At 64.5% G+C, this 57671-nt stretch carries 50 protein-coding genes (2 of these 50 only partly in view); 7 read left to right on the plus strand and 43 right to left on the minus strand.

The window, feature by feature from the left end; genetic code table 11:
- From ACLIJ1_RS12225 to ACLIJ1_RS12370, 30 genes are all read right to left on the minus strand, one after another.
- Window positions 1–464, minus strand: partial view of a D-hexose-6-phosphate mutarotase gene (locus ACLIJ1_RS12225; protein ID WP_411365808.1) — the 5' portion only. It extends 418 nt beyond the left edge of the window; the window shows 464 of its 882 coding nt (coding positions 1–464); its start codon is at window positions 462–464; its stop codon lies beyond the left edge, outside the window.
- Window positions 461–1201: a 1-(5-phosphoribosyl)-5-[(5-phosphoribosylamino)methylideneamino]imidazole-4-carboxamide isomerase gene (gene hisA / locus ACLIJ1_RS12230; protein ID WP_411365809.1), complete on the minus strand. Its 741-nt coding sequence runs from the start codon at window positions 1199–1201 to the stop codon at window positions 461–463. The genes ACLIJ1_RS12225 and hisA overlap by 4 nt, the downstream gene beginning before the upstream one ends.
- Window positions 1202–1223: 22 nt before the next feature.
- Window positions 1224–1886 (minus strand): imidazole glycerol phosphate synthase subunit HisH, encoded by a 663-nt coding sequence (gene hisH, locus ACLIJ1_RS12235; protein WP_411365810.1) that lies wholly within the window; start codon window positions 1884–1886, stop codon window positions 1224–1226.
- Between the two features lie 22 nt (window positions 1887–1908).
- On the minus strand, window positions 1909–2523 hold the full coding sequence (gene hisB, locus ACLIJ1_RS12240; protein ID WP_411365811.1) for an imidazoleglycerol-phosphate dehydratase HisB: 615 nt from the start codon (window positions 2521–2523) through the stop codon (window positions 1909–1911).
- Window positions 2520–3611, minus strand: coding sequence for a histidinol-phosphate transaminase (gene hisC, locus ACLIJ1_RS12245; RefSeq protein ID WP_411365812.1), 1092 nt, complete (start codon window positions 3609–3611; stop codon window positions 2520–2522). The genes hisB and hisC overlap by 4 nt, the downstream gene beginning before the upstream one ends.
- Window positions 3612–3616: 5 nt before the next feature.
- The gene (gene hisD, locus ACLIJ1_RS12250; protein ID WP_411365813.1) at window positions 3617–4960 is read right to left on the minus strand and encodes a histidinol dehydrogenase; all 1344 of its coding nucleotides are present in this window, start codon (window positions 4958–4960) and stop codon (window positions 3617–3619) included.
- An 11-nt stretch (window positions 4961–4971) separates the two neighbouring features.
- On the minus strand, window positions 4972–5625 hold the full coding sequence (hisG, locus tag ACLIJ1_RS12255) for an ATP phosphoribosyltransferase (RefSeq protein WP_411365814.1): 654 nt from the start codon (window positions 5623–5625) through the stop codon (window positions 4972–4974).
- Window positions 5622–6890 (minus strand): UDP-N-acetylglucosamine 1-carboxyvinyltransferase, encoded by a 1269-nt coding sequence (gene murA / locus ACLIJ1_RS12260; protein WP_411365815.1) that lies wholly within the window; start codon window positions 6888–6890, stop codon window positions 5622–5624. Before murA ends, hisG begins: the two co-directional genes overlap by 4 nt.
- A 15-nt stretch (window positions 6891–6905) precedes the next feature.
- Entirely contained in the window at window positions 6906–7145 is a 240-nt protein-coding gene (locus tag ACLIJ1_RS12265) for a BolA family protein (RefSeq protein WP_411365816.1), read from the minus strand.
- Window positions 7146–7158: 13 nt separating this feature from the next.
- Window positions 7159–7914 (minus strand): ABC transporter permease, encoded by a 756-nt coding sequence (locus tag ACLIJ1_RS12270; RefSeq protein ID WP_411365817.1) that lies wholly within the window; start codon window positions 7912–7914, stop codon window positions 7159–7161.
- Window positions 7911–8840: an ABC transporter ATP-binding protein gene (locus ACLIJ1_RS12275; RefSeq protein ID WP_411365818.1), complete on the minus strand. Its 930-nt coding sequence runs from the start codon at window positions 8838–8840 to the stop codon at window positions 7911–7913. Before ACLIJ1_RS12275 ends, ACLIJ1_RS12270 begins: the two co-directional genes overlap by 4 nt.
- 101 nt (window positions 8841–8941) lie before the next feature.
- Window positions 8942–9229, minus strand: coding sequence for a lipid asymmetry maintenance protein MlaB (locus tag ACLIJ1_RS12280; protein ID WP_411365819.1), 288 nt, complete (start codon window positions 9227–9229; stop codon window positions 8942–8944).
- A 9-nt stretch (window positions 9230–9238) separates the two neighbouring features.
- The gene (locus tag ACLIJ1_RS12285) at window positions 9239–9865 is read right to left on the minus strand and encodes a phospholipid-binding protein MlaC (RefSeq protein WP_411365820.1); all 627 of its coding nucleotides are present in this window, start codon (window positions 9863–9865) and stop codon (window positions 9239–9241) included.
- A gap of 127 nt (window positions 9866–9992) precedes the next feature.
- Window positions 9993–10721 carry a VacJ family lipoprotein gene (locus tag ACLIJ1_RS12290; protein WP_411365821.1) on the minus strand — a complete coding sequence of 243 codons (729 nt, stop codon included), beginning with the start codon at window positions 10719–10721 and terminating at the stop codon, window positions 9993–9995.
- Window positions 10722–10764: 43 nt separating this feature from the next.
- Window positions 10765–11244, minus strand: a complete 480-nt coding sequence (gene mlaD, locus ACLIJ1_RS12295; RefSeq protein WP_411365822.1) for an outer membrane lipid asymmetry maintenance protein MlaD — start codon at window positions 11242–11244, stop codon at window positions 10765–10767.
- Between the two features lie 13 nt (window positions 11245–11257).
- Window positions 11258–12043, minus strand: coding sequence for a lipid asymmetry maintenance ABC transporter permease subunit MlaE (gene mlaE / locus ACLIJ1_RS12300; protein WP_411365823.1), 786 nt, complete (start codon window positions 12041–12043; stop codon window positions 11258–11260).
- Window positions 12040–12855, minus strand: a complete 816-nt coding sequence (locus tag ACLIJ1_RS12305) for an ABC transporter ATP-binding protein (protein ID WP_411365824.1) — start codon at window positions 12853–12855, stop codon at window positions 12040–12042. The genes mlaE and ACLIJ1_RS12305 overlap by 4 nt, the downstream gene beginning before the upstream one ends.
- 77 nt (window positions 12856–12932) lie before the next feature.
- Window positions 12933–14414: a glutamate synthase subunit beta gene (locus ACLIJ1_RS12310; protein WP_411365825.1), complete on the minus strand. Its 1482-nt coding sequence runs from the start codon at window positions 14412–14414 to the stop codon at window positions 12933–12935.
- Between the two features lie 27 nt (window positions 14415–14441).
- Entirely contained in the window at window positions 14442–19217 is a 4776-nt protein-coding gene (locus ACLIJ1_RS12315) for a glutamate synthase-related protein (RefSeq protein ID WP_411365826.1), read from the minus strand.
- A gap of 192 nt (window positions 19218–19409) precedes the next feature.
- On the minus strand, window positions 19410–20108 hold the full coding sequence (locus ACLIJ1_RS12320) for a transposase (RefSeq protein ID WP_411365827.1): 699 nt from the start codon (window positions 20106–20108) through the stop codon (window positions 19410–19412).
- Between the two features lie 58 nt (window positions 20109–20166).
- Window positions 20167–20814, minus strand: a complete 648-nt coding sequence (locus ACLIJ1_RS12325; protein ID WP_411365828.1) for a hypothetical protein — start codon at window positions 20812–20814, stop codon at window positions 20167–20169.
- On the minus strand, window positions 20811–22088 hold the full coding sequence (locus ACLIJ1_RS12330) for a CynX/NimT family MFS transporter (RefSeq protein ID WP_411365829.1): 1278 nt from the start codon (window positions 22086–22088) through the stop codon (window positions 20811–20813). Before ACLIJ1_RS12330 ends, ACLIJ1_RS12325 begins: the two co-directional genes overlap by 4 nt.
- Before the next feature lie 10 nt (window positions 22089–22098).
- Window positions 22099–23277 (minus strand): deoxyguanosinetriphosphate triphosphohydrolase, encoded by a 1179-nt coding sequence (locus ACLIJ1_RS12335; RefSeq protein WP_411365830.1) that lies wholly within the window; start codon window positions 23275–23277, stop codon window positions 22099–22101.
- Window positions 23278–23321: 44 nt separating this feature from the next.
- The gene (aroB, locus tag ACLIJ1_RS12340) at window positions 23322–24443 is read right to left on the minus strand and encodes a 3-dehydroquinate synthase (RefSeq protein WP_411365831.1); all 1122 of its coding nucleotides are present in this window, start codon (window positions 24441–24443) and stop codon (window positions 23322–23324) included.
- 69 nt (window positions 24444–24512) lie between these two features.
- Window positions 24513–25052 (minus strand): shikimate kinase, encoded by a 540-nt coding sequence (locus tag ACLIJ1_RS12345; RefSeq protein WP_411365832.1) that lies wholly within the window; start codon window positions 25050–25052, stop codon window positions 24513–24515.
- A gap of 537 nt (window positions 25053–25589) precedes the next feature.
- Window positions 25590–27779: a type IV pilus secretin PilQ gene (gene pilQ / locus ACLIJ1_RS12350; protein ID WP_411365833.1), complete on the minus strand. Its 2190-nt coding sequence runs from the start codon at window positions 27777–27779 to the stop codon at window positions 25590–25592.
- Window positions 27776–28318, minus strand: a complete 543-nt coding sequence (locus ACLIJ1_RS12355) for a pilus assembly protein PilP (protein ID WP_411365834.1) — start codon at window positions 28316–28318, stop codon at window positions 27776–27778. The genes pilQ and ACLIJ1_RS12355 overlap by 4 nt, the downstream gene beginning before the upstream one ends.
- Complete coding sequence (locus tag ACLIJ1_RS12360) at window positions 28315–29019, minus strand: type 4a pilus biogenesis protein PilO (RefSeq protein ID WP_411365835.1); 705 nt, start codon at window positions 29017–29019, stop codon at window positions 28315–28317. Before ACLIJ1_RS12360 ends, ACLIJ1_RS12355 begins: the two co-directional genes overlap by 4 nt.
- Before the next feature lie 13 nt (window positions 29020–29032).
- Window positions 29033–29677: a PilN domain-containing protein gene (locus tag ACLIJ1_RS12365; RefSeq protein WP_411365836.1), complete on the minus strand. Its 645-nt coding sequence runs from the start codon at window positions 29675–29677 to the stop codon at window positions 29033–29035.
- Window positions 29674–30753, minus strand: coding sequence for a pilus assembly protein PilM (locus ACLIJ1_RS12370; RefSeq protein ID WP_411365837.1), 1080 nt, complete (start codon window positions 30751–30753; stop codon window positions 29674–29676). The genes ACLIJ1_RS12365 and ACLIJ1_RS12370 overlap by 4 nt, the downstream gene beginning before the upstream one ends.
- A 271-nt stretch (window positions 30754–31024) precedes the next feature.
- Here ACLIJ1_RS12370 and ACLIJ1_RS12375 point away from each other — a divergent pair, with 271 nt between their 5' ends.
- The gene (locus ACLIJ1_RS12375; RefSeq protein ID WP_411365838.1) at window positions 31025–33454 is read left to right on the plus strand and encodes a penicillin-binding protein 1A; all 2430 of its coding nucleotides are present in this window, start codon (window positions 31025–31027) and stop codon (window positions 33452–33454) included.
- On the opposite strand, the gene cyaY is transcribed toward ACLIJ1_RS12375, so the two are convergent.
- The gene (cyaY, locus tag ACLIJ1_RS12380; RefSeq protein ID WP_411365839.1) at window positions 33444–33773 is read right to left on the minus strand and encodes an iron donor protein CyaY; all 330 of its coding nucleotides are present in this window, start codon (window positions 33771–33773) and stop codon (window positions 33444–33446) included. The two genes, ACLIJ1_RS12375 and cyaY, sit on opposite strands and share 11 nt — an antisense overlap.
- 15 nt (window positions 33774–33788) lie before the next feature.
- Between cyaY and lptM the strand changes: the two genes are divergently transcribed.
- Window positions 33789–34010 (plus strand): LPS translocon maturation chaperone LptM, encoded by a 222-nt coding sequence (gene lptM, locus ACLIJ1_RS12385; RefSeq protein WP_411365840.1) that lies wholly within the window; start codon window positions 33789–33791, stop codon window positions 34008–34010.
- Here the strand turns inward: lptM and ACLIJ1_RS12390 are convergent.
- The 5 genes from ACLIJ1_RS12390 to ACLIJ1_RS12410 all read right to left on the minus strand — a co-directional run bounded on the left by ACLIJ1_RS12390 (window position 33991) and on the right by ACLIJ1_RS12410 (window position 40036).
- Window positions 33991–34632 (minus strand): sulfite oxidase heme-binding subunit YedZ, encoded by a 642-nt coding sequence (locus ACLIJ1_RS12390; RefSeq protein WP_411366396.1) that lies wholly within the window; start codon window positions 34630–34632, stop codon window positions 33991–33993. The two genes, lptM and ACLIJ1_RS12390, sit on opposite strands and share 20 nt — an antisense overlap.
- The gene (msrP, locus tag ACLIJ1_RS12395) at window positions 34629–35636 is read right to left on the minus strand and encodes a protein-methionine-sulfoxide reductase catalytic subunit MsrP (RefSeq protein WP_411365841.1); all 1008 of its coding nucleotides are present in this window, start codon (window positions 35634–35636) and stop codon (window positions 34629–34631) included. The genes ACLIJ1_RS12390 and msrP overlap by 4 nt, the downstream gene beginning before the upstream one ends.
- A 123-nt stretch (window positions 35637–35759) precedes the next feature.
- Entirely contained in the window at window positions 35760–37124 is a 1365-nt protein-coding gene (gene ccsB / locus ACLIJ1_RS12400; RefSeq protein ID WP_411365842.1) for a c-type cytochrome biogenesis protein CcsB, read from the minus strand.
- Window positions 37121–39265 (minus strand): cytochrome c biogenesis protein ResB, encoded by a 2145-nt coding sequence (locus ACLIJ1_RS12405; RefSeq protein ID WP_411365843.1) that lies wholly within the window; start codon window positions 39263–39265, stop codon window positions 37121–37123. Before ACLIJ1_RS12405 ends, ccsB begins: the two co-directional genes overlap by 4 nt.
- 159 nt (window positions 39266–39424) lie before the next feature.
- Window positions 39425–40036 carry a c-type cytochrome gene (locus tag ACLIJ1_RS12410; RefSeq protein WP_411365844.1) on the minus strand — a complete coding sequence of 204 codons (612 nt, stop codon included), beginning with the start codon at window positions 40034–40036 and terminating at the stop codon, window positions 39425–39427.
- Window positions 40037–40140: 104 nt separating this feature from the next.
- Between ACLIJ1_RS12410 and yihA the strand changes: the two genes are divergently transcribed.
- The gene (yihA, locus tag ACLIJ1_RS12415; protein ID WP_411365845.1) at window positions 40141–40863 is read left to right on the plus strand and encodes a ribosome biogenesis GTP-binding protein YihA/YsxC; all 723 of its coding nucleotides are present in this window, start codon (window positions 40141–40143) and stop codon (window positions 40861–40863) included.
- Between the two features lie 10 nt (window positions 40864–40873).
- On the opposite strand, the gene ACLIJ1_RS12420 is transcribed toward yihA, so the two are convergent.
- Together ACLIJ1_RS12420 and ACLIJ1_RS12425 are read right to left on the minus strand one after the other, a co-directional pair.
- Window positions 40874–41791: a lysophospholipid acyltransferase family protein gene (locus ACLIJ1_RS12420; RefSeq protein ID WP_411365846.1), complete on the minus strand. Its 918-nt coding sequence runs from the start codon at window positions 41789–41791 to the stop codon at window positions 40874–40876.
- A 13-nt stretch (window positions 41792–41804) separates the two neighbouring features.
- Entirely contained in the window at window positions 41805–42686 is an 882-nt protein-coding gene (locus ACLIJ1_RS12425) for a lysophospholipid acyltransferase family protein (protein ID WP_411365847.1), read from the minus strand.
- Between the two features lie 210 nt (window positions 42687–42896).
- Between ACLIJ1_RS12425 and metK the strand changes: the two genes are divergently transcribed.
- On the plus strand, window positions 42897–44075 hold the full coding sequence (gene metK / locus ACLIJ1_RS12430; protein ID WP_411365848.1) for a methionine adenosyltransferase: 1179 nt from the start codon (window positions 42897–42899) through the stop codon (window positions 44073–44075).
- 26 nt (window positions 44076–44101) lie between these two features.
- On the opposite strand, the gene ACLIJ1_RS12435 is transcribed toward metK, so the two are convergent.
- Window positions 44102–46510: a hypothetical protein gene (locus ACLIJ1_RS12435; protein WP_411365849.1), complete on the minus strand. Its 2409-nt coding sequence runs from the start codon at window positions 46508–46510 to the stop codon at window positions 44102–44104.
- Window positions 46511–46776: 266 nt separating this feature from the next.
- Here ACLIJ1_RS12435 and ACLIJ1_RS12440 point away from each other — a divergent pair, with 266 nt between their 5' ends.
- Window positions 46777–48852: a PAS domain S-box protein gene (locus ACLIJ1_RS12440; RefSeq protein ID WP_411365850.1), complete on the plus strand. Its 2076-nt coding sequence runs from the start codon at window positions 46777–46779 to the stop codon at window positions 48850–48852.
- A 21-nt stretch (window positions 48853–48873) separates the two neighbouring features.
- On the opposite strand, the gene ACLIJ1_RS12445 is transcribed toward ACLIJ1_RS12440, so the two are convergent.
- The 3 genes from ACLIJ1_RS12445 to ccoG all read right to left on the minus strand — a co-directional run bounded on the left by ACLIJ1_RS12445 (window position 48874) and on the right by ccoG (window position 54493).
- Window positions 48874–50676 carry a 7TM diverse intracellular signaling domain-containing protein gene (locus tag ACLIJ1_RS12445; RefSeq protein WP_411365851.1) on the minus strand — a complete coding sequence of 601 codons (1803 nt, stop codon included), beginning with the start codon at window positions 50674–50676 and terminating at the stop codon, window positions 48874–48876.
- A 24-nt stretch (window positions 50677–50700) separates the two neighbouring features.
- Window positions 50701–52950, minus strand: a complete 2250-nt coding sequence (locus ACLIJ1_RS12450; RefSeq protein ID WP_411365852.1) for a carotenoid biosynthesis protein — start codon at window positions 52948–52950, stop codon at window positions 50701–50703.
- A 109-nt stretch (window positions 52951–53059) separates the two neighbouring features.
- Window positions 53060–54493 (minus strand): cytochrome c oxidase accessory protein CcoG, encoded by a 1434-nt coding sequence (ccoG, locus tag ACLIJ1_RS12455; RefSeq protein ID WP_411365853.1) that lies wholly within the window; start codon window positions 54491–54493, stop codon window positions 53060–53062.
- Window positions 54494–54815: 322 nt separating this feature from the next.
- Here ccoG and groES point away from each other — a divergent pair, with 322 nt between their 5' ends.
- Both groES and groL read left to right on the plus strand, forming a co-directional pair.
- On the plus strand, window positions 54816–55106 hold the full coding sequence (gene groES, locus ACLIJ1_RS12460; RefSeq protein WP_411365854.1) for a co-chaperone GroES: 291 nt from the start codon (window positions 54816–54818) through the stop codon (window positions 55104–55106).
- A gap of 44 nt (window positions 55107–55150) precedes the next feature.
- Window positions 55151–56797 (plus strand): chaperonin GroEL, encoded by a 1647-nt coding sequence (groL, locus tag ACLIJ1_RS12465; protein ID WP_411365855.1) that lies wholly within the window; start codon window positions 55151–55153, stop codon window positions 56795–56797.
- Between the two features lie 87 nt (window positions 56798–56884).
- Here groL and ACLIJ1_RS12470 read toward each other — a convergent pair whose 3' ends face one another.
- Window positions 56885–57671 carry the 3' portion of an MFS transporter gene (locus tag ACLIJ1_RS12470; RefSeq protein WP_411366397.1) on the minus strand. It continues 431 nt past the right edge of the window, so 787 of the gene's 1218 nt are visible here — the last part of the coding sequence; its start codon lies off the right edge, out of view; it ends in the stop codon at window positions 56885–56887.

A 57671-nucleotide genomic window follows, 5' to 3' on the forward strand; every position in this document is an offset into this window, starting at 1 on the left:
AAAGGCTGCTGCCCCATGTTGAATACCGCAAGGGTCACCTCCAGACGACCCGGAGTGGGTGCCACGGTGACTTCCAGCCGGCAGTCGTGGGCCCACGGGCCGGCATCGGCAGGCAGAAGTTCGGCAGGGCGAAGCTCCAGCACCAGGCGCGGCGACTGCGCTTGCAGATCTGCCGCGATGAAGCTCCAGCGTGCCTGACGCACCCAGCCGTGCCGGGGCAAGGAGCCGCGCAGGGAAAACTGGGGCCAGCAGACCGGAATGCCTCCCCGGATGGCCGCATGCCCGTCCAGAACGGCCGTGGGACTCAGATACAGGCGTTCGCGCCCTTGGGCCACCCAAGAAAGCACCTGTCCGCCGTGCTCGGCGACCAGGACCCGGTCGCCACCGGGAAGGTGCAAAGCATGGCAATCCAGCCCCTGCAGCCGCACGCGCTGGTGCACGGGGTCTGCGCCCGGCGCGGTCATCCGTTGAGTTCGTCGGCCAGTGCCTGCGCCGTCGCGAAGTCCAAGTCGCCGCTGTAGATCGAGCGGCCGCATATCACACCCTCGACACCTTCGTCTTCCACCGCACACAGCTTGCGGATGTCTTCGAGGTTGGACAGACCGCCCGAGGCGATCACCGGAATCGACAGCGACTGCGCCAGCTTGACGGTCGCCTCGATGTTGATGCCGCTGAGCATGCCGTCGCGGCCGATGTCGGTGTAGATGATGGATTCGACGCCGTAGTCCTCGAACTTCTTGCCCAGATCGACCACTTCGTGGCCGGTGAGCTTGCTCCAGCCGTCGGTGGCGACCTTGCCGTCCTTCGCGTCCAGGCCGACGATGATGTGGCCGCCGAATGCCGTGCAGGCGTCCTGCAGGAAACCGGGGTTCTTGACCGCTGCGGTACCGATGATCACGTAGCGCAGGCCGGCATCGAGATAACGCTCGATGGTGTCCAGGTCGCGGATGCCACCGCCCAGCTGCACGTCGACCTCGGAACCCACTTCCTTGAGCACGGCGCGGATGGCCTGCTCGTTCTTGGGCTTGCCCGCGAACGCCCCGTTCAGATCCACCAGGTGCACGCGGCGTGCGCCCTTGTCGACCCAGCTGCGCGCCATCGCTGCCGGGTCTTCCCCGAACACCGTGGTCTGGTCCATGTCCCCCTGCTTGAGGCGAACACACTGGCCGTCTTTCATGTCAATGGCGGGAATCAGCAGCATGATGGTCGTCGGGTAAAGGCAGTCAGGGTTTCCAGGAGAGGAAATTGCGGTACAGCGCCAGCCCCTGGTCGGCGCTCTTCTCGGGGTGGAACTGCGTCGCAAAAATGTTGTCGCGGGCGATGGCCGACGCAAAGCGGCCGCCGAAGTCGGTTTCACCCACCGCGTGGGCCGGATCGGCCGGCCGCGCGTAATAGCTGTGCACGAAATAGAAGTAGGCGCCGTCCGCGATGCCGTCCCACAGAGCGTGCGCCTGCCCGCGGCCGAGGTCGTGGAACACCTGGTTCCAGCCCATCTGCGGCACCTTGAAGCGGCTGCCGTCTTCCTGAAGAAGGCCCGTCAACTGGAACCGCACCACCTCGCCGGCCAGCAGCCCCAGACCATCGGTCGGCCCCTCTTCGCTGCGGTCCAGCAGCATCTGCATGCCGACACAGACGCCGAACAGCGGTTTGTGGGCCGCGGCGTGGAGCACCGCCTCCTTGAGACCGGAGGCCGCCAGTTCGTTCATGCAGTCGGCCATGTGGCCCTGCCCGGGCAGCACCACCCGCTCTGCATCGAACACGTCCTGCGCGCGCGAGGTCACGACGACCTCGACACCGCTGTCGCGGGCAGCATGGATGACGGCCTGCGACACGGAACGCAGATTGCCGCTGCCGTAGTCCACCACGGCGACTGTCTTGGCTTTCATCAGAACCCGAAGGAAGGAAGATTCAGAGCGAACCTTTGGTCGAGGGAATCACGTCGCCCAGGCGTTCGTCGCGCTCCAGCGCCATGCGCAGCGCGCGGGCAAAAGCCTTGAACACGGTTTCGGCCTGGTGGTGGGCGTTCTCGCCGTGCAGGTTGTCGATGTGCAAGGTCACGCCAGCATGGTTGACGAAGCCCTGGAAGAACTCGTAGGTCAGCTGGGTGTCGAAGCCGCCGACCATGCCGGCCTTGAACGGCACGCGCATGTGCAGGCCCGGACGGCCCGAAAAATCGACCACCACGCGCGAGAGCGCCTCGTCCAGCGGCACGTAGGCGTGGCCGTAGCGGCGGATGCCCTTCTTGTCGCCCACGGCTTTGGCGAAAGCCTGGCCCAGCGTGATGCCCACGTCTTCCACCGTGTGGTGGCCATCGATGTGCAGGTCACCCTTGGCGTCGATCTCGAGGTCGATCAGCCCGTGTCGGGCGATCTGGTCGAGCATGTGGTCGAAGAAGCCGATGCCGGTGGACAGCTTGGCCGTGCCGGCGCCGTCGAGATTGACGTGCACGCGGATCTGCGTCTCGGACGTGTCGCGCTGGACGTCTGCCACGCGGGCAGGTGTGGCGTTGGAAGGGGTGGTCATAGGCTGGATTGCAGGGCGGTGATCATCTGCGTGTTCTCGTCGGGGGTGCCGACCGTCAGACGCAGGCAGTTGCCAAGCAATGGATGCATTTTAGAAACATTCTTGACCAGCACGCCGCGCGCCTTCAGGCCATCGAAAGCCTTCTGCGCATCCGGCAACCGCACCAGCACCATATTGGCCTCGCTGGGGAAGGGTCTGACGCCCGGCATGGCACCCAGCGCATCGACCAGGTGCCCGCGTTGAGCGCGAATTTCTGCCGCCTGTTGCGCAAACACATCGGCGTGTTCGAGCGCGAACAGTGCGCATTCGGCGTTGAGCACGCTCACGTTGTACGGCGGGCGCAGCTTGTCGACCTCGTGCACCAGCGCCTGCGGGCCGAGCATGTAGCCCAGTCGGACCCCGGCCAGACCGAACTTGGACAGGGTGCGCATCAGCAGCACGTTGGCGTTGGCGGCCGGGTTCACGCGAATCTCGTCCAGCCAGCTGCGGCTGGAGAACGGCTGGTAGGCCTCGTCCATCACCACCAGGCCACCAAAGCTGGCGGCCTCGGCGATCAGGCGGCGGATCACGCCCGCGTCCCAGAGGTTGGCGGTCGGATTGTTCGGGTAGGCGATGTAGGTGATCGTCGGCCGGTGCTGGCGCAGTGCGGCCAGCATGGCGGCTTCGTCGAGTTCGAAGTCGGCCGTCAGGCTCACGCCGTGGAAGGTCAGACCCTGCAACTGGGCGCTCATGGCGTACATGACGAAGCCCGGCAGCGGCGCCAGGATGCTCGCGCCCGGCACGTCGCAGGCCATGGCCAGCAGCGAGATCAGCTCGTCGGATCCATTGCCCAGCATCAGGGCACAGCCCTCGGGCAGGTCCACGTAGCGGGCCAGCGCCAGCTTGAGATCCTCGATGCGCGCACCGGGGTAGCGGTGGATCGCCACCGCACCCAGGCGCTCGCCCAAAGCCTTCTGAAGCGCGGGCGGCAGCGAGAACGGGTTTTCCATCGCGTCCAGCTTGACCATGCCGGCCGAGTCCTGGATGGCGTAGGCGTGCATGGACTGGATGTCCTGGCGGATGTTCCGCAGCGGATTCGGCGTGTCCATGGCGTTCATTTCGCCGCCCGCATCGGTGGCACGGTGGACAGACGCAGCTCGGCGGCACGGGCGTGGGCCTGCAGGCCTTCGCCGTAGGCCAGCTCAGCGGCGATGGTGCCCAGCTGCTGGGCGCCTGCTTCGCTGACCTCGATCAGGCTGCTGCGTTTCTGAAAGTCGTACACCCCCAGCGGGGAAGAAAAACGGGCCGTGCCGCTGGTGGGCAGCACATGGTTGGGACCGGCACAGTAGTCGCCCAGGCTTTCGCTGGTGAAGGCGCCCAGGAAGATGGCGCCGGCGTGCCGCAGCAGCGGCTCCCAGCGATGCGGATCGCGGCTGGACACTTCCAGGTGCTCGGGCGCGATGCGGTTGCTGATGGCGCAGGCTTCTTCCATGTCGCGGGTGAGGATGAGCGCGCCGCGGTCGTTCAGGCTCTTGGCGATGATGGCCGCGCGCGGCATGGCGGGCAGCAGGCGGTCGATGGCGGCCTGTACCGCGTCGATGTAGGCCGCGTCCGGGCACAGCAGGATGCTCTGAGCCAGTTCGTCGTGTTCGGCCTGGCTGAACAGGTCCATGGCCACCCAGTCGGCCGGCGTCGTGCCATCGGCCAGCACCAGAATTTCGGAAGGACCGGCGATCATGTCGATGCCCACCACGCCGAACACATGCTTCTTGGCACTGGCGACGTAGGCGTTGCCGGGGCCGGTGATCTTGTCGACCTTGGGCACGGTGGTGGTGCCGTAGGCCAGCGCGGCCACGGCCTGCGCGCCACCGATGGTGAATGCGCGCGTGACACCAGCCACGTAGGCGGCCGCCAGCACAAGCGGGTTTTTCTCACCCTTGGGCGTCGGCACGACCATGATGATTTCGCCCACCCCCGCCACATGGGCCGGGATGGCATTCATCAGCACGCTGGACGGATACGCTGCCTTGCCGCCGGGCACATAGATGCCCACGCGGTCCAGCGGCGTGACCTTCTGGCCCAGCAGGGTGCCGTCCTCGTCGCGGTAGGTCCAGCTTTCGCCGGACGCCCTCTTCTGCGCTTCGTGGTAGCTGCGCACCCGGCGCGCCGCCGCTTCCAGCGCGCCGCGCTGGGCAGCAGGCAACCCGTCGAAGGCCGCCTTGAGCTCGGTCTGCGTGAGCTCCAGCGCCTTGAGGCTGTCGACCTCCAAACCGTCGAAACGTGCGGTGTATTCCAGCACCGCGGCATCGCCGCGCGACTTCACATCCGCCAGGATGTCGGCCACCCGCTGCTCGATCGCGCCATCGGTCTCGGCGGACCAATGCAGCCGCGCCGCGAACTGCGCCTCGAAGTCGGAGGAGGCGGTGTTCAGTCGGGCAGGCTTGGCGGACAGACTCATGATGAAAGGACTTATTGGGAAACAGCGCGGGTTGCGATGGCTTGCGAGAACGCGTCGAGGATGGGGCGGATGGCCGCCTGCTTGAGCTTGAGTGCGGCCTGGTTCACCACCAGGCGCGAGCTGATGTCCATGATCCGCTCGACCTCGACCAGATTGTTGGCCTGCAGGGTCTTGCCGGTCGACACGAGATCGACGATGGCGTCGGCCAGGCCGGTCAGCGGCGCCAGTTCCATGCTGCCGTAGAGCTTGATCAGGTCCACGTGCACGCCCTTGCTGGCGAAGAAGTCGCGGGCGATCGTCGTGTACTTGGTCGCAACCTTCAATCGCGAGCCCTGCTTCACGGCCGAGGCGTAGTCGAAGTCGGCCGGTACCGCCACACTCATGCGGCACTTGGCGATCTGCAGGTCCAGCGGCTGGTACAGCCCCTGGCCGCCGTGTTCGATCAGCGTGTCCTTGCCGGTCACGCCGAGGTCTGCGCCGCCGTGTTCGACATACGTCGGCACGTCGGTCGCGCGCACCAGCACCACCCGCACATCCGGCTTGTTGGTCGGTAGGATCAGCTTGCGCGAGGTTTCCGGGTCTTCCAGCACCTCGATGCCGGCCGCCGCCAGCAGCGGCAGGGTCTCGTCGAAGATTCGGCCTTTGGAGAGGGCAAGTGTGATCATTTGATGCGCTCGATGTCCGCGCCGATGCCGCGCAGCTTGGCTTCCATCTGGTCGTAGCCTCTGTCCAGGTGGTAGATGCGGTCGACGATGGTCTCCCCCTCGGCCACCAGGCCGGCAATCACCAGGCTCGCCGACGCGCGCAGGTCGGTGGCCATCACAGTGGCACCCTGCAAGCGGTCGATGCCCTCGATCACCGCCACTTTGCCATCGGTCTGGATGTGCGCGCCCAGCCGCACCAGCTCGTTGACGTGCATGAAGCGGTTCTCGAAGATGGTCTCGGTGACCTTGCTCGAACCGGTGGCGATGCAGTTGAGCGCCATGAACTGCGCCTGCATGTCGGTCGGAAAACCGGGGTACTCGGTGGTGCGGAAGCTCTGGGCCTTCATGCGGCCGGAAGCGCGCACGCGGATGAAACCGTCGCCCGCCTCGATTTGGGCGCCGGCATCGCGCAGCTTGTCGACCACGGCATCGAGATGTTCTGCGCGGCCGTGGCGCAGCACCACGTCACCACCGGTCGCGGCCACCGCGCACAGGAAGGTACCGGCCTCAATGCGGTCGGCCACCACCTGGTGGGTGCAGCCGTGCAGGCGCTCCACACCCTGGATGCGGATCTTGCTGGTGCCGTGGCCTTCGATCTTTGCACCCATCGCGATCAGCATCTCGGCCAGGTCGGGAATCTCCGGCTCCTGCGCCGCGTTCTCCAGCACCGTCTCGCCCTCGGCCAGCGCGGCCGCCATCAGGAAGTTCTCGGTGCCAGTCACGGTGACCATGTCGGTCGTGATGCGCGCGCCTTTCAGGCGCTTCTGCCCTGCCGGCAGCTGGGCGACCATGTAACCATGCTCGACCACGATCTCGGCGCCCATCGCCTGCAGGCCCTTGATGTGCTGGTCGACCGGCCGTGAACCGATGGCGCAGCCGCCCGGCAGCGACACCTTGGCGCGGCCGAAGCGGGCCAGCAGCGGGCCCAGCACCAGCACCGACGCGCGCATGGTCTTGACCAGTTCATAGGGCGCCTCGGGGTTGAGCGAGTCCGGTGCCTGAAAGCTCATGCCGCCACGCTCGCCGTGGGTCTCGGTCTGCACTCCCATGTTGTCCAGCAGCAGCCGCATGGTGGCGACATCGCGGAGCCGTGGCACGTTGTTCAGGTGCACCGGATCGCTGGTCAGCAGCGTGGCACAGAGCTCGGGCAGGGCCGCATTCTTGGCGCCGGAGATGATCACCTCGCCGTTGAGCGGGCGTCCGCCGGTGATGCGCAGTTTGTCCATGAATCAGGGTCCGTTTCAGGCTTGGGCCGCCCATTCGGCGGGGGTGAAAGTCTTCATCGACAAGGCATGCACCTCGTCGGTCTTCATGCGCTCGCCCAGCGTGGCATACACGCGCTGGTGTCGCGCGATCGGGCGCTTGCCCTCGAATTCGGGCGAGACGATCACGGCCGACCAGTGGCGCCCGTCGCCCGAGACCTCAAGATGCTCGCAGGACAGTCCGGAGGCGATGATTTGTTGCAGTTGTTCGGCGGTCATGTTCGGTGCACTCTCAGTTTCGAATCTTGTATCCGGTGCGCAGCAGGTGCAGCGCCAGTGCGCTGACGGCGACCAGGGCGGTACCCACCAGGGCCAGGCTCGTCCAGGGCGAGACATCGCTCACGCCGAAGAATCCGTAGCGGAAGCCGTCGATCATGTAGAAAAACGGGTTGAGGTGGCTCACCTGCTGCCAGAACGCGGGCAGCGAGTGGATGGAATAGAACACGCCCGAGAGAAAGGTCATGGGCACGATCACGAAGTTCTGGAACGCCGCCATCTGGTCAAACTTCTCCGCCCAGAGGCCCGCGACGAGGCCGAGCGCGCCCAGCAGCGCCGCGCCCATGAAGCCGAAGGTGAGGATCCAGAGCGGCGCCACCAGATCGGGACGTGCATACCACCAGGTCACCGCCATCACGCCCGCACCCACGGCCAGCCCCCGCACGATCGACGAACCGACATAGGCCACGAACCAGGCCCTGTGCGACAGCGGCGTGAGCAGCAAAAACACCAGGTTGCCCATGATCTTGCTCTGGATCAGCGACGAGCTGCTGTTGGCGAACGCGTTCTGCAGCACGCTCATCATCACCAGACCCGGCAAGAGGAACGCGGTGTAGTTCACCTGCCCGTACACCTTGGCGCTGCCTTCGAGCACATGGCCGAAGATCATCATGTACAGAATGGCCGTGATCACCGGCGCCGCCACGGTCTGGAAGCCCACTTTCCAGAAGCGCAGCACTTCCTTGTAAAACAGCATCTGCCAGCCGGTCATGCGGTGGCCTCTTTCGCTTGGCCGGAAGCACGTTCCATGACTTCGATGAACACGTCTTCGAGATCGGCCTTGCGGATCTCCACGTCTTCGGCGGTGACCCCGGCTTCGCGCGCGCGGGCCAGCCACTGCTCGACCTCGATGGCGTTGTGCGCCGGCAGCTGCACCACGCGACCGGTGACGCGCGCCTGCCGCGCCAGTTCCGGCGGCAGCGCCTGGTCGGTCTTGAAGCGCAGCACGTTGGACGAGGCCTGGCTCAGCAGATCGGAGGTCTTCTCCAGCGCCACGACCTGCCCCCGCTGGAGCATCGCCAGGCGACCGCAAAGCGCTTCCGCTTCTTCCAGGTAGTGCGTCGTCAGCAGCACCGTGCTGCCCTGCTTGTTGAGCCGGCTGATGAACTGCCAGAGCGTCTGGCGCAGTTCCACGTCAACCCCGGCGGTGGGTTCATCCAGCACGATCACCGGCGGCTTGTGCACCAGCGCCTGGGCGACCAGCACGCGACGCTTCATGCCACCCGAGAGCTGGCGCATGTTGGCGCTGGCCTTGTCGGCCAGCCCCAGGCCCTCCAGCAGTTCGTCGATCCAGGCGTCGTTGTGGCGGATACCGAAATAGCCCGACTGGAAGCGCAGCGCCTCCCGGACATTGAAGAACGGATCGAACACCAGCTCCTGCGGCACCACACCGAGCGCACGCCGGGCGGCGGCGTAGTCGGTCTGCACGTCGTGTCCCTGCACCATGACCCGGCCGCCACTGGCTCGCACCAGCCCGGCCAGCACGCTGATCAGCGTCGTCTTGCCCGCGCCATTGGGGCCGAGCAGGCCGAAGAACTCCCCGGACTGGACGTCGAAGGACACACCCTTGAGCGCCTGCAGCTCGCCACGGGCCGAGGCATAGGTCTTGGAGACGTTCTGGAAGGAAACAGCGGGCATTGCGGAAGCGGGCCAGGTCACCGGACGCTGGCAGGACATCTGCTGACCGCGGGTGAACCCCAGATTTTATGCGGCCGCGCGCGGCGCCGCTGGCGTGTGCCTCAGGCGGGCAGCAGTTCTGCCACGCCGTACAGGGTGACCAGCGCCTGCAGGCGCTGAGGCATGCCCGTGATCTGCAGCGACTTTCCCTGCGTCAGCACGGCATTGCGCAGCTCCAGCAACACCGCCACCGCCGAGGTGTCGAACACCTTCAGCGGCGCGGCATCCAGCACCACCGGTGTCCCGCCCTGAGCCAACAGAGCCTGGCGCAACCGTTCAAGGGTCTGCGCAGCCTCGGGCAGCGTCAGCTGTTCGGGCAGGGACACGGAGGCGGGACCGGATGCACTCATGTCAGGCTTTCAGCTGGCCTTGCCCGAGGCGGCGCTCTTGTTGCGCTGCGCGAGGTTGGCAATCAGGCCGTCGATGCCCTTGGTGCTGATTTCCTGGGCGAACTGGGACTTGTAGGTTTCCACCAGCCAGACACCGAGAACGTTCAGGTCGTAGATCTTCCAGCTGTCGGGCGTCTTCTCCAGGCGGTAATCCAGCTGGATCGGCTCGCCCTTGCCGCGCACCTCGGTGCGGACCACCACTTCGGTGTCCTCGGGCTTGGAGCGCATCGGCTTGAAGCTCAGGGTGTGGTCACGCACCTCGCCCAGCGCGCCCGCATACGTGCGCACCAGCAAGGTCTTGAACTCGTCCTGAAGCTGCTTCTGCTGCTCGGGCGTGGCCTGGCGCCATGCGCGGCCCACGGCCATGGAAGTCATGCGCGAGAAGTTCACGTTCGGCATGATCTTGGCGTCCACCAGGGCGACGATGCGACTGATGTCACCCTTCTGGATCGCCGGGTCGGCCTTCACCGACGCCAGCACGTCGCTGGAGATGCGCTTGACCAGTGCATCGGGTGCTTCGGCCTCGGCCATCGCCAGGGGACTGACGAGGACGGCGGCGGCGGTGATCAGGCTGAAGATCCAGTGGCGGCGTTGCATGTGTGATTTCCTTTCAGAAGCGGCTTCCGGCGCCATGCCGGACTTGTACCTCTTGGGACCGGGACTGTACGGCACCGGTTCCGGTCAAATGTGTCGGGTCTGTAATTCTGACGTATCGTTTTGTGGGTCACTCGGACCCGTCTTTGAGGCCGATGCCCTTGTCGATCAGGTCCTCGATCTGGCTCTCGCGGCGCTGCAGGTAGAGCTCGCGGGTGAAGCTGTACTTGTCGAGTGCGGCACCTTCCAGCAGGGTCGTGGCACGCAGCAGGTTGGCGCGGGTTTCCACCGCGCGCAGCACATACAGCGAATTGCGGGTCGGGACATTGGACAGGCCCTGCACCAGGTCCCCGCTCGACTCGATGCTGAAGCCGGCGGCGTCGCGCACCGTGGACGGGCCAAAGATGGGCAACACCAGGTAGGGACCCGAAGGCACGCCCCAGCGGCCCAGCGTCTGCCCGAAGTCCAGACGCGTGCGCTCCAGCCCCATTTCCGAAGCGACATCAAAGATGCCGGCCACGCCAAAGAAGGTGTTGACGTTGAAGCGCAGGAAGTTCTCGGCCGCCTCTCGCGGACGCAGCTGCAGCGAAGCGTTGATGAACGACCAGACGTCGCGCAGGTTGTCAAAGAAGTTATTGACGCCCGTGCGGACCGGATCGGGGGTGATCTCCTGGTACACGGTCGCCACGGGCTTGAGCAGCGCGCCATCGACAGCATCGTTGAACTGCGTCACCGAGCGGTTCATTGGCTCCAGCGGATCGCGCGGATTGGCGTCCGGGCCGGTGGCACACGCCGCGAGCGTTCCGGTCATCACCAAGGACGCCGTCCAGCGAAGAATGTGTCCGCGATCGGGTCTCATGACCGTTCCTTCAGGTGAGCGCGTTCAGTGGCGGGCACCACCGTCACTGCGGCTTCTTCTCGCCACCGTCGGCGGCCTTGTTGAACAGGAACTGGCCGATCAGGTTTTCCAGCACCACGGCCGACTGGGTCTGCGTGATGACGTCGCCAGCGGCGAGGTTCTTCTCGTCGCCGCCCGGTTCGATACCGATGTACTGATCGCCCAGCAAGCCGGCGGTCAGGATCTTGGCCGACGAATCCTTGGGGAAACTCACGCCCTTGTTGACTTCCAGCGTCACCACGCCCAGGAAAGTCTGCGGGTCCAGTGTCACGCTGGTCACGCGACCGACGTTGACGCCGGCCGAGCGCACCGGTGCACGGGCCTTGAGGCCGCCAATGTTGTCGAAGCGTGCCTTGAGGGTATAGGTATCACCTCCGCTCGCGAAGCTGCCCAGGTTCGCCGCCTTCAGGGCGAGGAACAGCAGCGACAGCGCGCCGAGAACGACAAACAGGCCAACGAGGATTTCCGTACTTTTCTTGTTCATGGTTTCTCCCGGATCAGGGGGTCGAGAACATCAGGGCGGTGAGGATGAAGTCCATCGCCAGGACGCCCAGAGAGGCAGTGACCACGGTGCGGGTGGTGGCGTAAGCCACCCCTTCCGGCGTGGCCTCGGTCTCGAAGCCCTGGTAAAGGGCGACAACTGTGCAGATCACACCGAACACAAAGGATTTGATGATGCCGTTGCCGATGTCGCGCCAGACGTCGACACGGTCCTGCATGATGGACCAGAAGTTGCCCGAGTCCACGCCGATCAGCATCACGGCCACTACATACGCCCCAAGAATGCCGATGGTCGAGAACATCGCCGCCAGAAGGGGCATGGACAGCATGCCGCCCAGGAAACGCGGCGCCAGCACGCGCACCTTTGGGTCGATGGCCATCAGCTCCATGGCGGCAATCTGCTCGCCCGCCTTCATCAGCCCGATCTCGGCGGTCAGCGAAGTGCCGGCGCGACCGGCGAACAGCAGCGCCGCCACCACGGGACCGAGCTCCCGCACCAGCGCCAGGTTGACGATCAGGCCGAGCGACTCGGCAGCGCCGTAGGTCACCAGGGCGTAATACATCTGCAGGGCCAGCACGAAGCCAACCGACAGGCCGGAAGCCAGGATGATCACCAGCGAGCGGTTGCCGATGGCATGGATCTGGCCGACGACCAGCCCGAAGCGGCGCAGCGCGGCAGGCACGGCCCGCAGCAGCTCCAGGAAAAACAGCGCGCCATGTCCCCAGCGCGCCAGCACACCGAGCGTGGTCTGACCGATGCCTTGCAGGAAGTTCGCGATCATGAAGCCACCCTCGGGCCGAAATCTTCTGCCACCGACTTTGCGGGGTAGTGGAACTTGACCGGACCGTCGGGTTCACCGCGCACGAACTGCCGCACTTCCGGTTCGGTGCTGGCCATCAGCTCGGCCGGCGTGCCCTGCGCCACCACACGGCCGCCCGGCGCCAGCAGCACCACCCAGTCGCTGATCGCCATGCACTGCGGTACGTCGTGAGAAATCAGCAGCGAGGTCGCGCCTGTCACATCGGTCAGGGTACGGATCAGCTTGGCCGCCACACCCATCGACACCAGGTCGAGGCCGGCAAACGGCTCGTCGTACATGATCAGCTCGGGGTCCAGTGCGATCGCACGGGCCAGCGCCACGCGGCGGGCCATGCCGCCCGAGACTTCGCTGATCTTCAGGCCGGCCGCACCACGCAGACCCACGGCATTGAGCTTCATCAGCACGATGTGGCGAATGAGCTCTTCGGGCAGATCGGTCATCTCCCGCAGGGGAAACGCCACGTTGTCGAACACATTCAGGTCGGTGAACAGCGCGCCGAACTGGAACAGCATGCCCAGACGGCGGCGCAGCCGGAACAGCTGCGCCTTGTTGGACGTATCGATCACCTCGCCGTCGAACACCACGCGCCCGCTGGTGGCCGCGTGCACGCCACCGATCAGGCGCAGCAGCGTGGTCTTGCCACAGCCGGACCCGCCCAGCACGGCAGTGATCTTGCCGCGGGCGAACGTCAGGGAGAGGTCGTTGAGGATGGTCCTTCGGCTGTCGTAGCCGAAGGTGACATGGTCAATGTCGATGAAGGGGGTGTCGCTCATGAAGCCGAAAGTTTGACCGGGGATTGTCTCATGTGCGTTGACACCCTCCAGCCCACCCGCAACCATTCCCCCACGGGTCAGCGAGGCAGGTCGGACTGGCCCATCAGGAACTCGTCGACCGAGCGCGCAGCCTGGCGCCCCTCTCTGATGGCCCACACCACCAGCGACTGGCCGCGGCGCATGTCACCGGCGGCAAAAACCTTGGGCACATTGGTGATGTAACCACCGGTAAAGTCGGTCGAGGCCTTGGCGTTGCCGCGGGCGTCCTTGTCCACGCCGAAGGCGTCGAGCACGGTCGCGACCGGGTTCACGAAGCCCATGGCCAGCAGCACCAGGTCGGCCTTGTACTCCTTCTCGGAGCCGGCGACCTCGACCATCTTGCCGTCCTTGAACTCGACGTTCACGGTCTTCAGGCCGGTCAGCTTGCCGTTTTTGCCAACGAACTCCTTGGTGGAGATGGCGAACTCGCGCTGCAGGATGCCCTTTTCGGCGCTCTCGTCGTGGCTGGAGCTGGTGCGCAGCTTCAGCGGCCAGTACGGCCACACCAGGGGCTTGTTTTCCTGCTCGGGCGGCTGGGGCATGACCTCGAACTGGGTCACGCTCGCAGCGCCGTGGCGGGTGCTGGTGCCCACGCAGTCGGAGCCGGTGTCGCCACCGCCAATGACGATCACGTGCTTGCCGTCGGCGCGCAGCTGGTTCTTGAGCTTGTCACCAGCGTTGACCTTGTTCTGCTGCGGCAGGAACTCCATGGCGAAATACACGCCGTCCAGGTCGCGGCCGGGCACCGGCAGGTCGCGGCTCTGCTCGGAACCGCCGGTCAGCAGCACGGCGTCGAACTGGGCCTTGAGGTCTTCCGCGCTGATCACGGTCTTGGCGTCGTTGGTCACTTTGCTGCCGTCGGGCATGGCGCCGATCAGCGTGCTGGTCTTGAACACCACGCCTTCGGCTTCCATCTGCGTCTGGCGGCGGTCGATGTGCGACTTCTCCATCTTGAAATCGGGGATGCCGTAGCGCAGCAGACCGCCCAGGCGGCTGTTTTTCTCGAACACGGTCACGTCGTGGCCGGCACGCGCCAGCTGCTGGGCCGCGGCCAGGCCGGCCGGGCCGGAACCAACCACGGCGACCTTCTTGCCAGTCTTGTGTTTGGCCGGCTGCGGCTTGACCCAGCCATTGGCCCAGGCCTTGTCGATGATCGCGTGCTCGATGGACTTGATGCCCACCGCGTCGCCGTTCACGTTGATGGTGCAGGCCGCCTCGCAGGGTGCGGGGCAGATGCGGCCAGTGAACTCGGGGAAGTTGTTGGTGCTGTGCAGCACGGTGATGGCGTTCTGCCAGTCGCCCGAGTACACGAGGTCGTTGAAGTCCGGAATGATGTTGTTGACCGGGCAGCCGTTGTTGCAGAACGGCGTGCCGCAGTCCATGCAGCGCGCGCCCTGGATCTTGGCCTGGCTGTCGTCCAGGCCGACCACGAATTCCTTGTAGTGCTTCAGGCGTTCGGCAACGGGCTTGTAGCCCTCTTCCAGACGCTCAAATTCCATGAAGCCGGTGACTTTTCCCATGATGTGATCCTGCGTGGGTATAGGTTTTTATTTGGCGGGTGCGGCCTGCTTCTTGGCGCTGGTCTGGGCCTTGCCCGTGGCGGCCACGGCCGCCTTCTTGGCATGGATTTCACCCAGGGCGCGCTTGTATTCGGTCGGGAACACCTTCACGAACTTGGCACGCGCCTCGGCCCAGTTGTCCAGCAGCTCGCGGGCGCGCTTGCTGCCGGTCCAGCGGTTGTGGTCTTCCAGCAGTTTCTTGAGCTGGGCTTCGTCGGTCTGGTCGCGGTGCCACACGGCCTTGTCGATCGAGGCTTCCTGCTCGGCTGCTGGCAGCACCTTCTCCAGGGCGACCTGGGCGGTGTTGCAACGCTGCGCGAACAGGCCGTCTTCGTCGTAGACGTAGGCAATACCGCCGCTCATGCCGGCGGCGAAGTTGCGGCCGGTCTTGCCCAGCACGAGCACGGTGCCGCCGGTCATGTATTCGCAACCGTGGTCACCCGTGCCCTCCACCACCGCGGTGGCGCCCGACAGGCGCACGGCGAAGCGCTCGCCGGCCACGCCGCTGAAGAAGGCTTCACCGGAGGTGGCACCGTACATCACGGTGTTGCCCACGATGATGTTGCGGGTCGATTCGCCGCGGAAGTCGATGCTGGGGCGCACCACCACGCGACCGCCCGACAGGCCCTTGCCGGTGTAGTCGTTGGCGTCGCCGATCAGGTAGAGCGTGATGCCGTTGGTGAGGAAGGCGCCGAACGACTGACCGCCCGTGCCTTCGAGCTGGATGCGGATGCTGTCGTCCGGCAGGCCTTCGGGATGCACCTTGGTGACCGCGCCCGAGAGCATGGCGCCGACGGAGCGATTCACGTTGCGCGCGCGCTCCATGAACTGGACCTTCTCGCCCTTCTCGATGGCGGCCTTGCTCTTGGCGATCAGCACGTTGTCGAGCGACTTGTCCAGACCGTGGTCCTGGGTCAGGGTGTGCAGGCGCGGCACGTCGGCCGGCACATCCGGCGTGGCCAGCAGGCGGCTGAAGTCCAGGCCCTTGGCCTTCCAGTGCTCGATCCCCTTGCGCATGTCCAGCAGGTCGGCGCGGCCGATCAGCTCGTTGAAGGTGCGCACGCCCAGCTGGGCCATGATCTGGCGCACTTCTTCGGCAATGAAGAAGAAGTAGTTGACGACATGCTCGGGCTTGCCCGAGAACTTCTTGCGCAGTTCCGGGTCCTGCGTGGCCACGCCCACCGGGCAGGTGTTCAGGTGGCACTTGCGCATCATGATGCAGCCCTCGACCACCAGCGGTGCGGTGGCGAAGCCGAACTCGTCGGCGCCCAGCAGTGCGCCGATGACCACGTCGCGGCCGGTCTTCATCTGGCCGTCGGCCTGCACGCGGATGCGGCTGCGCAGGCGGTTGAGCACCAGTGTCTGCTGGGTTTCGGCCAGGCCGATTTCCCAGGGCGAACCGCAGTGCTTGATCGACGACCACGGCGAGGCGCCGGTGCCGCCGTCGTGCCCGGCGATCACGACGTGGTCGGCCTTGCACTTGGCGACGCCGGCGGCGATGGTGCCCACACCGACTTCGGACACCAGCTTGACGCTGATGTCGCTGTGCGGCGCCACGTTCTTCAGGTCGTGGATCAGCTGGGCCAGGTCTTCGATCGAATAGATGTCATGGTGCGGCGGGGGCGAAATCAGGCCCACGCCCGGCACGCTGTGGCGCAGCTTGCCGATGTATTCCGAGACCTTGCCGCCGGGCAGCTGGCCACCCTCACCGGGCTTGGCGCCCTGGGCCATCTTGATCTGGATCTGGTCGGCGCTGGACAGGTACTCGGCGGTGACACCGAAGCGGCCGGAAGCGACCTGCTTGATCTTGGAGCGCAGCGAGTCGCCGGCTTCGAGCGGGTAGTCCACCTCGAAGATGTTGCCCAGCAGGTCGGACATGGTCTGGCCCTGCTTGATCGGGATGCCCTTGAGCTCGTTGCGGTAGCGCAGCGCGTCTTCACCGCCTTCGCCGGTGTTGCTCTTGCCGCCGATGCGGTTCATGGCCACGGCCAGGGTGGCGTGCGCCTCGGTCGAGATCGAGCCCAGCGACATGGCGCCAGTGGCGAAGCGCTTGACGATCTCCTTGGCGGACTCGACTTCGTCGATCGCGATCGCCTTGGACGGGTCGATCTTGAACTCGAACAGGCCGCGCAGCGTCATGTGGCGCTTGCTCTGGTCGTTGATGATCTGGGCGTATTCCTTGTACGTGTTCCAGTTGTTGGCGCGCGTGCTGTGCTGCAGCTTGGCAATCGCGTCGGGCGTCCACATGTGCTCTTCGCCACGGGCGCGCCAGGCGTATTCGCCGCCGGTTTCCAGCATGCTGGCCAGCACCGGATCGTCGCCGAAGGCGCCTTTGTGCATGCGGATGGCTTCTTCGGCGATCTCGAACACGCCGATGCCTTCCACGCGGCTGGCGGTGCCGGTGAAGTACTTCGCCACGGTCTCGCTGTTCAGGCCGATGGCCTCGAACAGCTGGGCGCCGCAGTAGCTCATGTACGTGCTCACGCCCATCTTGGACATGATCTTGGACAGGCCCTTGCCGATCGCCTTGATGTAGTTGTAGATCGCCTTGTCGGCGCTCAGTTCGCCCGGCAGCTCCTTGTGGATCGCCTGCAGGGTTTCCATCGCCAGGTAGGGGTGCACCGCCTCAGCGCCATAGCCGGCCAGCACGGCGAAGTGGTGCACTTCGCGCGCGGTACCGGTCTCGACCACCAGGCCTGCAGTGGTACGCAGGCCTTCACGGACCAGGTGCTGGTGCACGGCCGACAGCGCCAGCAGCGCCGGCACGGCGACCTGAGTGCGGCTGACGCCACGGTCGCTGATGATCAGGATGTTCTTGCCACCCTTGATCGCGTCCACGGCCTCGGCGCACAGCGAGGCCAGCTTGGCTTCCACGCCTTCCTTGCCCCAGCTGACCGGGTAGGTGATGTCCAGGGTCTGGCTCTTGAACTTGCCCTGCGTCACCGACTCGATGTTCCGCAGCTTGGCCATGTCGGCCTCGTCCAGCACCGGCTGGCTCACTTCCAGCCGCATCGGCGGGTTGACCTGGTTGATGTCCAGCAGGTTCGGCTTGGGGCCGACGAAGGACACCAGCGACATCACGATCGCTTCGCGGATCGGGTCGATCGGCGGGTTGGTCACCTGGGCGAACAGCTGCTTGAAGTAGTTGTACAGCGGCTTGTCCTTGCCCGAGAGCACGGCCAGCGGGCTGTCGTTGCCCATGGAGCCGATGCCTTCTTCGCCGTTGGCGGCCATGGGGCTGAGCAGGAACTTGATGTCTTCCTGCGTGAAGCCGAATGCCTGCTGCTGGTCCAGCAGCTCGGGCGACACGTTCTCGGTGCCCTGTGACTGTGGTTCGGTCTTGGCGATGGGCAGCTCGACCGCGTCTTCACCGGCGACAGGGTGCTCCACGTCGTCCAGGCGGATGCGCAGGTTCTCGATCCACTGCTTGTAGGGCTTGCTGTTGGCGAGGTTGGCCTTGAGCTCCTCGTCATCGATCATGCGACCCTGCTCCAGGTCAATCAGGAACATCTTGCCGGGCTGCAGGCGCCACTTGCGCACGATCTTGTTCTCGGGGATTGGCAGGACACCCGACTCGGAACCCATGATGACCAGATCGTCGTCGGTGATGCAGTAGCGCGAAGGGCGCAGGCCGTTGCGGTCCAACGTGGCGCCGATCTGTCGGCCGTCGGTGAACACGATGGAAGCCGGGCCGTCCCAGGGCTCCAGCATGGCGGCGTGGTACTCGTAGAACGCGCGGCGACGCGGGTCCATCATGGTGTGCTGTTCCCAGGGCTCGGGAATCATCATCATCACGGCCTGGCTGATCGGGTAGCCGGCCATGGTCAGCAGTTCGAGGCAGTTGTCGAACGTGGCGGTGTCGGACTGGCCCGCAAAGCTGATCGGGTAGAGCTTCTGCAGGTCGGCGCCCAGCACCGGCGAAGACATCACGCCCTCGCGCGCCTTCATCCAGTTGTAGTTGCCCTTGACGGTGTTGATTTCACCGTTGTGCGCCACGTAGCGGTAGGGGTGGGCCAGCGGCCACTCGGGGAAGGTATTGGTCGAGAAGCGCTGGTGCACCAGGCCCAGGGCCGAGACGCAGCGCGGGTCCTGCAGGTCCAGGAAGTAGGTGCCTACCTGGTCGGCCAGCAGCAGGCCCTTGTAGACCACCGTGCGGCTGCTCATGCTGGGAACGTAGTATTCCTTGCTGTGCTTGAGCTTGAGCGCCTGGATGTGGGCGCTGGCGGTCTTGCGGATCACATACAGCTTGCGCTCCAGCGCGTCCTGCACGATCACGTCGTTGCCGCGGCCGATGAAGACCTGCCGCATGATCGGCTCTTTCTCGCGCACCGTCGGGGACATCGGCATGTCCTTGTTGACGGGCACGTCGCGCCAGCCCAGCAGCACCTGGCCTTCGGCCTTGATGGCGCGCTCCATCTCCTGCTCGCAGGCCAGGCGGCTGGCGTGCTCCTTGGGCAGGAAGATCATGCCGACGCCGTATTCACCGGCTGGCGGCAGGGTCACGCCCTGCTTGGCCATTTCTTCGCGGTAGAGCGCGTCGGGCAGCTGGATCAGGATGCCGGCGCCGTCGCCCATCAGGGCATCGGCACCCACAGCGCCACGGTGGTCGATGTTTTCCAGGATCTTCAGCGCCTGGGTCACGATGTCGTGGCGCTTCTCGCCCTTGATGTGGGCCACGAAGCCGACACCGCAGGCATCGTGTTCGTTGGCCGGGTCGTACAGACCCTGTTGCTGGAGTTGCTGCTGTTCGGCTGCCGTGGTCATGGCGCTTCCTTTTCTGGACAAGGGCGTGGCAAAAATTGCGCGGGACGCGAAGCTTAGTGCATTGCAACATCAATGCCAAGCAAATCAATCAGGGTCAGATTCTGATTAATGAAAACGAATATTTATGCTTTGAAAATAAGGGACAGATTAATATCAGGAACACGTTGTTGATTTACAATGATTTTTTCAACCTCAAGGGTTGGAGAGTTGCTTCGGCGGGCGTCCCGGCCGTGCCGGTGCGAGACGACGTGCGGTGTCACGCTGCAGCGATTCGACGAACTGGCTGTCACCCAGTGCCCAGCCGTGCCACACAGCATCCCCGATGGCACCCAACTGCGGCAGATCCAGGCCGCGATGCACCAATTCGGCGTAGGCGGCTTCCCGGGCAAAGGGCGTGTTGCCCAAGGTCCAGTACAAGGGGTGCGGCGTCAGACGCCGGTCGTGGGCCTGGCCGACGTGGTGCCGGTGGCTGGACCAGGCGTAGGCGAGCGGCTCGGCGCACAGACCTTCGCGCACCGGCTCGGTGTCCATCATGCTCATGCAGGCGAACAGGTGTCGCTCGGGCTGGATCAATGTCGACCGGTAGCGTCCTTCCCACAGCGTGCCGCTGCGCCCGTGGCGGGCGTTGAAGTGACGCACATAGGTCCGGCCGATGGCCTGCATCAGGGCTGGCACGCCTTTCTCGGTCTCGGGCGTGAGCAGCAAGTAGATGGCGCTGGGGAGCAGGACGTACCCGTGCACTGTCACCCGGTGGCGAGCGGCCTGCTCCCCGAGCAAATCCAGCAGCCGCAGCCGGTCCTCGTCGTCAACGAACACCGGCTGGCGGTTGTTGCCCCGGTGGGTCACCAGGTGCAACCGGCCGGGCAGGGTCAGGCGAGCAAGTCGGGCCACGAAGATCTCCAAGTCATCCGACCCCGATTATGGGGACACCGGACGCCTGGAGGCGCTTTCAGGGAAAGCGGCTGGGCTCGCCGACGATCAGTCGTGCCAGTTCGTCCAGCAGGGCGTGGTCCACCTGTGCGGCCGGAAGCACGTGCTGCACGATGTCCATGCCGTTGACACAGGCCAGGCGGAACTGCAGCCGGGCATTGTCCTGATCGGCGGTCACCATCACGTTGGCCCGGGCAGCCAGTTCGTACTCGAACACGATCGCCAGCAGGGCGTTGGATTCAGGGTGTCGCTGCTCGGTCCGTTCGTGGACCACATGACCGGCGGCCAGGCGGGACTGTACGCGCTCCAGATCGGGCGGGAAGTTGACGCTCACCGCCGCCCGACGCACATCGCCCGTGCGGGGCACGATCTGCCAGCCAAGGGCCAGGTAGTCGAACACTTCCTTGTCGCGCAGCATCTTCTTGCGGGCGTCGAAGCGGAAGCCGGCCTGCTTCATGCCGGGCCACATGCTGCGCTTGTCCAGACCCATCTGGGTCGACGCCGGCTCGATCACGTTGAGCTGGCGCGCCAGTTCTGAGAAGTAGCTCCAGATCCGGCTGCAGGCCACTTCGGTGGCTTGCGTGTTGGCTTCCACCCCTTGCAGCTGCTCCCCATGGTGGGACTGCAGAGACTGCGCCTGTCGTTTGAGCTGCTGTAGATAGCTCATCGTTTCACCCCTGTAGATGGTCGGTCCCCGGTGTTGCCCCGGCTCGCGGCAGTGTATCCGCGCTGGCTCCATGCCCGGTGCAGCCACCCGGCCACAAACAGTCCCAGCACAGAGCAAGCACCAGTCACCATCCAGGTCGATTGCCAACTGCCCATCCGCGTCACCCACCAGGCCACCAGGGGTGGCCCGGCAAACTGACCCAGCGAAGAGAACTGCTGCATCCAGCCCACGGTGGTCGAGACCGTGTCCTGGCCCGGCGCCAGGGTCACCGCCACGCCGAACAGCGTGCCCGGAATCAGCCCGCCGACCGCCGAAAACAGCAGCACCGCCAGGTACTGCCAGACCGGATGACCCTCCGCGCCAAATGCCACCCAGGCACCCAGCGCCATGGCCACGTAACCGGTCACCAGCATGGCCGCAGGTTGTGCACCCCGCGCGAGCCAGCGACCCGCCACGATGTTGCCGCTCATGTTGATGGCCGCAGCCATCGCACTCAGCACGGCCACCGTGCCCGCATCCAGCCCGGCAGCGTGGTAGATCGTCGGCAGGAACCCGACCACCGCCAGCCACTGGCCCGAGTACAGGAAGAACCCCAACGCCACCAGCCAGGGCCCGGGTGCACGAAGCGTCTTCAAGAGGCGCGGCCAAAGTGCTGCAACGTGCCCCGTTGGCGGCGGCCGGTCTGCGGGGACCCGAAACCACAACACCACGACCGCCACCAGACTCAATACCGACAACAGGACCCAGGCACCCCGCCATCCCGAGACCGCCATGAGCGGAACGCCCAGCAGCAGGGCCAGCGAAGTGCCCAGCGGCATGTAGGTGCCCCACCACCCCAACGCACGCGAAAGGGTCGCAGGCGAGGTCAGGTGCATGCGCAGCAGGCCAGGTGCCGGCAGCACCGCCAGCAGGAAGCCTGCCCCTTCCACCACCCGCGACAACAGCAGCATGCGGACATCGGGCGATGCAGCGCCCATCAGGCTGCCCAGCGCCAGCACACACAGGCCCCAGAGCATCACCCGCCGCGGCCCCTGCCGGTCGGCCAGCAGGCCAACGACCAGTCCGAGCGACATGCCTGCCAGCTGGACCAGCGAAAGCAGGAAGCCGGCCTGGACCAGATCCAGTGATAGCTCCGCCTGCAGCAGCGGAATCGCCACCGGCAGTTTGCCCACATGCAACGCGCAGCTCACCCCGATGCCGACCACGAGCGGAGCCACCGGCGCTTCGCCAACGCCATGGCGATCACGTGCTGGAGGCTTTTCCATGGCGTTCATGGATTCCCTCTCAGGGAAAGAGGTTGCGGCCGCTGAGTCGCTGATGTTCGCGGATGGCGAAGCGGTCGGTCATTCCCGCGATGTAGTCCGCCACCGCGCGGGCGGGCGACACACTGGATTGCGCAACGATCGCCGGACACTCCGAAGGCCGCTCCAGGTAGAGCGTGAACAGTTCGGACACCACGCGGGCGGCACGCTCGGTGGTTTCCATGACTTGTGGGTGGCGGTACAGGTTGCGGAACAGGAACTGCTTGAGTGCGTGCGACTGCGCTGCCATGTCCGGCGTAAACCCCACCAGCGGCTTGCGCAAGGCACGCACTTCGTCGATGCTGGCCACGCCTGACGTTTCCAGATGCTGCCGCGTGCAGTCGATGACGTCGTAGACCTGATCGCTGAGCATCAGCCGGATCGATTCGAACAGCAGGCGCCGCCCTTTCAGTGTCGGATGGGCATCCAGCGCCTGGCGCCGGTAGCGGTCAAACAGCGGCACATCGTTCATACCGTCGATTGTGAGCAGCCCAGAACGTACGCCGTCGTCGATGTCATGGGCGTTGTAGGCAATCTCGTCGGCGAGGTTGCACAGTTGCGCCTCCAGCGACGGCGAACCCCCTTCCACAAACCGGCGCGCAACGCCCGACGGATCGGTGCCGATCAGGCGCTCGGCGTTGCTGCGTGAGCAGTGTTTGAGAATCCCCTCCCGGGTCTCGAAGGTCAGGTTCAGCCCGTCGAACAGGGGGTAGCGCTCTTCCAGCTCGTCCACCACCCGCAGGCTCTGCAGGTTGTGCTCGAAACCCCAGTCGTCTCCGGCAACCGCCTTGTCCGGTTGCGCAGCCCGCATCGAGGCGTTCAGTGCGTCCTGGCCCGCGTGACCGAACGGGGTATGGCCCAGGTCATGGGCCAGTGCAATGGCTTCCACCAGGTCTTCATTGAGGCCGAGCGTCCGAGCGATGCTGCGCCCCAGCTGGGCCACCTCCAGCGAGTGGGTCAGGCGCGTGCGGAACAGGTCGCCTTCATGGTTGAGGAACACCTGGGTCTTGTAGACCAGTCGCCGAAAGGCGGTGGAATGAATGATGCGGTCGCGGTCGCGCTGGAACACCGAGCGCGTCGGCGCCTCAGGTTCGGGAAAGCGCCGGCCACGACTGGCGTATGGGTGCGCGGCGTACGGCGCCAGGCCGGGGAAATTGCGCATCGGGGGTGCAAGCGAATCGCTCGCCAGCGAAACCGCCCCTTCGTTCACGCCCGGCAGCTTTCTGCAATCACCTCAGCCACCAACCGGTCTGGGGCGCCCTGCACCACCGCCGTTCCGTGTCCATCCACGAGCACAAAGCGGATTTCTCCCGCATCGGATTTCTTGTCCAGCCGCATCAGCGACAGATAGCGTGCGGCATTGTCTTTGCCGTCGAGCACTGGCGCGGTCACCGGCAGCCCTGCGGCAAGGACCAGGTTTCGCAGACGCTGCACAAAGGCTTCGTCAGCCAATCCAACCCGGGCAGAAAGTCGCGCAGCCATCACCATGCCGCAGCCCACTGCCTCACCGTGAAGCCAAGCCCCGTAGCCCATGCCCGCCTCGATCGCGTGTGCGAAGGTGTGCCCGAAGTTGAGGATGGCGCGCAAACCCGATTCGCGCTCGTCCTGCCCGACCACATCGGCCTTGATCTCACAGCTGCGTCGCACAGCATGAGCGAGCGCTTTGGTGTCCCGGGAGCGCAGCGCCGTCATGTTGGCTTCGATCCAGTCCAGGAAGGCCATGTCGGCGATCGGCCCGTACTTGATCACCTCTGCCAGGCCGGCACTGAGTTCGCGCTCGGGCAAGGTGTTGAGCGTCGCCAGGTCGCACACCACGCGTTGCGGCTGGTAAAACGCACCAATCATGTTTTTGCCCAGCGGATGATTGATCGCTGTCTTGCCACCCACCGAGGAGTCGACCTGAGCCAGCAGGGTGGTCGGTACTTGAACAAACGGGACACCGCGCATGAACGCAGCGGCTGCAAAACCGGTCATGTCTCCCACCACACCGCCACCCAATGCAAACAAGACGGTCTTCCGGTCGCATTCGTTGGAGAGCAGCGCGTCGAAAATGAGGCTCAGAGATTCCCAGGTCTTGAACGCTTCGCCATCGGGAAGCGAGACATGCAACACCCTTGGATAGACCGGCGAGAGTACGGCGCGAAGCTGTTCGAGGTAGAGCGGCGCCACCGTCTGGTTGGTGACGACCATCGCCGTCGAAGCCTTGGGCAAGCCAGAAAAACAGGCGGTTGTCCCGAGAAGTTCGGTACCGATGTCGATCGAGTAACTTCGATCGCCCAAGGCGATGGAAACCTGTTGCAGGGCAATATCTTCAGCGGTGCTTTGCATACCCCAAGTGTAGGGCAGCAACCTCGGTGACCTTCGGAGTCGAACGGGTCCGGACGGTCCGGACCGAAGTCACTGTGCTGAGGGTTGCGGGTCCGCCAGCTCCAGCTGCATGACGATCATGTTGACCAGCGTGGCCACCGATGGGCGACCAGTATCAATGACGAAATGGGCCGCTTCCCGATACAACCCATCTCGCGCTGCATAGAGATCCTTGAGCCGCTGCAGCGGATCGGCCACCTGCAAAAGCGGCCGGTTGCGGTCGTGGCGCAACCGCCTGAACACCTCTTCGGGGGAAGAGCGAAGGTACACCACCCGACAACGCTGAAGAAGGTGCTCCCGGTTCACAGAGCGCAAGACAGAACCACCGCCAGTCGAAAGCACACACTGGGGCTGCTGTGTCAACTCATCGATGACGGCCTGTTCGACATCACGAAAGCGCTCCTCGCCTTCGCGTTCAAAGAACTCCCGGATCGTGCAGCCCAACCGTTGCTCAATCAAGTGATCTGAGTCGACAAACGGAATCAGCAGACGACGGGCAAGGTGACGACCTATGGTCGACTTTCCCGAGCCTGGCAAACCTATCAACGCAACAGAATACGGCAATTTCACCCAACAATTAACTACCCAATGAATTTCATTGCCTCAAATTCAGAGCAGCAATGCAAACCAAAGTTCTGTCATCAAAATTATGGGGTTGTTGCAGCCTCCGCAGGCTTCTTACCTTCAATCTTGTATGTGAAGGACGCCAGATTGGAGTGGTAGTCTAGAACGGTAACCACAACCGTACCACAAGCTTGACCTGTAGCTCTCACATTAAAAGTTGGGTCTTTACCTGTGGTTTCGGTCTTATCCACATATGCACTTGTCGTATCCGAATTGTGAATCCGATATGGAGCAACGCCACCGACAATCGTCACGGTAACTCCAGAATCAAGGACTCCACCAGTACAGTCTGAGTCACTAGTTCCTTGCAAGGTTAGGGTAGCAGTGCCCGGACTCACCCCATAAGTGGCATTTTGACCTGCAATGTCACCACCACCGCCACAGGACGCCAAGCAAGCCAACACCAAGGACGAACACACACCGACCATCAATCGATTCACAATATCATTAGACATCCATCACTCCTATATCTTTGACAATCAATCAGCGGCGAGCCAAGCTACCATCATTGATGGAGCGCGGCGTGATGAAAATCAACAATTCCTGCTTGCGTGAGGACTTGTTCTTGTTCTTGAACAGGTTTCCAACGATGGGAATATCACCCAGCAGCGGCACCTTCGCCACGTCTTCGGACTCATCTTCGGTGAAGATACCGCCGATCACCACCGTTCCACCATTTTCGACCAATACTTGGGTTTGAACATGCTTGGTGTTGATGGCGATACCGGCTGCAGTGGTTTCACCACGGCTGTCCTTGTTGATGTCCACATCGAGAATGATGTTGCCTTCCGGTGTGATCTGCGGAGTCACTTCCAGCTTCAGGTTGGCTTTGCGGAAAGCCACAGCAGTAGCACCGCTGGACGTCGCTGTCTGGTAGGGAAATTCAGTGCCCTGCTCAATCAACGCCTTCACCTGATCAGCAGTGACCACCCGGGGACTTGACACGATCTTCCCGCGACCATCCGCTTCAAGCGCAGAGATTTCAAGGTTTAGGAAACGGTTGGCGGCCTTGCTGAATAGAGATACGGCAAAGGCTGCAGGCAAGAAGCCACCTGCACCCGTCGAAGGCAGATTGACAAAGCTGGTGTTGACGGTATCCATAGTATTTTCTGATTCAACAGTGCTGCTGGAGACGGCGTTATAGCTGCCACCAATCGCCACACGAGAGTTGCCAGCAACGGGATATCCTGCCTCCCCACCACGCACGCCGCGGAGGTCGCTGCCACCCAAGCGCACGCCCAGAGACCGGCCAAACGTATCGTTGGCTTCCACAATGCGTGCCTCAATCAACACTTGTCGAACTGGAATGTCCAGCTTCGAGATCAACTGTTGCACCTGTTCCAACTTGGAAGGGATGTCCGTCACGAACAGTTGATTGGTCCGAGGTTCGGCCATGACGCTGCCACGGGCAGAAAGCAGACGAGCACTGGCACCTTGAGCGCCAGCCCCTGAATTGGAACCGCTTGCAGTCAGTTGCGCAGCGATGTCACTCGCCTTGGCATAGTTCATCTGAAAACCTTGAGTTCGCAGGGACTCCAGGTTTTCCACGGAAACCTTGGATTCGAGTTCCTGCTTCTCCCGGGCGGCGATTTCGTCCTTGGGAGCGATCCATAGAACGTTTCCGCTCTTTCGCATTCCCAAGCCCTTGGCTTGAAGAATGATGTCCAAGGCTTGATCCCAGGGAACGTCCTTGAGGCGCAGCGTCACAGCACCAGTCACCGAGTCGGAAGTGACCACGTTGAAGTTCGTGAAGTCGGCGATGACCTGCAGCAGGGACCGTACTTCAATGTTCTGGAAGTTCAGGGAAAGCTTCTCACCGTTGTAGCCAGGACCCTGGGTCAATTTCCCGGGATCCACCTTCTGCTCACGAATTTCGAGCACAAACTGGTTGTCGCTTTGATAGGCAGAGTGCTCCCAAAGACCCGTCGGGGTGACCAGCATGCGAACACGATCACCCATCTGGGTGGTCACCACCGATTGAACCGGCGTCCCGAAGTCAGAGACGTCCAGCTTGCGGCGCAAACCTTCTGGGAGCGAAGTCTTGAGGAAGTCGACCACCAAATCCTTGCCCTGCTGGCGGATATCAACCCCAGTCTGGTTGTTGGCCAGCTCCACCACGACACGACCCGCGTTGCCCGTACCGCGGCGGAAGTCAATGTCCTTCAGCACGGAAACCCCAGCATTGCTGCTTGCAGGAGCAAAAGTGGTCGGCTGAGCCAGGGTCGCCACTGGTGCGGTCGCTGCTGCCGGGCTGGGCGGTGCTTCCAGCACCAGCAGAAGGGTCTTGCCTTCCAGCTTGGCCTGATAGGCAGACGACGTTTTGAGGTTAATGACCACCCTGGTTCGGTCACCCGCTTGCACCACATTGGCTGAACGCAGATTTCCTTGACCGATTTCGATGGCATTGCGACCGATGCCATTGACCACACCCGGGAAGTCCAAGGCAATGCGCGCAGGCGACTGAATAGTGAAGCCGGCAGGAACCGCAGTCAACGGTTCCGCAGTCTCGATCCGGACGACCTCCACACCCGACTGAACACTCCCAGTCAAGGCTTGAATGGCGTTTTGGGCCAATGCGGCTGAGCACGACAGCGCAGAAACCACACAAAACGAAACCGCACGAAAGGCAGCAAGCTGCCCGTCACGCAGCGCAATTCGATTCATTTTGATCATTTGGTCGATTCCTCTTGTAATTGCAATGCTGCAGGTCGTTCAATCCACTCACCCGCAGCATCCTGCACAATTTCCCGCAGGACGATTTGGTTTTCCTCAACCTTCAGGATTCGACCGAAGTTTTGCCCCAGGTAGTTACCCGGCGCAACCTGATACAACAACGAATCCACCTTGACGAGCCCGACAAGCTTTCCACCCTTATTCAGACTGCCCACCATGCTCATGGTGTCCAGCGGGAATGCTTCCAGAGGCTGCTTGCGGCGATTGAGCTCTGGCTCGATCAATGCTGATTTTTCTGCTGGCAGAGACTGCCCGCTCTTGAGAATGCTGGCCAGCTTCTCGCTACTGAAGGGCTCGACAAATCGCTCACCACCATATGAATAGGGCTCAAATTTTGTCGGCTCGGGGAGGGGTTTTACGTCGGGCTTGATGGAGTTTCTTTCCTGCTGCATCCATGCACTCAACTCCTCCTGCTCTGACCCGGAGCATCCAACGAGTGCAGTCAGCGCAAGCAACGAGAGAACCAATGACTTCTTCATTTTGCGGCTCCTGCTTCCGGGCCGCCCGCCTTCGGCTTGCCTGTAGTAGCTTTCTGCTGAGAAGCAATTTCTTCTTGGTCGAGATACCTGAAAGTCTTTGCCACGCACTCGAGAGTCAAGAATCCGTCACGCTCCTTAATGGGAGCAATGGAAAGATTATTCAGCGTAACAATGCGAGAAAGATTGGCAATATCCGCAGCAAAAAGTCCAATGTCGTGATAACCGCCCGTGACCTTCACCGTAATCGGGAGCTCTGCGTAATATTCCTTCACAGACACCTGACCAGGGCGGAAAAGTTCAAATTGGAGACTGCGCCCGAGCCCAGCCTGGTTGATGTCTGACAGAAGAGCATCCATCTCTGCCTTGCTCGGCAATTGCTTCTCCAGCTGGCTGACGTACTGCTGCACCTGCTCGAGCTGCTTCTTGAGAGCATCCAGGTTGACGGCTTGCACCAGTTTCTTGCGGTAGTCGTCACGCAGGGACTGCTCACGAGCCTGCTCTGTGACCAGTTCTTCATCAACCGACTTGAGCCAGGCAAACCATAGAGCTGCCATCACTGCAACGCACACGACAACGAACAACAAATTGCGGGGAACTGCGGGCCACTGGGAAGGATCGTTTGGATCCAGCCCAGTGAACTGCGTTTTGAGCTTGTCCTGTACGGACTTAAGGTCGAAGTTGATTTTCGGTGAAGTGGCCATGATCCAAGGCTCCTCAGATTTTCCCGGGAGCCGCAGCAGGAGCGGTCGGCGTGGCAGGCGGTATCGCCGTAGCGTCAGTTGACTTCGCAGCCCCGCTGGTCGGGCGATTCAGGCCGGCACGAATGGTGAAATTCGATACCCTCCGCTGTTCGCGGCTGGATACTGCAGCGCTGGCTGCCACGATTTCCACCAACTCGGGCTTCACAAGCCACTTGGTTTTGGTCGACAGGCTGCGGAGCAAGTCTGAAACGCGCTCTTGAGACTGGGCGACGCCGGTAAGCAGCACGCTCTGGTTCTCTTGCTTCAGGCTGCGCAGATAGATGCCATCCGGCATTTCCCCAACGATCTCTTCCAGCAGATGGACTGGCATGTTGCGATCCGCCTGCAAGTTCTCAACCGCGGTCTGTCGAGCCCGAAGGGACGCAATCTGGGATTGAAGCGAGGCGATGTCCTTGATTTCGGCGTCAAGGCGGGAGGCTTCCTTCTGGAGAAAGGCATTACGCTCCTGCTGGTCTGCAATGCGACCCTGGTACCAAGTGTAGACAGCGCCACAAATGATCCCCCCCAACAGCGCCGACAGGGCCAATTGCGTGAAGAACTGGTCTTTCTGCTTTTTCCGCGTCGCTTCGCGGTGCGGCAGAAGGTTGATAAGGATCATTGGTGGAACCTCCGAAGGGCCAGGCCGGTGGAGGTGAGATACGAAGGCGCTTCCCGCGCGATCTTGCGTGCATGTACCGCGGAGGACATCTCCATGCCGTCGAACGGATTGATCACCATACAGGCGAACGAAGTCTGGTGGGTTACCGCCTCCGTCAAGCCAGGAAGCGCCGCACTGCCACCGGCCAGCAGAATGTGGTCAACCTTGTTGAACGGCGTACTCGTGAAGAAGAATTGCAGCGCCCGGCCGATTTCCTGGGCCATGCTTTCAATGAAAGGATCCAGCACAGAGGTTTTGTAGTCATCGGGCAGGTCCCCCGAGCGCTTTTTCGCCTCGGCCTCGTCGGCGGAGAAGCCGTATTGCCTGACGATAAGCTGCGTCAGCTGCGCACCGCCAAAGGCCTGATCGCGCTCATACAGAACATCGTCGTTGCGCATGACCTGCATGCTGGTGGTCAACGCACCAACCTCGAACAGCGCCACCAAGGAGTCCACACCTTGGTTTGGCAGTGTCTCGATCACGCGCCCGGCGGCCATCCGGGATGCATAGGGCTCAACATCCATGATCACTGGCTTGAGACCGGCGGCCTCCGCCAGTCCCTGGCGGTCCGACACCTTTTCCTTGCGGGATGCAGCGATCAGCACCTCTGCGTCGCCGGCAGAACTCGCGCTGGGTCCGATGACGCAGAAATCAAGGCTCACCTCGTCCAGCGAGAACGGGATGTATTGATTGGCCTCAGACTCGACTTGGGCCTCCAGCTCTTTCTCTGTAAGACCGCCGGGAAGAACGATTTTCTTGGTGATGACAGCGGAAGCGGGCAGGGCCAACGCAACGTTCTTGGTTTTGCTGCCACTCTTGCGGACCACCCGCCGGATGGCTTCGGCCACCTCGTCGAATTTTTCAATGTTGCCATCGGTGATCCACCCGCGCTCCAGCGGCTCGATGGCGCAGCGCTCAAGCACCAGTTCGCCAGACCGGTTGCGGCTGAGCTCGACCAGCTTGACACTCGACGAGCTGACGTCAATGCCCAGCAGCGGCGCCGGATCCCGGCTGAAAAACGACCCCAATGAGATCAAGGTGGCCCCCAGAAATGGTGGCGCCAGAGGGCGCCGGACTTAAGAAATCACTTCAATGCTAGCAGCAAGCCCTTTGTGCAGCAAAGAATTTACTTCTTTGGCATAAACAGAAACGTTGTCAAAAGCATACGCAAATTCTGGCGATGACCGCTCCTCGCACAGCCCTGACCGTCCAGCGGCGCGCGACACCCGACAATAGGAAGGATGCGGTTCGGCGCCCGTGCCACCGCTCGCGTTTCCAGATACCACTTTCACTGCCCGAACCGATTGCATGGCCAACGACCAAGACGCCGCACGCCCCTCTCGCCCCTCCGGCGGAACTGCATCGTCGCTGGTGCGCTGGATTGGCAAAGCCATCGCGACGACTGCCGGTCTACTGATCGCAGGAGGACTTGCCCTGCTGATGGGCATCGGTCTGGCGCTCGCCGTGGCTTACCCCAACTTGCCGGACGTCGCCGATCTGGCTGACTACCGCCCCAAGCTGCCCCTGCGCGTGCTCACCGCCGACGGCCAACTGATTGGTGAATTCGGGGAAGAACGGCGCAACCTGTTGACGTTCAAGGAAATTCCGGATGTCATGAAGAACGCGGTTCTGGCGATCGAAGACTCCCGCTTCTTTGAACACAGCGGCGTCGACTACCGGGGCATGATGCGCGCCGCTCTGGCCAACCTTGGCCAGGCCAAGAGCCAAGGCGCATCGACGATCACGATGCAGGTGGCCCGCAACGTCTACCTGTCGGCTGAAAAGAGCTACACCCGCAAGATCTATGAAGTGCTGCTGACCTTCAAGCTGGAACACCTGCTGACGAAGGAGCAGATCCTCGAGATCTATATGAACCAGATCTTCCTGGGTCAGCGCGCGTACGGCTTTTCCACCGCTGCCCAGACGTATTTCGGCAAGGAACTCAAGGACGTGACGGTGGCCGAAGCTGCCATGCTGGCCGGACTGCCGAAGGCTCCCTCTGCCTACAACCCGGTGACCAATCCCAAGCGCGCCCGGATCCGTCAGCTCTACATCATTGACCGCATGCTCGACAACGGGTTCATCACCCAGGAGCAGGCGCTGCAGGCAAAGAGCGAAGAACTCAAGCTGCGCCCGAACCACACCCAGCCCAAGGTCCATGCGGAGTACGTCGCTGAAATGGTGCGTCAGTCGATGGTGTCCCAATACGGCGACGAGGCCTACACGCGCGGCCTGGTGGTGACGACCAGCCTGCAGGGGAACGAACAGGAGGCCGCGTACCGGGCCGTGCGCCAGGGCATCCTGGATTACGAACGCCGCCAGCAATACCGGGGGCCTGAGCAGTTCATCACCCTGCCCGCCGACAAGGCTGCCCGCGACGAAGCCATTGACGATGCGCTCAATGAGCACCCGGACAACGACGACCTGATGTCTGCGGTGGTCCTGGAAGCCAACCCGGGCAAGGTGGTCGCCATCCGCCAGGACGGTGATGCGTTTGAAATCACCGGTGAAGGCCTGCGGCCGGCCACGTCTGGGCTCAGCGAAAAGGCCAGCCCCAGCATCAAGATCCGCCGCGGAGCCATCATTCGCGTCGTCAAGTCGACCCAAGGCGGCTGGCGCATCAGCCAGTTGCCCGAAGTGGAATCGGCGTTTGTGGCCATGGACCCGCGCAACGGCGCCATCCGGTCGCTGGTCGGCGGTTTCGACTTCCAGAAGAACAAGTTCAACCACGTGACACAGGCCTGGCGCCAGCCCGGATCAAGCTTCAAGCCCTTCATCTACTCGGCTGCTCTGGAAAAGGGCGTGACGCCCGCCACGGTGGTCAACGATGCACCGCTGTTTTTCTCTGCCACGGAAACCGGCGGCAAGCCCTGGGAGCCCAAGAACTACGACGGGCAGTTCGAGGGCCCGATGACCATCCGGCGCGCGCTGGCCAGGTCCAAGAACATGGTGTCCATCCGCGTGCTCCAGCTCGTCGGTACCCGAAGCGCCCAGGATTGGGTGACCCGCTTCGGCTTCGAGGCCGAGAAGCACCCCCCCTACCTGACGATGGCGCTGGGCGCCGGCACCGTCACCCCGATGCAGATGATCGCCGGCTACTCGGTGTTCGCCAACGGCGGCTACCGCGTGACGCCATCGCTGGTGACGAAGGTGGTCGAGCACAAGGGCCGCGTGTTGTATGAAGCTCCGGCGGCGGCGCCGTCCGAAGCGCAACGGGCCATTGACGCACGCAACGCCTTCGTGATGAGCACCCTGTTGCAGGAAATCACCCGCTCCGGCACGGCTGCCCGTGCCCAGGCCACCCTCAAGCGTCCGGACCTCTACGGGAAGACGGGCACCACCAACGATTCCATGGACGCCTGGTTCGTGGGTTTTCAGCCCACCATCGTTGGCGCCGCCTGGGTCGGCTACGACACGCCGCGCAATCTGGGCAGCCGCGAAACCGGTGGTGGCTTGAGTCTGCCGATCTGGATTTCCTACATGTCCGAAGCGCTCAAAGGCGTTCCCGTGGCAGAAATCCAGGCGCCGCCGGGCGTGATCCACGTCGGCAATGAGTGGTACTTCGAGGAATACGGCCCTGGCCACGGTGTGCGGGGCCTCGGCCTCAACGATCCCTGGCCTGGCGCAGCGTCCGGCGAATCGGCTGCCGGCAACGGTCAGGAAGGCGAAGCTGGCGGTACCCGCCCCGCCGGCGAGAGCGAGGACCGCCGCAGCATCCTGGATCTGTTCAGGAACTGAACACCAGTGCCTGGCCCGCCTGCTCGCTCGCGCAGCGGGACAGATGGGCAAAAAACTCGCCGTTGCCCTTGGTGTCCATCCAATGGCTGCCGTCCCACTTGTAGTGGAAGCCGCCGGAGCGGGCGGCCAGCCAGACCTCATGCAAAGGCTTCTGCAGGTTGATGATGATCTGGCTGCGGTTGGCAAATGTCAGCGTCACCATGCCACCCACGCGCTGGTTGTCCAGGTCGGTGTCGCTTTCGTCGTTGATGTGATCGCAACCGCGCTCCACGCTGCGCAGCAAGGCGTCGGCCAGGTCCTGATATTCCATGTCGGTCATTACAATGCCACCACTATGTCGAATCAAACCATTCTAGGTCGCCGCCCCGTTCGCTGCAGCGCCTTGGCCTTGCTGGTCGCCGCGTCGGTGATCGCTGGCTGTGGCCAGAAGGGTCCGCTGTATCTGCCACCGCCGCCAGGCTCGGCATCCGCTCCGGCTGCTCCGCAACCATCCAGCCCGGCTGCCACCGACAACAAGGTCAAGCCCGCGGACGCCGCTACCCCGACGGCACGCTGACCCGGCCAGCTGCGGCAGACAACCGCTGGCGCGAGACATGGCGCCACAAGCGCCAGCCCAGCAATACCGCAAAGACCGCGGCATATACCGCCACCTCGGCGAAGTTGTGCTTGGCGGCCCGCATCCAGAAGAAGTGCAGCACCGCCAGCAACGCGACCGCGTACACCGTGCGATGCAAGGCCTGCCAACGCGCCGCACCCAGCCACCGGATGGCGCGGTTGAACGAAGTCGCCGCCAGCGCCATCAGCAACAGCCAGGCCAGTGTGCCCACGAGAATGAACGGTCGCTTGGGCACGTCGACCAGCACCTCCTGCCAGTCAAACCCCTTGTCGAACCAGGCGTACGCCAGCCAGTGCAGGCTGGCGTAGAAGAACACAAACAGGCCCAGCATGCGGCGCAGCCGCGCGATCTGGGACCAGCCGGTCCAGACCCGCAGCGGCGTCACCAGCAGCACCAGCACCAGGGCGCGCAAGGTCCAGTCGCCCAGCGAGCGGATCAGCGCCTCCGCCGGATTGGCGCCCAGACGGTCCGAGAACGCCGCCCAGGTCAACCACACCGCCGGCAACAGCCACACCACAAACACCACCGGCTTAACCGCCGGGTATCCCAGCCATCGCATCAGTAGAACTTCTTGAGGTCCATGCCGGCGTACAGCTGGCCGACCTGGGCTTCGTAGCCGTTGAAGCGTTCTGTCTTGCGCCGCTTGGCGAGAAACCCGCCTTCGTCGCCGATGCGCCGTTCGGACGCCTGGCTCCATCGAGGATGCGGCACATCAGGGTTCACGTTCGAATAGAAGCCGTACTCCTGCGGCGCCGCAATGTTCCATGCAGTCTTGGGCTCTTTTTCGACAAAACGGATCTTCACCAGCGACTTGCCGCTCTTGAACCCGTATTTCCAGGGCACCACCAGCCGCACCGGCGCACCGTTCTGGTTGGGCAGCACCTCGCCGTACATCCCGAACGCCAACATGGTCAGCGGGTGGCGCGCCTCGTCCATGCGCAGGCCCTCCACATAGGGCCAGAGCAGCACGTTCGAGGAGACACCAGGCATCATCTGGCGATCGGCCAGCGTGACGAACTCCACGTATTTCGCGCTGCCCTGCGGCTCCACCTGACGGATCAGTTCGGCCAGCGAAAAGCCGACCCAGGGAATCACCATCGACCAGCCCTCGACACAACGCAGACGGTACAGCCGCTCCTCCATCGGCGCGAGCTTCATCAGGTCGTCCAGGCCATATGTGCGCGGCTTGTTGACCAAGCCTTCCACCGACACCGTCCAGGGGCGCGGTTTCAGCGTTTTCGCATACGCCGCCGGGTCGGACTTGTCTGTACCGAACTCGTAATAGTTGTTGTAGCCGCTGGCGTGTTCGTACTCGGTCGGTTTGTCGGCCGCCTGCGCTCCCGGGACACTGGAACGGACCGAAGGCAAGGGCAGCAACTTGCCCGGCGCACGGATCGCCGCCGCCTGCGCCAGCGCGTCGCGGGATGCCCAGGCCGCCAGCGCGGCGCCGCCCGCCCCCAGGGCCATGCGCTGCATCCAGGCGCGGCGGTCGAGATACGCCTCGCGCGGGGTGATGTCGCTGGGCACGGGATGCTGGAAACCGTCGTCGGTGGAACGAATGATCATGGCGAGCTCCTTAAAGGCATCCGTCGTACGAGGCGCCAGTGTCTTACAAAGTTCGCCGCAATCTGTGCCCACCAAAAGAAACACCCCGCCGCAGCGGGGTGTCGACCGGTCCGGCGCGTCAGGTCAGAGTTCGCCGTAGCTGTGCAGGCCCGACAGGAACATGTTCACGCCCAGGAAGGCGAAGGTCGTCACCGCCAGACCCACCAGCGCCCACCAGGCCGCCACCGTGCCGCGCAGCCCCTTCATCAGGCGCATGTGCAGCCAGGCCGCGTAGTTCAACCAGACGATCAGCGCCCAGGTTTCCTTCGGGTCCCAGCTCCAGTAGCCGCCCCACGCCTCCGCCGCCCAGAAAGCGCCCAGCACGGTGGCGATGGTGAAGAAGGCGAATCCGACAGCGATCGCCTTGTACATCACGTCGTCGAGCACCTCGAAGCTGGGCAGGCGCGCGGCGATGCGCTGGCGCACCGACAGGATGCCGCCCGCGATCAGGGCCGAAATGCCGAAGTAGATGAACCAGTAGCTGCTGCCCTTGGCAGCGGCCGCGCCCTGGCGGAAAACGACCGGCTCGAAGCACAGCACCACACCCAGGATCCACAGCGGCGCCAGCTTGTACCAGCGGCTTTCGGTAGCGCTCTGCTTGATCAGGTAAGCAAAGGCGAGCATGGCCGACAGCGCGAACGTACCGTAGCCGATGAAGTTGGCTGGCACGTGCAATTTCATCCACCAGCTCTTGAGCGCGGGCACGAGCGGCTGGATCTGGTGGGCTTCGCGCACCACCGTGTACCAGAGCAGGAAACCCACCGCGGCGCTGACCACCAGCATCACAAAGGCGCCCATCGAACGCGTCTTGTACTGGTCTTCGTAATACAGGTAGAAGGTGGCTGTCATCCAGCAGAACAGCACGAACACTTCATAGAGGTTGCTGACCGGGATGTGGCCGATGTCGGGGCCGATCTGGTGGCTCTCGAACCAGCGCACCATGGTGCCCACCAGCGCCAGCGTCACCGCGACCCAGGCCACGCGCGAACCCAGCATTTCGAAGGTGTTGCCGTCGCGCGAGAACATGCCGATCCAGTAGAACACCGTGCTCATGAAGAACAGCATGCTCATCCAGAGGATGGCCGACTGACTGGAGATGAAATACTTCAGCATGAACACCTGGTCGGCGCGCGTCAGATCGGCCGCACCGGCAGGCGTCTGGTACAGCCAGATCGCCAGCAGCGACAGCGCCGCCACCACGGCCATCAGCTTGCCCAGCGGACGCCAGAACCAGCCCAGCCAGATCAGAGAGGGCACCGCGCCGAGCAGGATGCCCTTCTCGTAGACGTCCATCGCGCCTTCATAGCGGAAGAAGGCCCAGGCCGCGCCGGCCACGATCAGCGCCGCGAACAGCCAGTCCCACGCCTGTTTCCCCGCGAGGAAGGCGTTGCCGCTGCCGGAACCTTGCCGGTCGCTCTTGAGCTCAAAGGTCTGTGTGGCGGTGTTCATGCATTTCCCTTCAGCAGTGTCGACTTCAACTGTTCAAATTCCTGGTCGGATTCCATCGTCTTGCGGTTCGACGACAGGGCCATGGTGGCATGGCTGGCTCCGTCCGTGCCAGGGGCAAGCCAGATCCACAGGCGCCGCTCGCGCACATACAGCATGGCGAAAACGCCCAGGATGAGCAACACGCAACCCAGGTAGACGATGGTCTGCCCCGGTGCCCGGGCCACCTGGAACACGCTGGCCTGCACCTGCTGGAAATCCTTGAGCTCAAACGTCATCGGCGCCGGGTAGTAGAAGCTGTCGCTGAGACTGAGCACTGCGCGAGACATGAATTGCTGCGCTGCATCGTCGCGCGGCAGCGGAGCCAGCCCCGCCTTTTCGCGACTGACCTGCAGCAGCTCAAACAAGGCCCCGTTGAGAATGCGCACCAGCACCTCGCTGGCCTTCTCGCGCTCGGCCTCCGGCACATTCGCTTCCAGGAACGCGGACACCGCCGGCAGGCCACCACGGATGTCGGCATCCTGGCTGATCGCACCCGTCTTGGGTGGCGCCATCTTTTCGGTGCCGGCAAACAGGGCAATGGCGCGCTGGGCCGAGCCTTCCAGCGCCTGACTCAGCTCGGGCTTGCCCGGCTCGACCGCCGTCGCCGTGTAGCGGCGCACCGCCTCGGCCCGCAGTGCCGGATCGGCCAGCGCCGAACGCAGGCGCACGAACCCTTCGATGCTGTCCTTGTCGTCGACCGGCACACGCAGGTAACGCATCTGCTCGCCTGTCGATTCGCGCGCGCCCATGAGGAATACCCGAGCGCCGTCGAGCTCCATCGGCAGCATGTAGTTGTGGAACTCCGTCGCCTGGCCGGACGCGTCGCGCAGCTTGTAGGTGATGCTCGGCCCGACGTTGCGCAGTTTCTTTTCGGAACCTGTCTTGTGGCCCGAACCCAGGCGGCTTTCGATCGCATCGCGCAAATCGACCTTGCGCACGTCGGTGGCCCCGCTTTCGGCGTCCTTGCCGAAGTTCTCCACGTTGATCACACGCAGCCCGGTGTACTCCAGCGTCAGCTTGCTGTCGCCATTGCTCAGGGCGGTCGTCGCGCCGATGGTGCCCGAGACCTCGAACGGCGCAATCACCGCGCCCATCGGATACGCCTGCAGCGTCACCTTCGAGCCGCCGTCGTCGAAGCTGGACTGGTAGATGTTGATGCCGCGGTGGCTGGCCGGGTGGTTCACCTCGACGCGCGCATTCTTCTTTTCGCCGGTCTCGTGGTCGTGGATCACGATGTCGCTGGCGAACAGCTTGGGCATGCCGGTCTCGTAGTACTCGACGATGAACTTCTTGAGTTCGACCGAGAACGGCAGGTCCTGCAGCAGCACGCCGTCGGACTGGCTGAGGATGGCGGTACCCGAACTGGTGCCCTCGCTGACCATCAGGTTGCCTCGGAAGGTCGGGTTGGTGGGCGAGAGGCGGTGCTGCGCTGGCACGTCGGCGATCATGCCGCCACCGCTGTACGGCGTCTTGCCGTTGAACCACATCTGCGCCCGCACGATCAGGTCGCCATCGAGCAGACCACCCAGGCACACCAGCACGATGGCGCTGTGGGCGGCGAGGTATCCGATCTTGTTGGCCGTGCCCTTCTTGGCCGCCAGCATCCAGCCCTGGCCTTCCGGCGTGTCTCGCGACTGAAGCTTCACCCGCCACCCCGACGAAATCAGCGCCTGGCCCAGGCCGCGGGCAGCAGCCTCGGGCAGGCCCGCCAAGGCGCCTTCGGCCCGGTTCGGAAACGAACGCAGGCTCTGCTCGCGGATGTTTTCCTTGAAGGTCCTGAAGTCGGCAAAGATCTTGGGCGTGTTTCGGGCGATGCACAGGCTGGTGCTGATCACCAGAAACGCCAGAATCACCAGGAACCACCAGACGCTGTACACGGTGAACAGTCCAGCCTTGCCGAACACCTCGGCCCAGAACGGGCCGAACTGGTTGACATAGTTGTTCAGCGGCTCGTGCTGCTTGACCACCGTACCGATCACCGAGGCGATGCAGATCACCGTCAACAGCGAAATCGCAAAGCGCATCGACGACAACAGTTCCACCACGTTGCCGAACACGCGGGATCCCGAGCGGATCTGGAGGCCTTGGGTGGATGCAGTCATACGTCAGAAACAGAAACAGGGCGGTTCCGGCAGAACCAGAACACACCCTGCTGAGAGTTGTCGAGAGTCTGAGGGTTCAACCGGGATGCCAACTTTCCCGATTGTTCCGCCAAATATTGTTTGAGGCTTAAGTCCCCGGACTCTCCGGGGCTGTTGCGATCAGCGCAGACCGGCGATGTAGTCGGACACGGCCTTGATTTCCGTGTCGTTCATCTTGGCGGCCACACCCAGCATCTGGGCGTTGTTGCCACGGGTGCCGGCGCGGAATGCCTTGAGCTGGGTGCTGGTGTATTCAGCGTGCTGGCCCGACAGGCGCGGGTACTGGGCCGGAATGCCGGAGCCACGGGGGCCATGGCAGCCGGCGCAGGCGGCGATCTGGCGATCCGGAATGCCACCGCGGTAGATGCGCTCACCGGCGCGGACGAGGTCCTTTTCGGTGGCGAAGCCGGTGGTGGCCTTCTGATCGGCCAGCCAGAAGGAGACATTGCGCATGTCTTCATCGGACAGGGCGGAAGCCATGCCCTTCATGACGGCGTTGTCGCGCTTGCCCGACTTGAACTCCTGCAGCTGCTTGAGCAGATACTCTGGGTGCTGGTGCGCCAGCTTCGGATTGGCGGGCGTGGTCGAATTGCCGTCAGCCGCGTGGCAGGCCACACAGACCTGCCCGAACGTGGCAGCACCCTTGGCCAGATCGGGCTTGGTGCTCTGAGCATGTGCGCTGAACGACAGGACGAGCGCGGCGGCGCAAAGAAGTGATGCAGGCAGTTTCATGTCTGGGGCGATCGTCGCAGGGGACGGCGTCGGGTTGATGGATTTGGCAACTGGTCTGAGAACAACCCAATGATTTTACAATGTCCCACCGGGAAAACCCCCAAATGACTCCACCCACCAGTACAGCACCACCGGTCAGGCGCCCGGACCCCAAGATCGCCCACGGCTGGCTGCACACTGCGCGCTTCCTGACCACCGCCCCCCAACTCGAGCACCTTCCGGCCCTGGACCTGCCGGAAATCGCCTTCGTCGGACGCTCCAATGCGGGCAAATCCACCTCGATCAACACGCTGACGCAGCAAAAGCGCCTGGCGTTCGCGTCCAAGACCCCTGGGCGCACGCAAAGCATCAACCTGTTTGCCCTGGGCAAACAGGGCGAGACCGATGCGGTGCTGGCCGACCTGCCAGGCTATGGCTATGCGGCCGTGCCACGGGAAGCCAAGCTGCGCTGGCAACGCGTCATGGCCAACTACCTGGTCACGCGGGAAAACCTCAAGGCCATCGTGCTGCTGTGCGACCCGCGCCTGGGACTGACCGAGCTGGACGAGGCCCTGCTGGAAATCATCCGGCCGCGCGTTGAAGCAGGCCTGAAATTCCTGGTGCTGCTGACCAAGGCCGACAAGCTCTCGCGGGCGGAGGCCAATAAGGCCCTGTCGATTGCGAAACTGCAGACCGGTGGCGGCGAAGTGCGCCTGTTTTCTGCCCTGAAGAAGCAGGGCCTGGACGAAGTGGCGCAGTTGCTGTGGGACTGGGCGCACGAACCCCGGCCTCTGGCGACCACCGAAAGCGCTGCCGAACCCCTGCCAGAGCCAGAGCCAGACCTGTAAACCGCAACCGTCAGCGGTAGTACGAGGGCTCGCCGGCGGGGCGGGTCTTGAACCGCTTGTGCACCCAGTAGTACTGCTCGGGAGCCTCGGCAATCCATGTCTCCAGGTCGCGGTTCATCCGCGCCGTGTCGGCCAGCACATCCTCGGTCGGAAAGTCCTGCCACGGCGGCAACACAGTGATGTCGTAGCCCTCGGGCGTGAGGCGGCTGAGGATGGGCAGCACACGCGCCCCGCCCATGCGGGCAAAGCGCGACAGCGACGGAATCGTCGCCGCCGTCACGCCGAAGAACGGCACGAACACCGAGTCGCGCGGCCCGTAGTCCATGTCGGGCAGCATGTACAAAGGCTCACCCGCGCGCAGCGCGCTGACCAGAGCCTTGAGTCCGGCATTCTTGGCCACGATGTGCGGCTCGCCGAAACGACGCCGGCCTTCGGCCATCCACTGGTCCATCACCGGATTGCGCTGGCGGGCGTAGAGCCCGCAGAACCGCCGCTGCACATGCGCCGTCAGAGCGATCCAGCCAGCGTCCATGCCCACGAAATGCGGTGCGAACAGCAGCGTGGGTGCCGTGCTCTGCAGCTCCCCGACCGCGCCCGTCAGGCGCAGACGGCGTCGCACCAGTTCCGGACTGCCGCCCCAGATCCAGCCACGGTCCAGCCAGGCCTGCACGAACAGCACAAAGTGCCGCTGCACCATGGCGCGGCGCTGCGCGGCGTCCAGCTCCGGAAAGCACAGGCCGATGTTGATCTCGGCGATGCGGCGCCGGCGCCCCACCAGCCAGTACAGAACCCCGCCCAGCCCGGCCCCCAGCGCCCGCAGCCACGACAGCGGCAGCACGCGGGTGACCCGCAGCATGCCCAGCACCAGCAGGCCAAGCAAGGTCTTGACCAACGGTTTGCGGGGAGCGGCGGCAGCGGTGTCTGTCATAAAACGACTGGTCTTACGAGTCTTGCGCCTTTTCCGCCTGCAGCCGGGCCGCGTGGCTGATGCCGGCCGGCGCCTTGTAGCGGTCGTACGACCACAGGTATTGGGCCGGACATTCCCGCACCAGCGATTCCATCGCGGCGTTGATCTGCTGTGCTGCTTCGAGGGGGTCCTGCGACATCTGCCCCCCCGCACCGGGCCGGAACGGACGCAGATGTACCCGGTAGCCGCGCCCCCACGAAAGGCGCTCGCCCCAGATCAGCAACACGCGCGCTCCCGCCGTGAGTGCCAGCCGGGCCGACAGGGTCATGGTGTAGGCATCGCGGCCGAAGAACGGCGCCCAGACACCCTGCCCTTCGGGCGGCACCTGGTCCGGCAGAAGGCCGACGCCCTGGTGCTGTTTGAGCGCCTTGATCAGCTGCTTGACCCCGGCCAGCGTGGTCGGCGCGGTCGAGAGTCCGGGCCGGCTGCGGGCCGTTTCCATGATGTCGCGCAGCCAGGGCTGGCGCGCCGGGCGGTACAGCACCGTGATCGGCAGCCGGTCGCCGAACCGCTGCGCCACCAGTTGCGCGGTGATCTCGAAGCAACCCAGGTGGGGGGTGAGGAAGAGTACCCCGCTGCCGTCAGCAATGACCTCTTCGACCAGGGCCATGCCATCCCACTCCAGATGCACCGGCCCGCCCAGCCACAGGCGCGGCAGCTCGGTCACCATCTTGCCGGCCTCGGCCACCGACGCCAGCGCCACCGACCGCGGGAAACCTGCCAGCCGGGCATGCTCGAACAGCTTGCGCCGGTAGCGTGACGACAGCCCGAAACTCAGCCAGCCCAACGCCCAGCCCAGGGCGTGCAGCACAGGCAGGGGCAGGCGCGACAGGAATCGGAACAGCGACGGATACAAGATGGTCAGAACGAGAGCAGACGGGCGATTGGACCGGAAACCCCGATCTTTTCAGGGCTTGCCGCACCGGGGAGTGATTCGCCGGATCGGTTTAAAATCAGCGACATCGCCGAGTTATTGAACTAATTGCGGGGCGATTCACAAATTCCGCTAAAGCGTTCGCCGAACCCAGAAGACCGGCAACGCCGGTTCAACCACACTGGAGTTTATATGGCGAACGATTTCCTCTTCACCTCCGAATCCGTCTCCGAAGGCCACCCCGACAAGGTCGCCGACCAGATCTCGGACGCGATTCTCGACGCGATCTTCAAGCAGGACCCCAAGAGCCGTGTGGCAGCCGAGACGCTGACCAACACCGGCCTTGTCGTGCTGGCCGGCGAGATCACCACCAACGCCAACGTCGACTACATCCAGGTCGCGCGCGACACCATCAAGCGCATCGGCTACGACAACACCGAGTACGGCATCGACTACAAGGGCTGCGCGGTCATGGTCTGCTACGACAAGCAGTCCAACGACATCGCACAGGGCGTGGACCACGCCTCCGATGACCACCTGAACACCGGCGCCGGTGACCAGGGCCTGATGTTCGGCTACGCCTGCGACGAGACGCCCGAGCTGATGCCCGCGCCGATCTACTACGCCCACCGTCTGGTGGAGCGCCAGGCCCAGCTGCGCAAGGACGGCCGCCTGCCGTTCCTGCGTCCGGACGCCAAGAGCCAGGTCACGATGCGCTACGTCGACGGCAAACCGCACTCGATCGACACCGTGGTGCTGTCCAGCCAGCACGCGCCCGAGTGGAGCCTGGGCGACAAGATGAAGCCCGAGTTCAACGAGGCCATCATCGAAGAAATCATCAAGCCGGTGCTGCCCAAGGAATGGCTGCAGAACACCCGCTACCTGATCAACCCGACCGGCCGGTTTGTCGTCGGTGGCCCGCAGGGCGACTGCGGCCTGACGGGACGCAAGATCATCGTCGACACCTACGGCGGCGCCTGCCCGCACGGTGGTGGCGCGTTCTCGGGCAAGGACCCGTCCAAGGTCGACCGCTCGGCAGCGTATGCCGCGCGTTACGTGGCCAAGAACGTGGTCGCCGCCGGCCTGGCCAAGCAGTGCCAGGTGCAGGTGGCCTACGCCATCGGCGTGGCCAAGCCGATGAACATCACGGTCTACACCGAAGGCACCGGCAAGATCAGCGACGAAAAGCTCTCGGCCATCGTCGCCGAGGTGTTCGACCTGCGTCCGAAGGGCATCATCCAGATGCTCGACCTGCTGCGCCCGATCTACGAGAAGACCGCCGCTTACGGCCACTTCGGCCGTGAAGAGCCCGAGTTCAGCTGGGAACGCACCGACAAGGTCGAGGCCCTGCGCGCTGCTGCCGGCGTCTGAACGCCACATGATGGCGATGTGCCGGCTCAGCCCGGCACGTAGGTCAGGTTGGGCAAGGCACGGAACTGCAGCCGTGCCACCGCCGCCGCCTTGACGAGCCAGACCGTGCCGCCGTTGACCACCGTCGCCGCGCCTGTGACGACGGTGGGCTTGAGGTAGCGGTCCTTGGGCAGCATCCACACCATTTCGCCCAGGCTCACCGGGTGGCTGGCATCGACGCGCGTCGCGCCAGTCGCCAGCACCGTTTCACTCCAGGAGACCTGGCGGCGCTGGGTCATGAAATCGGCCAGACGCGGCATGGTGTACCACTGGAACTTGGCTCCTTTTCCCTGGGCATAGTTCAGCAGGTTGTTCAGCACGTCGCGCCACTGGTTGGCCCCCGGCGGATGGGCATAGACCAGGCGGCTGGTGTCGTGTGCGATGCCGAAGTCCACCAGCGCGCGGTACCAGTCGATCACGTCCTGCTTGGGCACCTGGTACTCCTGGAATTCCTCGAAGGTCGCGTACAGGCCCTGCGGTGTGACGGGAAAGACATACAGCGCCGGATTGAGCAGCGCGCCGTCACGGTACTGTCGCGTCGCACCCAGGCCGGTGTGGCCGCCGAAATAGGTGCCCACCACCCCTTGCTGCTCCAGCCAAGTCATGGCCCACAGCGGGTTGTTGCCCTGCGGCGCCGAGTAACTGCGGGCGCGCTTGCCCACCACACCGTCCACCGCGATCTGGTTGAGCTGCAGCAGCGGCAGATAGTCGGTGGCGTTGGTTTCGGTGGCGCCTGCGCCGTAGAAGTCGTGCACCCAGCCGCCGTGCGAGCCGATGGCATGGCCCTTCACGTCCAGGTGGCGCAGCAGTTGCTGCGCCACCAGGTTGTTGTTCAGATTCCAGCCAAGGCCATCGCCGGGCACGATGGCGTCTGGGCCGGCCGTCATTTCCATGGAAAACGGCCCCTTGTTGAAGACGCCGGCAGTCTCCAGCGCCAGCGAAGGCGCCTGCGCGGCCTTCGAGTCGAGGTGCCAGTCGAAGGTCAGGCCGGCCACCCCATTGGGCATGCCCGAGAGCCGGGAGCCGTGCACGACGTGCTGCATGAAGTAGTTCAGGAAGCCGTGCATGGGCAAGGCGTCGGTGCGTCCCTTGAGATAGCCCAGCGGCAGGTTGACGAACAGCACCTTGCCGGCGCCGACCTTCTGCACGCCCGCAACCAGCCCGAAGTCGGGCGCGCTGGCCAGCGTGGTGCCCCCGTACACACCGGTGGTGACGTAGCTGGGGTAGATCAGGTGCCCAAGCAGATAGCCGTGGTACGCGTCGAGCCCGTCGACGGCGAGCGCCTTGGCCACCGGCACAGGTGTCGCCTCCCCCGTCGTGGACTCGCTCACCGGATGCGTGGCGCTGGCCTGCGTGACCTTCGGTGCCTTGAAGGCCTTGCCGTACCGGATCGACACCTGCCGCGCAGTGCTCAGGCCAAAGGCCCGCCCCGCACGCACCTGTTCAGTCGCGGCGGGCAGGTTCTGGAACTGCTGAGGGTCGAAGCCGCGCACGCCGCCCGGGTCCACCAGACTGACCGGCAGGAACAGCGATTCGCCAGCCGTCACGCCAGCAGCAGTGAGCAGGCGCGGAACCGCCGGCTTGGCCGTGCCGCGCGCTGTGCCCACCTTGGCGGTCAGCCCCACCGGCGGATACGGCATGGACTTGCCTGGTGGCACCAGCAGCTCGCGCAGCGTGCTACGCATCGCGGTCACTGGACCCAGCCCGACGGTGCGGTCCAGCAGCGTGTCGTACAGCACATAGTCCACACCCGCCAGATCGCTCAGCCGCGAGCGGGGAACCGGGTACACCGGCTGCCCGTTGCCGTTGAGCGTCAGTGCGGCGAAGTCAAAGGTGAGAAAGGTTCGCCCTCCCCGGGTCGTGTAGTCGCGCACCGCCGCCACCAGCGCATCGGTCGCGACGGTGTGCAGCTGGTCTGGCAGCACCAGGCCGGCGTAACGCAGGGCACCGGCCGATCCCATGGCCAGGAACTGGGCGTCGGTCACGACCGCCAGACGCGTGCCCACTTCCGATGCGGCGTCGGTCCAGCTTGTCACGCGGTCGTCCGCCGTCGGCTGATCGTCGGGCACCAGCAGCATCAGCAGGCCAGGATCGGCGACGCCTCCATTGAAGGCCGAGGTCGCGGCGACGGCCTTGCGTTCGGGCGAGTTGAGCTCGACCCCGGGAGTCATCACTTCTCCGGATGCATCCACCACCGCCGTGATCTCGGGCACCTGCACCGCAGACGGGATTTCTTCCGTCTGCGGCGTGGCCACGGTGGCATCCGTCCCCCCTCCGCCGCCACAGGCCACCACGGCGCCGGCCACCCACAGTGGCAAGCCCCAGCGCAACACCCGACGGACGGTTGCAGCGCTCCCGGACAAGCTGGCCGAAGAGGTCGAAATGGGGGTGAGCATGGGCACTTCCTGAGGGATGGGAGAAAGCGCGATTGAGCGCTGCCGCCCCAGCAAACACCGTTCGTTGCACCGCTTAGCCCTGACTTTTTGCAACAAATAATGGAAGTGTGCACCAACATCTTTCAAGATGACACGCGCCTGCCGACCGGCCCGCTGGTTGGGTCCCTCCCCGCCCCAGACCGGTTCGATTGAATTTTTCCCACTGGTATCCGATATGACTGCTACACACGTTTTTGCCTGGCATTGCAACGATCGGAGCCCCCACCATGGATACCCCTGTCTGCCCTGAACGGACCGACACCGCCCATCCCGAACTCGAGCGCCTCGTCGCCTTGCGCACGCAGGAGCTCAAGATCGCCCTGGAGCGCGCCCAGTCGCTCTACGACCAGGCACCCTGCGGCTACCTGTCGCTGGACACCGACCTGCACTTCGTCAACATCAACCGCACCCTGCTGGACTGGCTGGGCTACGAGCGGGAGGACCTGGTCGACCAGCTCGATCTCGGCGCGCTGATCGACGGCGACCGCGTCTCGCTGGTGCGCCACCGCATGGAGGACCTGGCACAGAACGGCCGCAGCGAACCGCTGGAGCTGGAGTTCCAGCGCAAGGACGGCTCCCGGTTCCACGCGCTGTGCTCGTCCACGGCAGTGGTCGATCCGCAGGGGCGCTTCCTGTACAGCAACACCACGGTGGCCGACATCAGCGAGCGCAAGGCGGCCGAGCAGCGGCTGTCGGCGCACGACGACTTCCTGCGCAGCATCACCGACCGCGTACCTTCGCACCTCGCCTACTACGACAAGGACCTGATCTGCCGCTTCGCCAACACGGCGCACGCCGCCCGCAGCGGCAGGCAGGCCAGCGAAATGGTGGGCATGCACCTGAGCCAGCTGGTCGAGCCGGCGCAGCTGCCCGACATCCTGCCCCACGTCGCCGACGCGCTCAACGGCCAGAAGCAGACCTTCGAGGCCGAGCGCCAGGAGGCCGACGGTTCGCGCAGCTTCTACGAGATCCACTACATCCCCGACTACCAGCACGACGTGGTCGAAGGCATCTTCATCGAGCTGCACGACATCACCGAGCGCCGCCGCACCGAGGAGTTCGTGCTCGAAGCCAACCGCGACCTCGAAGACCGGGTGCGCGAACGCACGGCCGAACTGTTCCAGAGCGAGCAGCGCTACCGCCTGATGGTCGACGCGATCCAGGACCACTGCATCTACTTCGTCGACGAGCAAGGCGCCGTGACCGAGTGGACCGAGAGCGCCCAGCGCTTGCACGGCTTCACCCGCTCGCAGATGGTCGGCAAGCCCTACCTTCGCCTGCTGGCGGTCGACAACGCCGGCGAAGACGAGGTCGATCCGGCCCAGGTGCTGCGGCTGGCCACGGCCCACGGCCAGTGGGAAACCCGCGGTTGGCGCCTGCGCGACGACGGCTCGCGCTTCTGGGCCCACACCGTGCTTACCGCGCTGCGCAACGAGTCGGGCGAACTGCAGGGCCTGTCGTGCATCTCGCGTGACATGACCGCCGCCAAGAGCCTGGAGGACGTGATGAACGACCTCAACCGCGAGCTGGAGAAGCGCGTCGCCGAACGCACGCAGCAACTGGTCGCGGCCAACAAGGACCTGGACGTGTTCTCGCACATGGTCTCGCACGACCTGCGCGCGCCACTGCGCCACATCAGCAGTTTCGTCACCCTGCTGCAGGAGCAGCTGGGCGAAGTCAACGATCCGATTGCACTGCAGTACCTGAACTCGATCACCAAGGCCAGCAAGCGCATGAGCCACATGATCGAGGGCCTGCTCGAATACGCCCGCCTGGGCCGGGTGGCCATCGAGGCGCAGCCGGTGCCGCTGGCCCCGCTGCTCGAAGGGCTGATCGTGCACCTGAAGCAGGAAAGCCAGGGCCGCCACATCGAGTGGGTGGTCGAGGACGACCTGCCGGTGGTGCGCGGCGACGCGATGCTGCTGGCCCAGGCCTTCGGCAACCTCTTGAACAACTCGGTCAAGTACACCCGTCCGCGCGAGAAGGCGCGCGTCGAGATCGGCTGGAAGGTCAATCCGGTCGGTGGCCGCACGTTCTACGTGCACGACAACGGCGTCGGCTTCGACCTGGAAAAGGCGCACAACCTGTTCGTGATGTTCCAGCGCCAGCACCACTCGATGGACTTCGAAGGCACCGGCACCGGACTGGCGCTGTCGCAGCGCATCATCGAGCGCCACGGCGGCCGCATCTGGGCCGAGACGGCTCCCGGCGAAGGTTGCACCTTCTACTTCACGCTGCCGTTCGAAGGCACGGAACCGGAGATGGACTTCCCGCGGTCCGCGATGGCCGATCTGCCGCTCTGACGGCGCCGCCTGCAGCCCCGCTCAGGCGGGTGCCTGCTGCCGGCCCGGCAGGTGCATCACCACCTTGCGCGGCTTGCTGCCCAGGCGGTCCAGCGCCCGGTGCAGCCGCTGCAGCAACTGCTCGTCGGGCGCGTCACCGCCTTCGTCGTCGGCCTCCGGGGGCGCCGCCGACACGAGCCGGAACTTCAGCGACAGGTCGTTGGGCAGGGTCGGCACCCGCTCCAGCCCCTTGGCCACCACATGTTGCGCCACCAGCTTGAGCAGGTCGGGCTTGACCGGCCCTTCGATCAGCACGGCAAAGCGCGTGTCGGACACACGGCAGACCGTGTCCACATCGCGCACCACGCTGGCCAGTCGCGATGCGGCCACCACCAGCGCCCGGTCGCCCGCCTCGCGCCCCTCGCGCACGGCAATCTCGCCGTGGTTCGACAACTCCACCAGCAGCAGACCGCACTGGTGCTTGCCGCGCCGCGCCCGCTTGAGCGCGTCTCGCAGCCGCAGCCGCAGCACCGGCATGATCGTCAGACCGGTCAGCGGATCGGTGCTTTCCATGGCGCGCAGCCGGGTGCGGTTCTCGCTGAAATCCTTGGCGCGGCGATGCAGGATGTAGAGCAGCAGCGGGATCTCGATCGCCGAACCGATCAGCACGGCGTACTGCGTGGCCCAGCTGTCGGGCAGCACGCCCGCGCTGCGCAGCGCCGGGAACGGATAGCCCAGGTGCACCGGCAGAAAGCCCAGCAGCAGCCAGCCGGCGTAGGTTTCGCCCTTGCGCCAGGTCCAGAAGCACAGCGAGATGCTCAGCAGCACCGACAGCAAACCGTACAGGTTGAGCAGCTTGAAGGTGGCGGGGCTCAGCAGCATCGCGTACACGAAGGGATAGAGCAACCCGAACAGCGACCAGGCCACCACGAAACGGTCGACGCCACGGTGGTGCCGTGACACGGCACAGGCTTCGCGCACGAACCAGATGCCCGAGCCGGTGAGCCAGAGCATGAAGAACGCCGGCGCCATGTCGTTCCAGGCCGCCCATTGCGGCCAGAAGAACAGCCCCGCAATGCCGGTGTAGGACGCCTGGAAGCCCAGCATGCAGGCGACGTAAAAACAGTAGGCGACAAAAGCGCGGTCGCCGTAGAGCCGGGCGTGCACCCAGCCCAGGAACAGCACCAGCAGGCCGAAGCCGAGGTAGCCGCCGATGAACAGGAAGGTGGTGTAGCGCTTGGTCTGCAGGTTTTCTTCGGTCAGCAGTTGCAGCCGCGGGCTGGTGGGCGTCGGCGAATTGACGATCCGCAGCCACAGCGGGCCGGCGAGCGTCGGATCGACCGCAAACACCGGCGTCTGGTCGGGATGGTCCCATTGCGCCACCGGCAGGTGATCCCCCGAGTGCTGCACGACCCAGGCGCCATGTGCGTCACGCGCGTGCAGGCTGACCTCGTTGTTGAACGCCGAAGCGGTGAGCAGCAGGTACCAGCGCTTGCCCGGATCCAGCGCGGCGGGCCGGATCTGGATCCAGAGCGCCGCTTGCGTACCCAGGTCGAACGACCGGTCGTGCGCCATGTCTTCCAGGCGGTCGGCATTCGCCTCCACCTCGTCGGCCGTGGCCTGCCCGGTGGCGTCGATCCAGAACCGGGTCTGCAGGGTGACGTCGCCCTCGCCGGGCACCGGCATGGCCAGCGCCGGCCAGGCCAGCAAAGACAGCCAGAGGCAGAGCAACCAGCGCAGGCCACGGGCAGCGAGTCCATGGCGGGCGGCTGGTGCAGACCAGGAGATCCGGGAGGCGGGCATGGACGGATCGTAATGGCCGACCGAGTTGATCGTGATCTTCATCACCAAAACCCGACCGATTTGGGCTCAGGTTGTCGCATCGGCGCCGCGCCGCTGCAGCCCGTTCCAGTCGCCAGTGGTCGTCAGGCGGTCTTCCACTGCATTGATCCAGCCCGGCGCCTGACCGTCTTCGCTCCAGGCCGACAGCGTCGAGCGCATCGGCTGCAACACGCGGTCGGGCAAGGCCAGCGGCCGGGTCTGGTCCATCAGGAAGTGGGTCAGCAGGTGGTAGCCGACCACCCGCGTGAGCAGGCGCGAGAGCGAGAACCCCGGCCACAGCAGGCTGCCGATGCCGTCGACCAGCCCGACCAGCAGGCGCCCCAGCTGGAACACCAGCCGCACCAGCCAGGACACCCTTGCGTCCACGCCGATCCGGTTCGCCGTTTCTGGCCCCACCAGCCAGCGCGTCAGCGGCACCGGCAGATGCCGCAGCACCGGGATTCGGATCGAGCGCGCCATCGCGTCCATCAGCGCCTTGCCCAGCGGCGGCCGCACATCCGGCTGGCCCGGCAGCAGATGGGCCTGCGCCTGCATGCGCTCGAACAGCGCCGCGGCCTCGTCCATGGTCCAGGCCATCAGCTCGCGCCGCACGCCCAGCACATGACCCATCACGTTCCAGGCGTGCAGGTAGGCCTCTTCGTCCTCGCGGGGCAGCGCCTGGCCCAGGGTGCGCATGCCCTTGAGGAAGCTGTAGCTGAAGGTGAGCAGGGTGTAGGCCAGCTCCACCTGGTGGCAGGGCAAACCCTGCGCGTCGACGTCCCAGCCGTGGGCCGACAGCGCCGAGAACATCGGGCTGGCCGCGGCGTTGGCGGCCGACGGCTGCACCTTGCCGCGCACCTGTTCCGGGTCGCCGTGCAGGATCAGGTGGCGGATGGTCGCGTGGATCAGCCGCACCTTGAGCACCTGCGCCACACCCGCGCCCTCGGGGTCGGTCAGGCCGCCCTTCATCATCACCGGGAACACCATGGCCGCGGTCTGGCGGATGCGGTGTTCGGTGTGCTGTTCCAGCTGGCCGGCGATGTGCAGCACCTCGGCCAGTTGCGGCAGCACATAGCACTCGGGCAGGCTGGAGCAGAACAGCAGGGTGCACGACAGCGGCCCCTGCTCCATGAAGATGGCCTCGGCCCGCGCGACCTTGGCGGTGTCCGTCCAGTCAGGAAGTCGCCGCGCCTGCGCCACGTAGTCCTGCAGGGCCTGGGTGACCGCCGGATCGGCCGGCGCGCCCTGCACCCAGTCGCCCGCCAGCGCAGCGTTGTGTGTCCACAGCGCCATCAGCCGGTTCGCCTGGCCGATGCGCTGCAGGCCCTCGCCAGTGGCCGCACCGCCCTTCTCCCAGGGACCGATCAGCGCCGCCACGGCCCGGTCGGCCAGCGGATCGGCCACCAGTTGCATCGGCGCCAGATCGGGCACGGCGCTTTTCGGAGCGCCCGCAGAATCCGTTGCCGTCCGCGACCAGCCGTACCACGCGGCCCAGGCCACCAGCACCGGCAGGCCCATCGCGAAGAATGCAATCGCCCGGATTTCCACCGGATGCCCCAGGAAGAACTGGAACACCAGCCCCGACGCGTAGACCAGAATCGGCACCAGCACCGCCAGCGCCGCGCCATCGGCTGGCGGCGGCGAGCGCCGCGGCGGTGCGATGGCCTGGAAGCTGCAGAGAATGAACAACGCCACCGCCATCCAGCCGGCGAAGCCCTGCAGCGTCTCGCCGAACCAGCCACCGTCGGTCTTCTGCATGATCCAGGCCTTGAGCACGAAGACGAAATACGGGTCGGCGCCAAGGTCGAACGCGGTGATCACCATCGCCCCCAGCCAGGCCGTCAGCAGGCCGCTGCGCAACGTGGGCTGGGTGTGCACCGGCTGGCGCCAGAGCATCAGCGACGCCATCACGTAACCGATCAGGCTGATCGCAAACCACATCAGCGGAATCGCCAGCGGCACATCGCCCAGCCGCGGGCCGAGCACCTCGGTGTAGGTGTAGCGGCCGAAGAACCAGCCGCGGGTGGAACCCATCTGCTCGGCGAACCAGCCCAGCGCCAGCGCCAGGCCAGTCAGCGCCCAGGCACCGCGCGCGCCCAGCAGCCGGTGCGCCGACCAGGCGCAGGCCCAGAACATCGCCACGCAGGCGAACACCAGCGCCAGCGTCAGCGGCGGCCAGCGCCAGGCGGTATAGCCGAGCAGCAGCACCGAGCCGGCAGCGGCCAGCCGGTACAGCAGACGGTCAATGGAAGCAAAGGAATGGGGGGAGCGGACGGACGCGGGGGCAATGGACGACACCACAGGCAATGACTCTCAATGCATGCGTTGACCCCCTGAACCGCAGCGATTGGACCCGATGTGTGATCCCCATCACTACGGGTTTACCCTTGGTTGTCGGCGGAATGCGTCAGCGCGGCACCAGGAAGGTCGTCTTCTCGTCCAGGCGGATCGCCGCATCGTTCTGCGACTGCAGCTTGAACCAGATCGGGTGCGAGCCGCTCTGGGCGCCCGGCGGGATCTGCACCCGCACCGCCAGCGTGCGCACCTCGGTCGGCAGCACATCCACCGTCGGGTCGGAGGCCAGCGTGATGCCGTCCATGCCCTCCACCGCCAGCTTCACCACCTGCTTCTCCTCCGTGGCATTCATGATCTGCAGGCGGTACACGTTTTCGATACGCCCCTGCTCGACCATGCGCGCCAGCGCGCCACGGTCGCGGATCACGTCGACCTTCATCGGCACCCGCAGATACAGGCTCACGCCCACCGCCACCGCGATGGCGGCCAGGATGGTCGTGTACACCAGCACCCGCGGCCGCAGGGCTCGGCGGATGATCTGCGCCTTGTCCCAGCCGCCGGTCATCGCGTTCTGGGTCGAATACTTGACCAGTCCGGGCGCGTACCCGAACTTGCCCATCACCTCGTCGCAGACATCGGCGCAGGCACCGCAACCGATGCACTCGTATTGGAGGCCATTGCGGATGTCGATGCCTGTCGGACAAACCTGCACACACAGCGTGCAGTCCACGCAGGCGCCCAGGCCCTTTTCCTTGTAGTCCACCTTCTTGCCGCGCGAACCGCGGGGCTCGCCACGGGCGGTGTCGTAGGTGACGATCAGCGTGTCCTTGTCGAACATCGCACTCTGGAAGCGCGCGTACGGACACATGTACTTGCAGACCTGCTCGCGCATGAAGCCGGCGTTGCCGTAGGTCGCGAAGCTGTAAAAGAAGATCCAGAAGGTCTGCCACGCGCCCAGTGTGCCGGCCAGCATCTCGGCCCCCTGGCTGCGGATCGGCGTGAAGTAGCCGACAAAGGTGAAGCCGGTCCACAGCGCGAACACGATCCAGGCCAGGTGCTTGGCGCTGCGACGGCCAAACTTGGCGCCCGAGAGGGGGGAGTCGTCCAGCCGGATGCGCGCCGCGCGGTCGCCCTCGATCGTCTTCTCGATCCACATGAAGATCTCGGTGTAGACCGTCTGGGGACAGGCGTAGCCGCACCACAGCCGCCCGGCGACCGCCGTGAACAGGAACAGCGAGAGCGCCGACATCACCAGCAGGCCGGTCAGGTAGATGAAGTCCTGCGGGTACAGCACCAGGCCGCCCAGGTAGAAGCGCCGCGAGAGCAAATCGAACAGGATCGCCTGCCGCCCGTTCCAGTTGAACCAGGGCAGTCCATAGAACAGGATCTGGGTGAACCAGACCAGCGCCCAGCGCCAGGTCACGAAGGTGCCGGTGACCGAGCGCGTCTGGATCTTCTTGCGCGACTCGTACAGCGACACCTCGATATCGTCGGCTTCGACATCGGCGGCAGGACGGGCGTCCGGGAGAACTGTGCTGTTGGACATGGATCGGTCTCGTGGTGGGTCACCAGCCACTGTCCAAGATTCGTGCCAGGCCGTCCATCCCAACAGAAACAGGCACTTGCGCGCGCCGTCGGCCCCCACCGCCACTACCTGCCACGCAACTACTGCCATATTTGTCAGTCATGGCAGTGAATGACCTTATCGGTGCCGCCTCTATTGAAAACGGTGCTTCCCGCCCTTATCATTAGCACTCGCTGGAGTTGAGTGCTAACACCCGATTCCCAGTCGATCCGCGGGGCTTCGCCCCATGGCCAGTGGCCCCGCCCATCTGACCCCCAACTTTTGATCCATCCCAGGAGATGCAATGAAACTTCGTCCTCTCGCCGATCGCGTGATCGTCAAGCGCATTGACAGCGAAACCAAGACCGCCTCCGGCATCGTCATCCCCGACGCCGCCGCCGAGAAGCCCGACCAGGGTGAGGTGATGGCCGTCGGCCCGGGCAAGACGAACGACAAGGGCGAAACCAAGGCCCTGACCGTCAAGGTCGGCGACCGCGTCCTGTTCGGCAAGTACTCTGGCCAGACCGTCAAGGTCGACGGCGACGAGCTGCTGGTCATGAAGGAAGACGACCTGTTCGCGGTCGTCGAGAAGTAATCCTTCTCTCATCCATCCCCATTTACTGAATCGGAGAAATCAACATGGCAGCTAAAGACGTCATTTTCGGCGGCGAAGCCCGCGCACGCATGGTTGAAGGCGTGAACATCCTGGCCAACGCGGTCAAGACCACCCTGGGCCCCAAGGGTCGCAACGTGGTGCTCGAGCGCTCGTTCGGCGCCCCCACCGTGACCAAGGACGGTGTGTCCGTGGCCAAGGAAATCGAACTCAAGGACAAGCTCCAGAACATGGGCGCCCAGATGGTCAAGGAAGTTGCTTCCAAGACTTCTGACAACGCCGGTGACGGCACCACCACCGCCACCGTGCTGGCCCAGGCCATCGTGCGCGAAGGCATGAAGTACGTGGCCGCCGGCATGAACCCGATGGACCTGAAGCGCGGCATCGACCGTGCTGTCGAGTCCCTGATCGCCGAGCTGAAGAAGGCCTCCAAGCCCACCACCACCAGCAAGGAAATCGCCCAGGTCGGCTCCATCTCCGCCAACTCCGACTCCAGCATCGGCGACATCATCGCCAACGCGATGGACAAGGTCGGCAAGGAAGGCGTGATCACCGTGGAAGACGGCAAGTCGCTGCAGAACGAACTCGACGTGGTCGAAGGCATGCAGTTCGACCGCGGCTACCTGTCGCCGTACTTCATCAACAACCCTGAAAAGCAGTCCGCCCTGCTGGACAACCCGTTTGTTCTGCTGTTCGACAAGAAGATCAGCAACATCCGCGACCTGCTGCCCACGCTGGAAGCCGTGGCCAAGGCCGGCCGTCCGCTGCTGATCATTGCCGAAGACGTCGAAGGCGAAGCCCTGGCGACCCTGGTGGTCAACACCATCCGCGGCATCCTGAAGGTTGTCGCCGTCAAGGCTCCTGGCTTCGGCGACCGCCGCAAGGCCATGCTGGAAGACATCGCCATCCTGACGGGCGGCAAGGTGATCGCCGAAGAAATCGGCCTGACCCTGGAGAAGGTGACCCTGGCCGATCTGGGCCAGGCCAAGCGCATCGAAGTGGGCAAGGAAAACACCACCATCATCGACGGCGCCGGCGCTGCCGCTGACATCGAAGCCCGCGTGAAGCAGATCCGCGTGCAGATCGAAGAAGCCACCAGCGACTACGACCGCGAAAAGCTGCAAGAGCGCGTGGCCAAGCTGGCCGGCGGTGTGGCCGTGATCAAAGTTGGCGCTGCCACCGAAGTCGAGATGAAGGAAAAGAAGGCCCGCGTGGAAGACGCCCTGCACGCCACGCGCGCTGCGGTGGAAGAAGGCATCGTCGCCGGTGGTGGCGTGGCCCTGCTGCGCGCCCGTCAGGCCGCTGGCACCATCAAGGGTGACAACGCCGACCAGGACGCTGGCATCAAGCTGGTGCTCAAGGCCATCGAAGCGCCCCTGCGCGAGATCGTGGCCAACGCCGGTGGCGAGCCGAGCGTGGTCGTCAACGCCATCCTGGGTGGCAAGGGCAACTACGGCTTCAACGCCGCCAACGACACCTACGGCGACATGATCGAGATGGGCATCCTGGACCCGACCAAGGTGACCCGCACCGCGCTGCAGAACGCTGCTTCCGTGGCGTCCCTGATGCTGACCACCGAGTGCATGGTTGCCGAGTCCCCCAAGGACGACGCACCGTCCATGGGTGGCGGTGACATGGGTGGCATGGGCGGCATGGGTGGCATGGGCATGTAATTGCCTCGCCCGGCCTGAGGGCTTCGGCCCTCACCCGAACAAAAGCCCCGCAAGGCAACTTGCGGGGCTTTTTTCATGGGCGCAATGTCAGGCGTTGCGGTGCGGGCCGGCCAGTGCGTCGCGCTCGGCCAACGGCCGGAACAGCCGCCACCACGCCAGGCTGATGCCGATGGTGCCCAGGCCGCCGAGCACCACCGAGCCGACCGGGCCGAAGGCCGCTGCCGTCACGCCCGACTCGAATTCTCCGAGCTGGTTGCTGGCACCGATGAACAGCGTGTTGACCGCCGCCACACGGCCCCGCATCTGGTCCGGCGTTTCCAGCTGCACCAGCGTCTGCCGCACCACCACGCTGACCATGTCGGCCGCGCCGGAGACCGCCAGCGCCAGCAGCGACAGCCAGAACGAGGTCGACAGGCCGAACACCACCATGCACAGCCCGAAGACGGCCACCGCCACCAGCAGCTTGCGGCCGACACGCCGCTCCAGCGCAAAGTGCGACAGCACCACGCCGGCCGCCAGCGCACCGACCGCCGGTGCCGAGCGCAGCACACCCAGCCCCTCGGCACCGACGTGCAGGATGTCCTTGGCGAAGATCGGCAGCAGCGCGGTCGCGCCGCCCAGCAGCACCGCGAACAGGTCCAGCGACACCGCGCCCAGCAGCACCGGGTGGCCCCACACATAACGCACGCCGGCCAGCAGCGTCGACACACTGACCGGTTCACGCGCCACCGGCTGGCGCTCGTAACGCACCCACAGACAGGCCAGCGCCGCGCCACAAAACAGCGCTGTGCAGACGATGTAGACCGCATTCACGCTGGCCGCAAAGATCAGCCCGCCGATGGCCGGACCGCCAATGATGGCGGCCTGCGTGCCG

The sequence above is a fragment of the Hydrogenophaga sp. RWCD_12 genome (assembly GCF_046604225.1).
Classification (GTDB): Bacteria; Pseudomonadota; Gammaproteobacteria; order Burkholderiales; family Burkholderiaceae_C; genus Hydrogenophaga.

Bases quoted from the DNA above. Each gene is read 5' to 3' on its own strand.
- ACLIJ1_RS12335 (WP_411365830.1), bottom strand. From the start codon at position 23,277: ATGCGCAATTTCCCCGGCCTGGCGCCGTACGCCGCGCACCCATACGCC.
- ACLIJ1_RS12310 (WP_411365825.1), bottom strand. From the start codon at position 14,414: ATGGGAAAAGTCACCGGCTTCATGGAATTTGAGCGTCTGGAAGAGGGC.
- groL (WP_411365855.1), top strand. From the start codon at position 55,151: ATGGCAGCTAAAGACGTCATTTTCGGCGGCGAAGCCCGCGCACGCATG.
- ACLIJ1_RS12375 (WP_411365838.1), top strand. From the start codon at position 31,025: ATGGCCAACGACCAAGACGCCGCACGCCCCTCTCGCCCCTCCGGCGGA.
- ACLIJ1_RS12280 (WP_411365819.1), bottom strand. From the start codon at position 9,229: ATGAGTGCATCCGGTCCCGCCTCCGTGTCCCTGCCCGAACAGCTGACG.
- hisH (WP_411365810.1), bottom strand. From the start codon at position 1,886: ATGAAAGCCAAGACAGTCGCCGTGGTGGACTACGGCAGCGGCAATCTG.
- hisC (WP_411365812.1), bottom strand. From the start codon at position 3,611: ATGGACACGCCGAATCCGCTGCGGAACATCCGCCAGGACATCCAGTCC.
- ACLIJ1_RS12420 (WP_411365846.1), bottom strand. From the start codon at position 41,791: ATGACAGACACCGCTGCCGCCGCTCCCCGCAAACCGTTGGTCAAGACC.
- ACLIJ1_RS12355 (WP_411365834.1), bottom strand. From the start codon at position 28,318: ATGAAGAAGTCATTGGTTCTCTCGTTGCTTGCGCTGACTGCACTCGTT.
- hisB (WP_411365811.1), bottom strand. From the start codon at position 2,523: ATGACCACCCCTTCCAACGCCACACCTGCCCGCGTGGCAGACGTCCAG.
- ccoG (WP_411365853.1), bottom strand. From the start codon at position 54,493: ATGTCCAACAGCACAGTTCTCCCGGACGCCCGTCCTGCCGCCGATGTC.
- ACLIJ1_RS12305 (WP_411365824.1), bottom strand. From the start codon at position 12,855: ATGAGCGACACCCCCTTCATCGACATTGACCATGTCACCTTCGGCTAC.
- ACLIJ1_RS12360 (WP_411365835.1), bottom strand. From the start codon at position 29,019: ATGGCCACTTCACCGAAAATCAACTTCGACCTTAAGTCCGTACAGGAC.
- murA (WP_411365815.1), bottom strand. From the start codon at position 6,890: ATGGACAAACTGCGCATCACCGGCGGACGCCCGCTCAACGGCGAGGTG.
- ACLIJ1_RS12405 (WP_411365843.1), bottom strand. From the start codon at position 39,265: ATGACTGCATCCACCCAAGGCCTCCAGATCCGCTCGGGATCCCGCGTG.
- ACLIJ1_RS12275 (WP_411365818.1), bottom strand. From the start codon at position 8,840: ATGCCCGCTGTTTCCTTCCAGAACGTCTCCAAGACCTATGCCTCGGCC.
- ACLIJ1_RS12325 (WP_411365828.1), bottom strand. From the start codon at position 20,814: ATGAGCTATCTACAGCAGCTCAAACGACAGGCGCAGTCTCTGCAGTCC.
- ccsB (WP_411365842.1), bottom strand. From the start codon at position 37,124: ATGAACACCGCCACACAGACCTTTGAGCTCAAGAGCGACCGGCAAGGT.
- ACLIJ1_RS12270 (WP_411365817.1), bottom strand. From the start codon at position 7,914: ATGACCGGCTGGCAGATGCTGTTTTACAAGGAAGTGCTGCGCTTCTGG.
- ACLIJ1_RS12410 (WP_411365844.1), bottom strand. From the start codon at position 40,036: ATGAAACTGCCTGCATCACTTCTTTGCGCCGCCGCGCTCGTCCTGTCG.
- mlaE (WP_411365823.1), bottom strand. From the start codon at position 12,043: ATGATCGCGAACTTCCTGCAAGGCATCGGTCAGACCACGCTCGGTGTG.
- ACLIJ1_RS12315 (WP_411365826.1), bottom strand. From the start codon at position 19,217: ATGACCACGGCAGCCGAACAGCAGCAACTCCAGCAACAGGGTCTGTAC.
- yihA (WP_411365845.1), top strand. From the start codon at position 40,141: ATGACTCCACCCACCAGTACAGCACCACCGGTCAGGCGCCCGGACCCC.
- ACLIJ1_RS12330 (WP_411365829.1), bottom strand. From the start codon at position 22,088: ATGAACGCCATGGAAAAGCCTCCAGCACGTGATCGCCATGGCGTTGGC.
- ACLIJ1_RS12285 (WP_411365820.1), bottom strand. From the start codon at position 9,865: ATGCAACGCCGCCACTGGATCTTCAGCCTGATCACCGCCGCCGCCGTC.
- hisA (WP_411365809.1), bottom strand. From the start codon at position 1,201: ATGCTGCTGATTCCCGCCATTGACATGAAAGACGGCCAGTGTGTTCGC.
- aroB (WP_411365831.1), bottom strand. From the start codon at position 24,443: ATGCAAAGCACCGCTGAAGATATTGCCCTGCAACAGGTTTCCATCGCC.
- msrP (WP_411365841.1), bottom strand. From the start codon at position 35,636: ATGATCATTCGTTCCACCGACGACGGTTTCCAGCATCCCGTGCCCAGC.
- lptM (WP_411365840.1), top strand. From the start codon at position 33,789: ATGTCGAATCAAACCATTCTAGGTCGCCGCCCCGTTCGCTGCAGCGCC.
- ACLIJ1_RS12290 (WP_411365821.1), bottom strand. From the start codon at position 10,721: ATGAGACCCGATCGCGGACACATTCTTCGCTGGACGGCGTCCTTGGTG.
- pilQ (WP_411365833.1), bottom strand. From the start codon at position 27,779: ATGATCAAAATGAATCGAATTGCGCTGCGTGACGGGCAGCTTGCTGCC.
- hisD (WP_411365813.1), bottom strand. From the start codon at position 4,960: ATGAGTCTGTCCGCCAAGCCTGCCCGACTGAACACCGCCTCCTCCGAC.
- ACLIJ1_RS12440 (WP_411365850.1), top strand. From the start codon at position 46,777: ATGGATACCCCTGTCTGCCCTGAACGGACCGACACCGCCCATCCCGAA.
- ACLIJ1_RS12265 (WP_411365816.1), bottom strand. From the start codon at position 7,145: ATGACCGCCGAACAACTGCAACAAATCATCGCCTCCGGACTGTCCTGC.
- metK (WP_411365848.1), top strand. From the start codon at position 42,897: ATGGCGAACGATTTCCTCTTCACCTCCGAATCCGTCTCCGAAGGCCAC.
- cyaY (WP_411365839.1), bottom strand. From the start codon at position 33,773: ATGACCGACATGGAATATCAGGACCTGGCCGACGCCTTGCTGCGCAGC.
- groES (WP_411365854.1), top strand. From the start codon at position 54,816: ATGAAACTTCGTCCTCTCGCCGATCGCGTGATCGTCAAGCGCATTGAC.
- hisG (WP_411365814.1), bottom strand. From the start codon at position 5,625: ATGATCACACTTGCCCTCTCCAAAGGCCGAATCTTCGACGAGACCCTG.
- ACLIJ1_RS12435 (WP_411365849.1), bottom strand. From the start codon at position 46,510: ATGCTCACCCCCATTTCGACCTCTTCGGCCAGCTTGTCCGGGAGCGCT.
- ACLIJ1_RS12445 (WP_411365851.1), bottom strand. From the start codon at position 50,676: ATGAAGATCACGATCAACTCGGTCGGCCATTACGATCCGTCCATGCCC.
- mlaD (WP_411365822.1), bottom strand. From the start codon at position 11,244: ATGAACAAGAAAAGTACGGAAATCCTCGTTGGCCTGTTTGTCGTTCTC.
- ACLIJ1_RS12365 (WP_411365836.1), bottom strand. From the start codon at position 29,677: ATGATCCTTATCAACCTTCTGCCGCACCGCGAAGCGACGCGGAAAAAG.